Raw genomic sequence first — 57278 nt, 5'->3', positions numbered from 1 at the left:
TGGGACGATGCCACCGCGTTAGGGGTGTCCCGCCAGGGGTCATGAGCCGCCGTCAGCATACGCGCCGTCGGTGGACCGTGCGGTGGCACCGCAACTGAATTTTGAGTTTGGAGGCAACAGTGAAGAGCCAGGACGAAACGCTGGAGGACTGGTGCCGGGCGCTGCTGCAAGCCTTCGAGCTGGAGGACGTCGAGGTGGACGTCAATGAAGTACTTGCACTGGCCGGGGTGGCAGCGCACTCCGTTGTGCGCCCGGCGGCGCCGCTGACCACTTTCATCGCCGGCTTTGCAGCGGGCATGGCCACGGGCTCGGGGCAGGCTCCGGACGCGGTCTCCATGCAGGCTGCCCTGGGCGTGGCACGGGCCCTGGCGATGGACTACGCGGCAGTGGATACGGCGGCGGCCTCCCCGACGCCGGCAGTGGAGCCCGAATCAGCAGTATCCGGTCGGGCGACCGACCCTGCACCCGGACCATCCGCCGACACCAGGAACACCGGGGCATGACGGCTGCGCCGCCGGGCGGCGGCGACGCCGTCAGCGACGTCCTTGAAGGCGGAGTCCCCGCCGACGGCCCAGGCTCCGGCGACGCGGCCGCTCCCGAGTCCCGGCCTGCCGAGTCCCACGCTGCCGCAACCCAGCCTGCCGAATCCCCCCAGCCAGGGCATACCCATGCGGCGCACACCTGGCAGGAAGCCCGGCAGGCGTCATTCGACTGCGCAACACCCATCTCGTCGGGGCCGGTGCCGCTCAGGCGTGCGCTGGGCCGGACCCTCGCTGCGGATGTCACGGCGCTCCAGGATATGCCGCACTACGCTTCATCCGCCATGGACGGCTGGGCGGTCAACGGGACGGGCCCGTGGATCCTGGCGGACCCCGGGCACCGACTGGCGCCGCACCAGGCCAGCCCTATTGTGACGGGCGGCCTCATCCCTCCCGGTGCGAAGGCTGTGCTCCGCAGCGAAAGCGGCATGATCACAACGGATGACGAAGGCCTCCCGGTCCTGGCCCTTGGCGGCTCGGCGCGGCCCGGCGAACCGAAGAACGGCCAGCACATCCGGAAGGCCGGGGAGGAAGCAGCCGCCGGAGACGTCCTGGTAAAGAACGGTGCGGTCCTCAATCCGGCACATTTGGCCCTCGCTGCGCTCGCCGGGCACGACGTCCTCCAAGTCCAGGGAAAGCCGGTGGTGAGGATCCTTCTGACCGGCTCCGAGGTGGTCGCCGCAGGCCTTCCCGCGCCCGGCAAGGTGCGCGACACCTTCGGCCCGCAGCTGGGGGCCGTGGTCGAGATGCTCGGCGGAATCTATGCCGGGCAGGAAAAAATTGGCGACAACTACGACGAATGGCTTGCTGCCCTGGAAGACATCGGTCCCGAGGACATCGGACCGCAGGCTGGCCCCGGGCCGGGGCCGGAGGCCGGTTCTGCGATGGTGCAGGGAGCGACGGGGCCGGACGCTGACGACGTGCCTGCCGACGTCGTGATCACCACCGGCGGAACCGGCCGGTCCGGGACCGATCACCTCCGCCGTGCCGTGGCGGAACTGGGCGGCCGCCTGCTGATCGACGGTATCGCCATGCGTCCGGGGCACCCGGCGGTCCTCGCGGAGCTACCGGACGGCCGCTTCATCCTGGGCCTGCCCGGCAATCCGCTCGCCGCAATGATGGCGCTGTGCACGGTGGGGGCGCCGCTCCTGGCCGCACTGGGTCACGGCACCCTCCCGCCGGTCAGCGAAGTGCCGTGCGGAACGATGATCGACGCCGAACCGGGACGGACCCGGCTTATGCCTTTCAGGCTGCTGTACGGCATGGCATCGCCGGCCCGGCACGCCGGACCCGGAATGATGCGCGGCCTTGCGGCTGCCGACGGCGTCCTTGTGGTTCCGCCGCACGGCGTTCAGCTGGGGGAGCCGGTGCCCGCCTTCGCCCTGCCCTGGGGTGCCCCGATCCCGGCGGCGGATCCTGCGGCGGCCAAAGCGAAGGCGGCCGCCCGCAAGGCCCCCCGGAAGTCCGCGGCATCGGACGGCCCGGTGGACTGGAGCGCCCTGCTGGGCTGAAGCGTCCCCGGCTGGTGAACCCGGTCCGGGCTTGCAATGATGGTCGTAACCGCACGTTAAGGAGCGCATCGTGGCCCGCATGACCCAACGCCGCAAAATCCACAAGTTTGTCCTGGACGGCTCACCCCAGTCCCGTGCATTCCCTGTGCGGCACCGGGAAGATGTCCTGGCTGTGGAAGAGCCCCTGGAAATACGGCTGGGCTCCCTCCCGTTTACCGTCACCATGCGGACGCCCGGCGACGATTTTGACCTCGTGGCCGGATTCCTGGTTTCCGAGGGCATCATCTGGGACCCCGACCAGCTCATCTCCCTCCGGTTCTGTGCGGGTGAGGACGAGAACGGCGTACAGACCTTCAACGTGGTGGAAGCGCAACTGCGGCCGGACGTGGTCCTTCCTGAGCGGGGGCGCAACATCTTTACCTCAAGCTCGTGCGGCATCTGCGGTACCGATTCAATCGATGCCGTCCGTAAATCGTCGCATTTCAGCCCGGCGGGGGATCCGCTGACCATGCCGGTTGAGACGCTGTCCGGGCTCCCGGACGAGCTTCGTTCCGCTCAGGCAGTCTTTGACACCACGGGTGGTGTCCACGCGGCGGGGCTCTTCCGGATCACCGACGACGGCGGCGCTGAGCTGCTGTGCCTCCGTGAGGACGTGGGACGCCACAATGCCGTGGACAAGGTAGTGGGCTGGGCCCTGCGCGAACGGCTGCTGCCGCTGGCAGGCACGGTGCTGCAGGTCTCCGGCCGGGCCTCCTTCGAATTGGTCCAGAAGGCGGCGCTCGCCGGTATTCCGGTGCTTGCGGCGGTCAGCGCGCCGTCCAGCCTCGCTGTTGAACTTGCCGACGCCAGCGGCATGACCCTGGCGGGCTTCAGCAGGGGCGCTACCCTCAACGTCTATGCCGGACAGCACCGCATCACGGCTCCCGCACCCGTGGCCGGATAGGGCAAAATGCTTGGCTTATGCGGCCCGGCGCAGTAGATTTTATCCATCGAATGGACGCGCCGATCCGCTCCTTCGGCTGAGTTCAGGGGCTAGCGCCTAAGCTGAAGCCAACGCCCGGGCGCAACCCGCGGGGTCAGCTGTAGCTTCCACACCACAGGCATTAAAGAGGACCACATTGCACGACGACCGCCGCATCACGGAAGTCCGTCTTGACCGCTTCATGCGCGAACGCGTGGACCCCGCGGTGTATGCCCGCAGCGTCCCGCTGAACCTGAGCAGCTGGGACGTTCCGGACGAGCCCGTTTCCGTCCTGGAAGCCCTGCGCCACGACTTCGTCCCGCTGGAACACGCATCGGCATGGGGGCGCCCGTGGAGCACCAAATGGTTGAGGCTGCAGGGGGAGGTACCTGACTCATGGGGTACCGCTCCGGATACCGCCGTCGAGATCGTGGTGGACCTCGGGTTCACCCGGGAGCTCCCCGGCTTTCAGTGCGAGGGAACGGCATGGCGGCCCGACGGGACCATCATCAAGGCCATCTCGCCACGGAACCAGTACATTCCCTTGAAGCTTCTGGGAAGCGGAATGGCAGTGGACTTTTACGTGGAGGCTGCCGCGAACCCGGATGTTGCACAAGGGTGGACTTTCGCGGCCATGCCCTACGGCGACAAATCAACGGCCGGGACCGACCCCAAGTACCGGCTGGGCACCATTGCCATCGCCGAACTGAACCAGACCGTCTGGGAACTGCAGCAGGATGTCTGGACCCTCAGCGGGCTCATGCATGAGCTCCCCATGGAAATGCCGCGCCGCCACGAGATCCTGCGTGCCCTGGAACGGATGCTTGACGTCATGGATCCGGACGATGTTCCCGGCACCGCGGCGGCGGGGCGGGCAGCCCTGGCAGAGGTACTGTCGCGTCCGGCGTATGCCTCGGCCCATCACCTGGTAGCAACGGGCCACGCGCACATCGATTCGGCCTGGCTATGGCCGGTCCGGGAAACCATCCGCAAGTGCGCGCGCACGTTCTCCAACGTTGTGGCACTGATGGATGAGTCTCCCGACTTCGTTTTCTCGTGTTCGTCCGCGCAGCAGTTCGCCTGGATGAAGGAGTTCTATCCGGAGCTGTTCGGACGCATCCGCGAAAAGGTCAAGGCCGGCCAGTTCGTGCCGGTCGGCGGCATGTGGGTGGAATCAGACACGAATATGCCGGGCGCCGAGGCCATGGCACGGCAGTTTATCGAAGGCAAGAAGTTCTTCCTTGACGAGTTTGGCGTGGAGTGCCGCGAAGCCTGGCTGCCGGACTCCTTCGGCTACTCCGCTGCGCTGCCGCAGATCGTCAAGGCGGCCGGCAGCAAGTGGTTCCTGACCCAGAAGATCTCCTGGAACCAGGTCAACCGGATGCCGCACCACACCTTCAACTGGGAAGGGATCGACGGCACACGCCTGTTCACCCACTTCCCGCCGGTTGACACGTACAACTCCGAACTCAGCGGGCGGGAGCTCGCCCATGCGGAACGCAACTACCGGGACCATGGCCGCGGCACCGTCTCGCTGGTCCCGTTCGGTTACGGCGACGGCGGCGGCGGACCGACCCGGGAGATGATCGCCGCAGCCCACCGCACGGCCGATCTCGAAGGGTCGCCCAAGGTCCGGATCGGCACAGCCGCGAACTTCTTCGCCCGGGCGGAAGCTGAATATTCGTCGCTGCCGGTGTGGGTGGGCGAGATGTACCTGGAGCTGCACCGCGGGACGTACACCAGCCAGGCCAAGACAAAACGGGGCAACCGGCGCAGCGAGCACCTGCTCCGGGAGGCCGAACTCTGGTGCGCCACCGCGTCCGTCCGGACTGCAGGCGCGTTCGAATACCCGGCGGCCGAGCTGAAGCGACTGTGGCAGCTGGTCCTGCTGCAGCAGTTCCACGACATCCTGCCCGGCAGTTCCATTGCCTGGGTCCACCAGGATGCCGAGCGGAATTATGCGGCGGTCTCGGACGCCCTGGAGGCCATCATTGCCGGTGCCGCGCGCGCCGCCCTCGGTGAAGGAAGCCGCGAGTTCCTGCTTAACGCCGCACCGCACGAACGCAGCGGCGTGCCTGCGCTGGCTGCCGCCGAACCGGTCCGCAGCGACCACCCCGTGACGGTCACCGAATCCGACGGCGGGTATGTCCTCGATAACGGCGTGATTCGGGCCGTCTTGGACTCCACCGGGCTCCTGAGGTCCCTGGTTGACTACGCAAGCGGCCGCGAAGCGATTGCCCCGGGCCAGTTCGGGAACCATCTGGAACTCCATCGCGATACGCCCAATGAGTGGGACGCGTGGGATATCGACGAGTTCTACCGGCGCAACGTCACCTCCCTCACGGAAGCGCGTTCGGTGACGCTCGAGCGGGGCGGCTGGGACGCCGTCGTCGTGGTGGAACGGCTGGTCGGGTCGTCAACGATCACCCAGCGGATTTCGCTGGAGGCCGGTTCCGGCTCCCTCGGGATCCTGACCTCCGTGGACTGGCAGGAACGCGAAAAGCTGCTCAAAATCGGCTTCCCCCTGGACGTACGCGCGGACCGTTCAGCGTCCGAGACGCAGTTCGGGCACGTATTCCGGCCGACCCACACCAATACGTCCTGGGAGGCCGCCAAGTTCGAAATCTGCGCCCACCGCTGGATCCATGTAGGGGAGCCGGGTTACGGCGTCGCTGTTTCCAACGCCTCCAGCTACGGGCACGATGTCACCCGGGCGGTGAGGGACGACGGCGGCACCACCACTACCGTGCGTACGTCGCTGCTGCGCGCCCCCAAGTACCCGGATCCCGGAGCCGACCGCGGCCGGCACGAGCTATTGGTGACCATCAGGCCCGGTGCGGCCATCGCCGATGCCGTGGAAGAGGGCTACCGTACCAACCTTGCCCCGCGCGTGGTGAAAGGCGCCCACCCTGTCCGCCCGCTGCTCACAGTGTTCAGCCAGGGAATCGTCGTGGAGGCGGTGAAGCTGGCCGAGGATGGGTCGGGCGACGTCATTGTGCGCCTCTACGAATCCCTGGGGGAGCGGTCCGAGGGGATGGTGACCGCCAACTTTGAGACCCGGGAAGTGAAGACAGTGGACCTGCTCGAGCGTCCCGCTGAGGCGCCCGGTGTTGAAACCGGCCGGGATTCCGCCAAGCTGACACTGCGCCCCTTCCAGCTGGTCACCCTCCGCTTTGTCCGGTGAACGGCCCAGCTGATATGCCAACTGGCCCTTAACAGGCTGAGTGGTGGCGGTCCCCAACGGCCCGCCACCACTCATCCCCCCAATAGCGCTCAGTGGCGGCCCGGCGCCTTACGGATTGTCCCCGTTAGCGACCCCGGCCGGCACCACTTTCACACATTCATGATTCTCTCACGTTCTAATGATTTTGTGAAAGTGCTCAGCCTACTTTGCAGTAGATGACCTCTGTGCGGCCGCCTGAATCCTTACCCGGCAGATCCAAATGGCCGTCAGCCCCAGGATGAATGCTAGGGCGCCGATGTAATTTACTACAGCTTCAAGGTGTCCCAGCCCGGTCGGGAGGAGCGGATAGAAGGTGCCCAGGACCAACGCGGCAAAGCCGAGGGTAAGAAGCCCGGCTCCCAGCCGGATGCCTTTGGGAAGCCTGGATGACATGGCAGTATAGGTCGCCGGAAACAAGCACGCGGCAACATAGGCCGGGTAAAGGCGGCCGGCCCCTGCATAGAGCCTGATGAGCTGCGCGTTCTCGGGGCTTCTGGACGGCAGCGTGGTCAGCCCGGTGACACTCCCGGCCGTATCAGCAAGGACGAAGAGCGCCACCGTTGCCCCGGCAATCACTGCAAGGATACCCAGCCCGACCGGGCCCAGGATCAACCGGACGCTGGTGGGGGCGCCGAAGCCCTTGGCGATGCGGTAGCCGATGAGGAGAATGACGCCGTAAATCACGAACCGAAGGATGAGGTTGGTGATGTTGGAGCCGCCAAGTACCCGGTCGATAGCAAGGTACGGGCCATCAATGCTCAGGAGGATCGCGAGTGTTGCAAGCACGAAAATGTAGAAGAGCGACCTGTTCTCACCCCTGATGGCACTCGGAATTCGCGCTACTGCGGCGGCACAGCAAACGGCGAGGGTGGACCATTGCAGGATCTCGATCATCCTAGGTTCTCCCAGATTTTTTTGGTTTGTTCGTGGTCTTGTTCCTGGCGCTTGAGGTTTCTCCCCAGCGCCTGCAGCCGCTCACCGGCCAGGGCGGCGAGCTCGCCGTCGGACAAGGCATCAAGGGCTGCCTGCCTCGCGCCGGGCGGCCATCCGGCCTCTGTCTCGGTGATCATGCCGGTGGCCAACAGCCCGCCGGTCAGGCCGACGCCGGCAGCCCTGGCCGTTGCGAGGGCCAGTTCCGGTGTCAGCCGGTTGGCCGACAGCTGCGCGGAGTAGTTCTGCGGCGCGATTCCCGTGGCCGTGGAAACCCGGTGCCTCAGTTCGCCGTCGTCGATCGCATCAACCCAGTTCTTTACTGACGTTGCGTGCGGAACGGGGGCCAGCGGCGGGGCCTGCTGCTGCTGCTCCGTTTCGATCCCTCCGGCTGTCCCGGCCGGGCGGGCAATGACCGCCTTCAGTAAATCCATGGTGGCAATCTGGCTGACCAGTTCCGCGGCGGTGGGTAGGGCGGGGCTTCCGGCGAGCTCGCTGTAGATCTCGAAAGTGGCCAGCGCCGCCACGGGATTGATGTTGAAGGCCCGGCTGATGCTGACCACCGTGCTTTCGGACACCTTTCCGCGGACCAGCTGCTGCGCCAGGGTGGTCCGTTTCACGCCGGAGATTCTGCAGATGTCAGCGGTGCTCGCCTGGGGTGCAATTCCGTGAAGCCAGCGTTGGAACGCCTTGGCGGGGAGTGGCATAAATGGCTTCCTGCGGGGTGGGGGCGGCGGGTCTGATCACTCGATTTTACGGCGGGGGGTATATGAACTATGCTAGTTGGTCGAACCCGTTGGTCCGTACACCCCCCAAGTCCGGACCAGCGGGTTCTTTCATGCCCGACGGGATTCCAGGCCGTTTTGGGCCGCAGTGAGAGGATGGACTAATGACTGCAACCCTTGTTGCCAAAGACCTTTCCGGCGGTCACGACCACCGCACACTCTTCTCAAATCTTTCGCTCACCGTGGCGCCCGGCGACGTTGTAGGTGTGGTGGGCGCGAACGGTGCCGGCAAGTCCACCCTGCTCCGGCTGCTGGCCGGTGTGGACCAGCCCCTGTCCGGCTCGGTGAGCCTGGCCCCGTCGGACGCCTTCGTGGGGTGGCTCCCGCAGGAGCACGAACGCCTTAGCGGCGAAACCGTCGCGGAGTACGTGGCGCGCCGCACCGGCTGCGCCCAGGCAACGGCGGAGATGGAGTCCACGGCCGAGGCCCTGGGTTCGGGCGCCCCCGGCGTCGATGACGCCTACTCGCTGGCGTTCGACCGCTGGATGGCCTCCGGCGCGGCGGACCTTGACGAGCGGATTGCACCGGTCCTTGCCGACCTCGGACTGGACTTGGGGCCGGAAGCGCTGATGACCGGCCTGTCCGGCGGGCAGGCCGCGCGGGTGGCACTGGCTGCGCTGCTGCTGAGCCGTTTCGACGTGGTCCTGCTCGACGAGCCCACCAACGACCTGGACCTCAACGGGCTGGCCAAGCTGGAAGCATTCGTTCAGGGCCTCCGGGGCGGCGGTGTGGTCCTGGTATCCCACGACCGCGAATTCCTGGCACGCTGTGTCACCACCATTGTGGAACTGGACCTGGCCCAGAATTCCGTGGCCGTTTATGACGGCGGTTACGAGGCGTTCCTGGAGGAACGCGCCGTCGCGCGCCGCCACGCCCGGGAGCGCTACGAGGAGTTCGCCTCCACCAAGGCGGACCTCGTCTCCCGCGCCAGGACCCAGCGTGAGTGGAGCTCCCAAGGCGTCCGCAACGCCATGAAGAAGAGCCCGGACAATGACAAGATCCGCCGTGCAGCCTCCACCGAATCCTCGGAGAAGCAGGCCCAGAAGGTGCGGCAGATGGAGTCAAGGATTGCGCGGCTCGACGAGGTCGAGGAACCCCGCAAGGAGTGGCAGTTGCAGTTCAGTATTGGCCAGGCGCCGCGCTCCAGCGCCGTGGTGGCAACGCTGCGGGACGCCGTCGTACGCCAGGGTGATTTCACCCTGGGGCCGGTGAACCTGCAGCTCAACGCCGGAGAGCGCATCGGCATCACAGGCCCCAACGGGGCCGGCAAGTCGACGCTGCTCCGGCTCCTGCTGGGGATCCGGCAGCCTGATTCAGGGAATGCCGCGATGGGCGCCTCGGTGGCCATCGGCGAAATAGACCAGGCCCGGGGCCTGCTGGCCGGCCACCTCAAACTGGGGGACGCCGTCGAAACCGTCCTGACGGAGCTGACCCCGGCGGAGGTCCGCACCCTGCTGGCCAAGTTCGGCCTCAAAGCGGACCACACCTCCCGTCCGGTAGATTCGCTGTCGCCGGGTGAACGGACCCGGGCCGCCCTCGCACTGCTGCAGGCGCGCGGGGTGAACCTGCTGGTCCTGGATGAGCCCACCAACCACTTGGACCTCCCCGCTATTGAGCAGCTCGAAGAGGCATTGGAAAGCTACGACGGCGCCCTGCTCCTGGTCACGCACGACCGCCGGCTGCTGGAAAACGTGCGCCTGGACGTCCGCTGGAACGTCGAGGACGGTGTGGTGACCGAACTGCTCGCCGGCGCCGCAACATCTCCCGGCGCGGCAGAACGCGCCACGAAAGGCAACAACAGATGAGCATGGACCGGGTAGCGTGGAGCTCCCTCTACAACATCACACGCGCCTCCAGCGGCTCCAAGCCGTTCTCCAAGGCAACGCTGAAGCGCGTGTTCGGCTTCGCCCGGCCGCACCGGGGCAAACTGATCGCCTTCGTACTGCTCTCGATCGCCACGGCAGTGCTTGCCGTAGCCACACCGGTCCTCGCCGGCCAGGTGGTGGACGCCATCATCGCCGGCGTGGGCGCCGACGTCGTGATCCGGCTGGCCGTGCTCATCGCCGTCGTGGCCGTGGCCGAGGCCGGGCTGGGGCTCGTGACCCGCTGGCTGTCCTCCACCATTGGGGAGGGCGTGATTGTGGACCTGCGCACCAAGGTGTTCGACCACGTCCAGAAGATGCCCATCGCCTTCTTCACCCGCACCCGGACCGGTGCCCTGGTGAGCCGGCTGAACAACGACGTCATCGGCGCGCAGTCCGCCTTCGCCGGCACGCTGTCCGGCGTGGTCAGCAACGTGGTTGCCCTGGCGCTCACCCTTGTGGTGATGCTGGGCAAGTCCTGGCTCGTCACTGTGCTGGCCATGATCCTGCTTCCCATCTTCCTGATCCCCGCCCGCCGGATGGGTTCCAAGCTGGCCGACCTGCGCCGCGAGGCCGCGGAACATAACGCCGCTATGGGCACCCAGATGACCGAACGCTTCTCCGCACCGGGTGCCACGCTGGTCAAGCTGTTCGGCCGGCCCGATGAGGAATCACGTGAGTTCGCCGTCCGTGCCGGCCGCGTCCGGGACATCGGCGTGCGCACGGCGATGCTGCAGTTCACCTTTGTCACCGCGCTGACGCTTGTCTCGGCGCTGGCGCTGGCGTTGGTCTACGGTCTTGGCGGCTTCCTGGCGCTGCAGGGGCAGCTGGCCGCGGGCGACGTCGTGGTGCTGGCACTGCTGCTCACCCGCCTCTATGCGCCACTCACCGCCCTCTCCAACGCCCGGGTGGAAATCATGAGCGCCCTGGTCAGCTTCGAGCGGGTCTTCGAGATCCTTGACCTCAAACCCCTCATCCAGCAGAAGTCCGACGCCGTGGAGGTGCCCCCGGGACCCGTCTCGGTGGAATTCGACGACGTCCGCTTCGCCTACCCCTCCGCCGACAAAGTGTCACTTGCTTCCCTTGAGGATGTGTCCACCCTGGACACCCGCGGCGGCGAAGAAGTGCTGCACGGCATCAGCTTCCGGGTGGAACCGGGCCAGACCGTGGCCCTGGTGGGCTCCTCGGGCGCTGGCAAATCCACCATCGCCCAGTTGCTGTCACGGCTTTACGACGTCGATTCCGGCGCCGTGCGCCTCGGCGGCACCGTGCCCGGGAGCGGACTGGATGTGCGTGACACCACCTTTGATTCGATGCGGGCCACGCTGGGCATGGTGACCCAGGACGGCCACCTGTTCCACGAATCCATCGCGTCCAACCTGCGGCTCGCCCGTCCGGACGCCACCGAGGAGGACATGTGGGATGTACTGCGCCGGGCCCGTCTTGAGTACATGATCCGGTCCCTGCCGGACGGCCTCGACACTGTGGTGGGGGAGCGCGGCTACCGGCTCTCCGGCGGCGAACGCCAGCGCCTCACCATTGCCCGGCTGCTGATTGCGCAGCCGCGCGTTGTCATCCTCGATGAGGCTACGGCGGCCCTGGACTCCACCAACGAAGCGGCCGTGCAGGCTGCCCTGGGTGCAGCGCTCGAGGGCCGCACTGCGTTGGTGATCGCCCACCGGCTGTCCACCGTGCGCGCTGCGGACATGATCCTGGTGGTGGAGGACGGCACCATTGTGGAGCGCGGCACCCACACCGAATTGCTGGCAGCGGAAGGCCGGTATGCGGAGCTGTACCGCACGCAGTTCGCGGAAGCGAGTGCCGTGGTGGAAGAAGCCGTTCCGGAGTTCTAGCGCCGGAAACTGCGGCCCGCTGCCAGGACGGGCAGGATGTGGTCCGTCAGCAGGGGTGCGAGGTCGGGCGGCAGTTCCCCGGCCATGTCCAGCCAGCGGATTTCGGCGATCTCCGCCGAAGGGTGCGCCGTCCAGGTTCCCGGGGCGGCAAAAACCGTCGCTTCGATGTCCGTGGCGGCCTCATTGGCGGCGTCGGCAAGCCACACGCCCATGAGTTGCAGCTCTTCCGGCGCCACGGCGATGCCCACCTCTTCCAGCAGTTCACGCGAGCCGGCCTGGGCTGCGGTTTCGCCCGGTTCGGGTTTGCCGCCCGGGTGCATGAACTTGTCCGTGCCGCGCTTGCGGACGGTCAGCAGGCGGCCGGCGTCGTCGTAAACGCAGACGGCGGACACAACGATGCGGTCCTTCACGGCTCCGACCCCGGTTCATCCGACCCCGGCCCGAGCCGGCGCAGGACCGATTCCAGGAGCAGGTTTTTCCTCGGTCCCTGGACATCCCAGGAGTAGCTGAATTCGTCGGGCCCGCGGCGGGCGTACGACACGCGGTAGGTATCCGGATCACACCAGTGCTGGTCCTGGCTGGCCGCTTCCCGGAAGCTCATCCGATGGAATGGCCGCCCGTCGGGGAACGTCATGTCCATCGCATCAGGGGAATCCGCCGGTTGCAGCACGTAGTCGCGGCTGGCGGGGCCTGTGAAAGTCCCGCCGGCGGGAGAAGGCCAGCGCATGGTGCCTTCTTCGTGGAAGTCGAGGCCGCCGTCGTCGTGCTTCGGGGAAAAGCGGACCACGCCGGCGAAGGTCCCGCGGGCGCCGGAACTGCGGTCCCACAAGGTGCGTTCCACGGACCAGCTGCCCAGCAGGTAGGCACGCAGGTCTAAGAGCGGCGGGAAGTTCAAGTGCCCTCGATTGGAATCGAACCAACGACACCGGCTTTAGGAGAGCCGTGCTCTATCCACTGAGCTACGAGGGCGCGCGCCCGAAGCGGTTGGCGGAAGCCGTCCTGTTCGGGCACGGATACAAGCATACAAGGTGACGGCCCGTACTACGCTCTTGGCATGACTGCAGCAACACCAGCAACGTCCTACCGGGCCGGGTTCCTCCCGGATATCGCGTCCAGACGCGAATATTTCGGCGCGTGGGCGGAGCTCAGCGTGCTGCAATACTTCGTGGCTGAGTCCGCAGTGATCGCAGCCTGGGCAGGTCCGGAGCCCTATGACCGCCGGACCGGCTACATCAGCGACCTCGGGGCCGTCCATTGCGGAATCTATGAAGACCGGGACGTCTGTTCGCCCTTGCACCTGTTGATGAATGCCTCGTTCGTGGTGCAGGGACTGGGCATGCTGGTGGGGGCGCTGCTCCTCAGCTCGGCTCTCCTGTGCGTCGCCGCCCGGCCCGGCGTCCGGCTCGCCGTCGGCAGCGGCCACCGCGTGCCATGGTTCACGGCCCTCGGCGCCAAAATCCTGACGTTCACTGCAGGGACAGGAACCATCATCGTGGGACTGGTGCCCGAAGACGCCGGATGGTTCGCCGTGCATCTGACCGGCGCCCTGATGTATTTCATCGGGGGAGCGCTGGCACTCCTGTTGCTGGGGGCGCTGTGGCGGAGGCAGTCACCCCTGGGCTGGTTCATCCTGGCCTGCGGAGGTGTCTCCTTCGTGGCGCTGGTCATCGGCGGGGTCACCGGAATGGCCGTACCCGAGCCGGGCACGCTGGAGCGGTTCATGGGTTATCCGGTGACGATCGGCCTGGCCGCAGCGGGGCTGGTGATCGCCCAGCGCGTCCGCCAGGAACTCAGGGCTGCACAAACTGCGCGGGCAGCAGCCCGGGCGACTACTTCCGTGGCCTCCGGCCAATAAACACTGCCGCGCCGCCGGCCACCAGGCTAAGCACCAGCAGCACCCAGCCGGCGACGGTGAGAGTGGAGGCCAAAGCAACCTGCCCGGCGTCGGCCGTGGACGCTGACATCATCGAATCGATGGCAGTGTTCCCCCACAACCGGGCGGCGGCGAAGAGGAGCGGGAGAGCCCACAGCCCCCAGCGGAGGGCCTTGCGGGCAACGTTGGTCCCGATCAGCAGCAGCCAGGTGAAGCTGAAAATGAGCGGGAACAGCGTGCCGGCCGTTTTGTGGAGGTAGTTGAGCTGGCCGCGGGCGTCCTCGTTCATGGCTGCCCTCAACTGGTCCACGAATCCCTGGTCAAAGCCGCCCACCAGCGAATCGGGCATGGGCAGGCCGCCGGAGAGCTGCGTGAGCTGGTTCAGCGTCAGCAAATGCAGATACCAGAATAGGAAGAGGCTGGCCACCACCCCTGCGATGAGGATCAGGCTGCTGTTGTTCTGCGCCTTCTCTGGTGTCCGTTGGGTGGTGGGGTTGATCACCGACGGCAAGTGGTGCTGGGGAACGGACGCCTTGGCGCCGTGTTTCTTGATCCGCTGTGCTGGTGTCTTGGCCATGCGTTCATTATCGCTGTTCCTGTACCTGTTTCCTGCCTGTTCTACGCCTGTTCGTGGGCTGTTCTATGCCTGCGGCCGCCGATAGGCTGGGACGCGTGACGGAACTTGGAAGACACAAACTTGGCAGGCACAGCGCGGCGGAACTCAATGCGGGGCTGGACGACTACCAGCTGGCGGAAGCGCTGGTCCGGGAAGCCGGGATGCTGGCGCTGATGATGCGCCAGGGCGGCCTGGATGGGCAGCAGAAGACATCCGTTTCCGATGTGGTCACGGCCGCCGACCACGCTGCCGAAGCCTATGTGCTGGAGCAGTTGCGCCGCTGCCGGCCGGATGACGGCATCCTGGGGGAGGAAGGCGCCTCCGTCCAGGGGAGCAGCGGCCGGACCTGGGTGATTGACCCCGTGGACGGCACCTACAACTTCCTCCACGGCTCCACGTACTGGTGCTCCGCGCTCGCTCTGAAGGACGCCGCCGCCACCGTCCTTGGTGCCATATTCCAGCCCGAAGAGGACAAGCTCTGGCTCGGCGGGACGAGCCGTCCCGCCACCCTCAACGGTGAAAGGCTCACTTCCTTCCAGGACAACGGCGGGGCCAGGCCGCTGAAGCCGCTGGCCGAGCAGGGGGCCGCGACGTATATCCACCCGACGTGGCTCGCCGACCCGCTCTGCGCCATGCCCTGGCACGCAGCGGCCACCGCTGCAGCGGCGCTGCGGATGTTCGGATCAGGGTCATGCGACCTGGGCCGTGTGGCCGACGGCGAACTGGACTGCTGGTTCCAGCACAGCTGTCCCGAATGGGACTGGCTGCCCGGAAAAGCCATTGTGCTCGCCGCCGGCGGAGCCGCCGAGACGGTCCGCGTCAACGGGCTGGAATGGTTCATGGCAGGCGGAGCGACGGCGGTCCGCCAGCTCCGTTCCGCGCTTGGGACCGGCTCGGTGGAGTGAGCACGCCGGGGCGGCCCGGAAGATAGTGTCGGCCCCACCGCCTAGACTTAGAGCACCATGGATATGTTGTTTGACCCGTATGCTGACGGACCGTTCAAGGCTGCCCCGAAAGCGGCAGCGCTCACCAAGTCGCGCCCCGGGGCAGGAGAAGATCCGGCGCGCTATGGCAGCGGCGGGCCGGAATCCGAAGGGCAATGGGCGCGTCCCAAGCTGCCCGGCGCGGACGAACTCCTGCAGGGCCTCAACCCGCAGCAGGAAGAAGCGGTCAAGCATGCCGGCAGCGCGCTCCTCATCGTGGCCGGCGCCGGATCCGGCAAAACGCGCGTGCTCAGCAACCGGATCGCCTACCTCATCGCCACCCGGCGGGCCCATCACGGTGAGATCCTGGCCATCACCTTCACCAACAAGGCCGCCGCGGAAATGCGGGAGCGCATCGAGGCCCTGGTTGGCGGCCGTGCCAAGATCATGTGGATTTCCACCTTCCACTCGTCGTGCGTGCGGATCCTGAGGCAGGAAGCGGCCAACGTCGGGTTGAAGTCCAATTTCTCCATCTACGACTCCGCCGACTCCCTGCGGCTGGTCACACAGGTTTCCAAGAGCCTGGACCTGGACCCCAAGAAGTTCGCGCCCAAGGCCATTCAGCACAAGATCTCGGCGCTCAAGAACGAGCTCATCGACGCCGATTCCTATGCCTTGTCCGCCAACCACAACGATCCCTTCGAATCAGCCGTGGCCGACGTCTTCAAGGGCTACACCCAGCGGCTGCGCCAGGCCAACGCCATGGACTTTGACGACCTCATCGCCGAGACCGTCTACATGTTCCGGGCATTTCCCGCGCTCGCCGAGTCGTACCGCCGGCGCTTCCGGCACGTCCTGGTGGACGAATACCAGGACACCAACCACGCCCAGTATGCGCTGGTCCGCGAAATTGTGGGCGAGGGACCCGGAGCGTCCGAACTCACCGTGGTGGGCGATTCGGACCAGTCCATCTACGCCTTCCGCGGCGCGGACATCCGGAACATCGTTGAGTTCGAAAAGGACTACCCCGAGGCGCGCACCATCAAGCTGGAGCAGAACTACCGCTCCACCCAGAACATCCTTTCGGCCGCCAACTCAGTGATCTCCCGCAACCCCAACCGTCCGGAGAAGCGGCTCTGGACCGCCGAGGGCGAAGGCCACAAGATCATCGGCTACGTGGGCGAGAACGAACACGACGAAGCCCAGTTCATCGCCAAGGAAATCGACAGGCTGCAGGACGAGGACAACCTGCGCCCCGGGGACGTCGCCATCTTCTACCGCACCAACGCGCAGTCCCGTTCCATTGAGGACGTCCTGGTGCGCGTGGGACTGCCGTACAAGGTAGTGGGCGGCACGCGCTTCTACGAGCGTAAGGAAATCAAGGACGCCCTCGCCTACTTGCGCGTGCTGGTGAACCCCGACGACGACGTCAATCTGCGCCGGGTGCTCAACGAACCCAAGCGCGGCATAGGCGATCGGGCCGAGGGCGCTGTGGCAGCACTGGCGGAACGCGAACGGACCTCGTTCATGGCCGCCGCCCGCCGCGCGGACCAGGCTCCCGGCATGGCCACCCGCTCCGTCAACGCAGTACTGGGCTTCGTGAAGCTCCTCGACGACCTCGCCGAAGTGGCCAGCGGTTCAGGGGCCGCCGCAGCGCTGGAAGCCGTCCTGGAGCAGACCGGCTACCTTGCCGGCCTGCGGTCCAGCACCGATCCCCAGGACGAGTCCCGGGTGGAAAACCTCGCTGAACTCGTCGCCGTCGTCCGCGAGTACGAGCAGGAGAACCCCGAAGGTTCCCTGGGCGCTTTCCTGGAGCAGGTTTCGCTCGTGGCCGATGCAGACCAGATCCCGGATGCCCCGGGCGCGGATATCGACGCCGCCGTGGCGGAAGCCAAACGGCTGGGAGTCGTGACGCTGATGACCCTCCACACCGCCAAGGGGCTGGAGTTCCCCGTGGTTTTCCTCACCGGCATGGAACACGGCCTCTTCCCGCACCAGCGTTCAGCCACCGACCCCAAGGAACTCGCGGAGGAACGGCGGCTGGCCTATGTAGGCCTCACGCGTGCCAGGAAGCGCCTCTATGTGACCCGCTCGGAGGTCCGCAGCATGTGGGGCCAGAGCCAGTACAACCCCGCCAGCCAGTTCATCGAGGAAATTCCGGCCGAGCTGGTGGAATGGCGGCGCGAAGGCACCAGCCGGCAGGTGGGCGGCTGGGGGAGCGGGGCCTCCATCGGGTCCAGCCGCTACGGCGGTTCATTCTGGGGCGCAGGCACCGCCCGCGGAAACGCCGCGAGCCCTTCCGCCGGCTTCAACGCCGACGTGCCGGCCGCCGTCGCGAAGAACCGCGTCCAGCCGCAAAAAGAAGTGGTCGCCGTCAGCGTGGGGGACCAGGTCAACCACACAAGCTTCGGGAACGGCACCGTCCTGGCCGTTGAAGGCGCAGGGGACAAGACCGTCGCCAAGGTGAAATTCAGCGTCGGCGAGAAGCGGCTATTGCTAAGGTACGCGCCGCTGACCAAACTGGACGCATAGCACCGCAGCCTCGCGGCGCAGGTCGGAGCGTGACGGCTCAGAGCGGAGGTCCTGGGGGACCATGAAGATCCTTTTCGCCAGCCAGGCAATTGACGGCCATTTCAACCCGATGACCGGAGTCGCCGTGCGCCTCAGGGAACGCGGCCACGACGTCGGCTGGTATACCGGTCCGGTGTTGGCTGACAAGGTACGGGCGCTCGACATCCGGCATTTCCCGTTCCGCCGGGCCGTGGAGCACCGCGCGGACAACCTCAACGAGCTCTATCCGGAACGCGCTCGGCTCAAGGGCCCCAGGGCAGTCGGATTCGATGGCGAAAAGATCTTTGCCAGCAACATCAGCAATTTCTTCGAGGACGTCAGGGAACTTCACGGCGACTTTCCGTTCGACGTCGCCGTGGTGGACAGCAGCATGTTCATCCAGCGCCTGGTGACCCGGCTCATGCGCAAACCGATCGTGACGTTTGTGGCGATCCCCAACATGGAAAGCGACCCGCTGGTGCCGCCGCTGTTCTTTGGATTCAAGCCGGCGCGGAACCTGGCCGGGAAGGCCGTCCAGGCCGCGGCCGGACTGCTGTCTGACAAAGTCATCCTCAGGCCGGCCGGCCAGAGCTACCGGCGCCAGCATGCAGCCTATGGCCAGGACGTCCCCCGGCAGGGACGGTTGACCGACGAACCCTACCGCTGTGCTGAAGCGATTATCCAGACAGGACCGGCGTCGCTCGATTTTCCCCGCCGGAACGTGAATCCGAAGATCCACTACGTCGGGGCGCTCCTGCCCTACCGGCCACCGGCCGCAGCCGGACCTGCCGCGGACGAATGGCCACGGTCCTACCCCGCCACGCTGGTGGTGACCCAGGGGACCGTGGACAACGTCGATCAGGACAAGCTCATCGTTCCCGCACTGGAGGCCGTGAAAGGCATGGACGCCCTGGTCATTGTTGCCACCGGCGGCCGGGGCACGGCTGCGCTGCAGGCCCGCTATCCGCAGCCCAACATCATGGTGCGGGACTTCGTGGACTTCGCAACGGTGTTCGAATTTGCCGATGTTTTCATTAGCAATGGTGGGTTTGGCGGCGTGCAGCTGAGCCTGTCCAAGGGAGTTCCGCTGGTGGTTTCCGGCATCAACGAGGGCAAAAACGATGTCAACGCCCGGGTGGAATACGCAGGCGTGGGCATCAGCCTCAAGACTGAATCACCGAATCCCCGCGATGTCGCCACAGCGGTGGCCGACGTCCTCGGGGATCCTGGCTGGAAGCGACGGGCGGGGGAGATGCGCGACCAGTTCAAGCAGGCTGACCCGGCCGCAGCCGCAGCCGACGTCGTGGAAAGTACAGGCCGGCTCCCCGAGGACACCGGCCCTTAGCCGAACCGGCATAATGGGTGCCATGCGACGGACTGTACCGGGGATCCTGGCCGCCCTCATCCTGCTGGCCTGCACGGCGTGCACCATCACCCAGGAGGACCCGGACTACGTTCCGCCGCCGCCGCTCCCTGCGCTGGAGCAGCTCGAAAAGGCTCCCGTGACGGACGCCACCCGGTTCTCCGCAGGGGACGGCGTCCTCAGCTTCGTCACCGCCGATCACAGCGCCGTCTGCTCGCTGACCTCGGCACGCGGCGAGCACCTCAACCTGCCTTACGAGCAGAACGCCTACAGCGACGCTGCCAACAACAAGCTCGCGATCGTCCCGGTGGCACACTGCGAGCTGGCCGTGTATCCCAAACCCCAAGCTGCGGACGTCACGGACGACTGTGCCGGCACGGGCCTGGGCTACCTTGGCGGGGTCGCGCTGCTCACGCCGGACAAGGCGGGCTACGGCGCGTGCCGCTCCGGGGTCACGCAGATGGAAGCTGAATTCGGGCCCAAGGGCAGCAGGAAAGGGCCGGTGGCCGGGCTGCCCGTGCTGGAGGAGGGGCAGAACCTCGAACGCAACGGCCTGCGCTGCTCGGCCTACAACGGCGGAGTGGCCTGCGGAAACGTGTCTGCAGGGGTTGGCTTCTTCGTTTCGCGGGACCGTTACGAACTAATTTCCGACGGCGGCAAAAAGGCCACGGGGACGCCCTCAGAGGCGCCAAAAACCCCGTAATCTAGGGGTTTTTCTACGCCTCATAGAATAGTGTCCTTACTCACATAACGGGTACTCTGGAACGGGCCGGTCCGCAGGAAGGACTAGAGTTCCCAAAGGAGCATTGCGCCGTGTGGCTCGTTTCCGAACAGTCGCAGGGTGCGTTTATTCCGCAGCCCGGTAACCACGATCGTGGCGTCCGGCTGTACAGAAACTACTTCGACGTAGAAGGACACTAAACCGTGGACCTGTTTGAATATCAGGCGCGCGATATGTTCGAGGCGCACGGTGTACCCGTGCTTGCTGGCATCGTGGCGCACACCCCTGAAGAAGCAAAGGCAGCTGCCGAGAAGATCGGCGGCGTAACTGTCGTCAAGGCACAGGTTAAGGTCGGTGGCCGCGGAAAGGCCGGCGGCGTTAAGGTCGCAAAGACCGCCGAAGAGGCGCTGGAGCACTCCACCAACATCCTGGGCATGGACATCAAGGGCCACACGGTCAACAAGGTCATGATTGCCCAGGGCGCGGACATTGCCGAGGAATACTACTTCTCCGTCCTGCTGGACCGGGCCAACCGCAACTACCTGGCCATGTGCTCGGTTGAAGGCGGCATGGAAATCGAACAGCTCGCCGTCGAACGCCCCGACGCCCTGGCTAAGGTCGCCATCGATCCCGCAGTGGGTATCGACCAGGCCAAGGCAGACGAAATCGTCGCAGCCGCAGGCTTCGCTGAGGAACTGCGCGGCAAGGTCGCCGCCGTGATCCTCAAGCTCTGGGACGTTTTCAAGAAGGAAGACGCCACCCTGGTGGAGGTCAACCCGCTGGTCAAGACCGGCGCGGGCGACATCGTGGCACTGGACGGCAAGGTCTCCCTGGATGAGAACGCCGAGTTCCGCCACGCGAAGCACGCGCTCCTTGAAGACAAGGACGCTGCAGACCCGCTCGAGGCCAAGGCCAAGGCGCAGGACCTGAACTACGTCAAGCTGGACGGCGAAGTGGGCATCATCGGCAACGGTGCCGGCCTGGTCATGTCCACCCTGGACGTCGTAGCTTACGCCGGTGAGAACCACGGCAACGTCAAGCCCGCCAACTTCCTGGACATCGGCGGCGGAGCCTCTGCCGAGGTCATGGCCGCAGGCCTCGACGTCATCCTGGGCGACGAGCAGGTCAAGTCCGTGTTCGTGAACGTCTTCGGCGGCATCACCGCGTGTGACGCCGTCGCCAAGGGCATCGTTGGTGCGCTGGCCGAGCTGGGCCACTCCGCGAACAAACCGCTGGTAGTCCGCCTCGACGGCAACAACGTTGAGGAAGGCCGCCGCATCCTGGCCGAGGCCAACCACCCGCTGGTTACCCTGGCCGCCACCATGGACGAGGGCGCCGACAAGGCAGCCGAGCTCGCCAACGCAGCTAAGTAAAGGGACGCACCATGTCTATCTATCTGAACAAGGACTCCAAGGTCATCGTCCAGGGCATCACCGGCGGCGAAGGCACCAAGCACACCGCCCTGATGCTCAAGGCCGGCACCAACATTGTGGGCGGCGTCAACGCCCGCAAGGCTGGCACCACGGTCCTGCACGGCGACAACGAAATCAGCGTCTTCGGCACCGTCAAGGAAGCCATGGCTGAAACCGGCGCCGACGTCTCCATCGTCTTCGTGCCGCCGGCATTCACCAAGAACGCCGTTGTTGAAGCCATCGAAGCAGGAATCGGCCTGGTGGTTGTCATCACTGAAGGCGTGCCGGTCCAGGATTCCGCCGAGTTCTGGGCACTGGCCCAGTCCAAGGTTGACGCCGACGGCAACCAGGTCACCCGCATCATCGGCCCGAACTGCCCCGGCATCATCACCCCGGGCGAGGCACTGGTGGGCATCACGCCGAACAACATCACGGGCAAGGGCCCCATCGGCCTGGTTTCCAAGTCCGGAACCCTGACCTACCAGATGATGTACGAACTGCGCGACCTGGGCTTCTCCACCGCCATCGGCATCGGCGGCGACCCCGTCATCGGCACCACGCACATCGACGCCCTGGCTGCGTTCGAGGCTGACCCCGAGACCAAGGCGATCGTCATGATCGGCGAAATCGGCGGTGACGCTGAAGAGCGCGCAGCCGACTTCATCAAGGCCAACGTCACCAAGCCCGTTGTTGGCTACGTTGCCGGCTTCACCGCTCCGGAAGGCAAGACCATGGGCCACGCAGGCGCCATCGTCTCCGGTTCCGCGGGCACCGCACAGGCCAAGAAGGAAGCCCTCGAGGCTGCCGGCGTGAAGGTCGGCAAGACGCCGTCCGAGACCGCCAAACTGCTGCGCGAGGTCTACGCAGCACTGTAGGTCCGGCTCTTAAGGTTAGAACTGCACACAGTACGACGGCGTCCGGCCGCCTTCCCCAGGGAAGGTGACCGGACGCCGTCGTACTTTAACCAGCAGTTCCTGGCCGCCCACCTCCAGGGCAGCGCGAACGGACAGTTGGGGCCCCCGGGCGGAGGGGCCCGAAGTGTCCGTTCGCGCTATGTGGCGAGGAGTTCGTCCAGCTGCTCGTAACCGGCGGCTATCCCGGACTCCATGCCGTCGGCAAGGAACTTTGCGCGGGCCTCGATGCTGGGGTACACCGACCGGCCGGTGAGTCTGGAGCGCCCGTCCGGCAGGTCTTCGAACGTAGCGAATTCCAGGGTGACCACATCCGGGTACCCCTCGTACTCGAAGGTCTGCAGCACGAAAGTATTCTCGCGGACCGTGTGGAAGACTCCGCGGAACGCGTGCTGGCGGCCGTCCCTGCCCTCCTGGACGAAGCGGTACATGCCGCCGGGACGGCAGTCGAACTCATCAATCCGCGTGCTCAGTTCCCGCGGCCCGATCCACTGCCGGAAAACTTCCGGATCGGAGTGGGCCCGGAAGACCGCTGCCGCCGGGGAATCAAACTCCCGTTCGGAGTCCACATACGGCGCATTCTCCGGGGCCACCAGTTTCAATGCGTTGCTCATGCCGTGACCCTTCCGGCATCCGGCTGGCCGGTGGTGGACGTGCCCGCGGCGGACGTGCCCGTGGCGGCGCCGCCGAGGAGCTCGTCGAGCCGCTCGTAGCCCTCCGTCATGCCGCCCTCCATGCCGGACTGCGCCATGCCGTCGCGGGCCTCCTGGCTGGGGTAGACGGAGTGGCCCGTCAGTCGGCACCTTCCGCCGCCGAGGTCCTCGAAGGTGAGGAATTCGAGGCTGACTACGTCCGGGTAGCCGCCGAATTCGAACGTCTGGATGGCGAACTCGTTTTCGCGGACGGTATGGAAGACGCCGCTGAATTCGTAGGCCACGCCGTCGGGCCCCGTGTGCAGATAGCTGTAGCTGCCGCCGGTGCGGAAGTCGTAGTGGTCGATGTCCATCTTGAGACCCCGGGGGCCGAGCCACTGGACGATCAGGTCCGGCTCCTTGTGGGCGCGGAACACGTCCGCGACGGGGAAGTCGAACTCGCGCTGATAGTCGATGAAGGGCTGCCCCTCCGGAACCGTGAGTTTCAGGGAATTGCTCATCATGAGTCCTTTTCCTGCGTGCCGCCTGCCGCGGCAGTGGAACGAAGCACGGCGTCAAGGCTGCGGAACTGCTCCTCGCGGACCAACCGGTACTGGTCGATCCATGCGGTGAGTGCCTCCAGCCGTGCGGGGTTCAGGTGGACGGGCCGGCGCTGGGCGTCACGCGTTCGGGTGACCAGCTGTGCCTGCTCGAGGACCTGGATATGCTTCGAGACCGCCTGCTTGGTGATCGCGAAGGGTTCCGCCAATTCGTTTACGGTGGCCGGGCCCCGGCTGAGCCGGGAGATGATGCGGCGGCGGACCGGGTCGGCGAGGGCCAGGAAGGCTGCGTCGAGTAGTTCGTCGTCGCCGGTGTCCATGGCCTGCCAATCACCCCGCCCGCAGTTATTTGTGGAAGTGCCCACCGCTTAATCAATCAATTGCTTTATCAACCTCTTGATTGTTCAAGGCTACGCCCGGAAAGGGCCGGCGGCAAGGGGTTGTCCGAATCTCTTGCGAGGGATCTAAGCACTTTGTTAGTATGTCAGGACAAACTACTTTAGGAGCCAAGGTGCCGCTGGTACGAATTGATGTCAATCAGGGGCGCAGCCCCGAGGAACTGCGCCGGCTCAGCCGGGGAATCCATGACGCGATCCTCGCCGAGTATGGGATCCCTGAGAGGGACTATTTCCACGTTGTCACCGAACACCCCCGCGGGCAGATCTTTGCCCAGGATGCGGGGCTCGGCTTTGAACGCACGCCTGACGTCGTGATGATCCAGATCTTTACCCAGGGCGGCCGGAGTCAGGAGGCGAAACAGGCCCTCTTTGCCGCAATCGCCGGAAAGCTGGCGGACCTGGGGGTGGCCGGTGAGGACGTGTTTATCGGCTATGTGGAAAACGGTGCCGGTGACTGGTCGTTCGGCTTCGGGCGGGCCCAGTATGTCACCGGAGAACTGGCTGTTCCGCGGAAATAGTCCCGTTTCCAGCTCCCGTTGACCGGCCCCGAAGGTGCTCGTTTCAGCAGCTATGCCAAGTTGTAAATATGTCAGTACAAACCTTTGACAGGACAATAATTCTAGGGCAAAGTAGTGGTTGTGGCCCCGCTCACGGGGGCCCGCCAGGAACCGGAGCTCTAACTGTTCAGAGGTACAGAGTTCAAACCAGAAAGGTCCGCGATTACCGTGACCCACGAACTGCTCACGATCGGGCGCATCAGCGTTGATATCTACCCGAACGACATCGGGGTGGATCTGGAGGACGTCACGTCCTTCGGAAAGTACCTCGGAGGATCACCGTCCAACGTGGCTGTGGCAGCCGCCCGGCACGGCCGCCGGACCGGAGTGATCACCCGCACCGGAGACGACGCCTTCGGGAAATACCTCCACCGCGAACTCCGGAAATTCAACGTGGATGACACCTTCGTCACGCCGGTGAAGGAATGGCCCACCGCGGTGACGTTCTGTGCGATCAAGCCGCCGGAAGATTTCCCGCTCTACTTCTACGGACGTTTCCCCACGGCCCCGGACCTCCAGATCAAGGCCGAGGAACTGGACCTGGAAGCCATCCGGGACGCGCGGATCTTCTGGTCCACGGTCACCGGACTGTGCCAGGAACCCAGCCGCGAAGCGCACATCAGGGCCCACGAGGCACGGCCGCAAGCCGGCCTCAAGGAAGGCCAGTACACCATCCTGGACCTCGACTACCGCCCCATGTTCTGGGCCTCGGAAGAGGAAGCCCGGGCCCAGGTCGCCCGGATCCTGCCGCATGTCACGGTAGCCATCGGCAACGACAAGGAATGCGCCGTGGCAGTGGGGGAGGGGACCCCTGACGAGCAGGCGGACCGCCTGCTGGCCGCCGGCGTCGAAATCGCCGTCGTCAAGCTTGGTCCCGAAGGCGTGATGGCCAAGACCCGCACCGAGCGAGTCGTGTCAGCCCCCGTTCCGGTGGAGACCGTCAACGGCCTCGGCGCCGGAGACTCCTTCGGCGGAGCGTTCTGCCACGGACTGCTGTCCGGCTGGAGCCTCGCCGAGGTCCTCGACTACGCAAATGCCGCCGGCGCGATCGTCGCCTCCCGCCTGTCCTGCGCCGACGCCATGCCGACGCCGGACGAGGTCACCTCGCTGCTGGCCGAACGCGGCCGCCTGGTGCCCGGTCAGTTTGCCACCGAAGGAGCAGCGCTGTGACCCTCACGCCCCTCGCCTCGAACAATGCCCTGGACGACGATCCCCGGCGGTACGCGCACCTGAGCACCATCCGACTGGAGGACCCGGACGCTGTTGCCCGCGCCGCCAAGGCGCGCCGGCGGCACCCCGGCCTCAAGTACGGCCGGCAGAACTTCATCGTTGCAGCCGACCACCCGGCCCGCGGCGCCCTCGCCGTCGGCAATGACCCGGTGGCCATGGCAGACCGGCGCCAGCTGTTGGACCGGCTGCAGATTGCGCTGGCCAACCCGGATGTGGACGGCGTGCTCGCCTCGCCGGACATCATGGACGATCTCCTGCTGCTCGGGGCGCTCGAGGGCAAGCTGATCTTCGGGTCGATGAACCGCGGCGGGCTCTCCGGCCTGGTCAACGAATTCGATGACCGCTTCACCGGCCACACGGCCGCTGCCCTGGAGGCACTGGGAGCCGACGGCGGCAAGATGCTCACCCGCATCTGCCTCGGAGACCCGGACACCGTGTCCCTGCTGGAGGCGACGGCGAAGGCCATCGACTCGCTCGCGGAACGCAAGCTGATTGCTATGGTGGAGCCCTTCCTGTCCGTCCGCGAAAACGGCAAGGTCCGCAACGACCTGTCCACCAACGCGGTCATCAAGTCCATCGCCATCGCCGAAGGCCTCGGCTCCACGAGCGCCTACACCTGGATGAAGCTGCCCGTGGTGGCTGAGATGGAACGCGTCATGGCCGCCACCACCATGCCCACCGTGCTGCTGGGCGGAGACCCGGAAGGTACCCAGGACGAAGTCTTCGCAACCTGGGAAGCCGCCCTGGCCCTCCCCGGCGTGCAGGGCCTCACCGTCGGCCGGACGCTCCTGTACCCGCAGGACGGCGACGTCGCCGGCGCCGTGGCCACCGCCGCCTCCCTCCTTCACCACACCGCATCAGCCCACACCGCAGAAGTATCGGAGTAACTTCCCATGGGGACGAATACAGGAACTGCAACACGCAGAATGACGGTCGCCCAGGCCGTCGTCGAATATCTTTCCAAGCAGTACACCGTTGATTCTGTTGGCGGGGTGGACTACCGCGAACGCCTGATCCCCGGTACGTTCGGCATCTTCGGGCACGGCAACGTTGCCGGCGTCGGCCAGGCCCTCAAGCAGTACCAGCAGCTCGATCCGACGATCATGCCCTACTACCAGGGCCGCAACGAACAAGCGCAGGCGCACCAGGCCGTGGGCTACGCACGCCACACCCGGCGCCGCCAGACGTTCGCCATCAGCACCTCGATCGGTCCGGGTTCCTCCAACCTGCTCACCGGCGCCGCACTGGCCACCACCAACCGTCTCCCGGTGCTGCTGCTCCCCAGCGACACATTCGCCACCCGCGCCGCGGACCCGGTGCTCCAGCAGCTCGAACAGCCGTACGCCTACGACATCACCGTCAACGACGCGTTCCGTCCGCTGTCCAAGTTCTTCGACCGCGTCACCCGGCCCGAGCAGCTGTTCTCCGCGTTCCACCACGGACTGCGTGTCCTGACGGATCCGGCCGAAACCGGTGCCGTCACCATCTCCCTGCCGCAGGACGTCCAGGCCGAAGCCTTCGACGTGCCCGAGGAGTTCCTGGCCGAACGCGAGTGGCGCATCCGCCGCCCCGATGCCGACGACGAGGACATACGCCGTGCCGCTGAGGCGATCCGTGCCGCGAAGCGTCCGCTGATCATCGCCGGCGGCGGCGTCCTCTACGCCTACGCCAACGATGAACTGGCCAAGTTCGTGGAACTCACCGGCATTCCGGTGGGCAACACCCAGGCCGGCGTGGGCGTCCTGCCCTGGGACCACCGGTTCTCCCTCGGGGCCATTGGCTCCACCGGCACGACGGCGGCCAACGCCATCGCAGCCGAAGCGGACCTGATCATCGGGATCGGCACCCGGTACGAGGACTTCACCACCGCTTCCCGCACCGCGTTCCAGAACCCGGACGTGAAGTTCATCAACATCAACGTCGCCGCCATCGACGCGTACAAGCACGGCACCACGCTGCCGATCGTCGCCGATGCCCGCAAAGCCCTGGTCAAGCTGAACCAGGCGCTCGGCGGCTACCGCGTGGGCGCGGACCTGGAACAGCAGATCGCCACGGAAAAGAAGCGCTGGGACGCCACCGTGGACGAAGCGTTCGACACCCGGTACACCCCGCTGCCGGCCCAGAACGAGATCATCGGCGCCACCAGCCGGGCCATGGACGCCCAGGACGTCGTCATCTGCGCCGCCGGGTCCCTGCCCGGTGACCTGCACAAGATGTGGCGCGTCCGCGACGCGTTCGGCTACCACGTCGAATACGCCTACTCCTGCATGGGGTACGAAATCCCCGGCGGGCTCGGCGTCAAGCGCGCAGCGCTGGCGGAAGCCGCAAAGGGCGGTGCGCAGCGCGACGTCGTCGTGATGGTGGGGGACGGCTCCTACCTGATGATGCACACGGAACTGGTCACCGCCGTCGCCGAGCGGATCAAGCTGATCGTGGTCCTCATCCAGAACCACGGCTACGCCTCCATCGGCTCGCTCTCCGAGATGCTGGGTTCGCAGCGTTTCGGCACCCAGTACCGGGCCCTGGACGAGGAACGGCACAGCTTCGACGAAGGCGACACCCTCCCGGTGGACCTGGCCCTCAACGCCGAAAGCCTTGGCGTGAAGGTGATCCGGATCGAACCGGGGGAGAAGGTCATCGCCGAACTCGAACAGGCCATCCGGGACGCCAAAGCCGCCCCTGAGCGCGGCGGGCCCATCCTGATCCACGTCGAATCGGACCCCCTGCTGGACGCCCCCAGCTCCGAATCGTGGTGGGACGTCCCCGTCTCCGAGGTCTCCGACCTCGACTCAACGCAGCAGGCCTTCAAGACCTACACCGACCACAAGAACCGCCAGCGCAAGCTGCTCGGCTGACCCCACAAACCAAGGAAGTCCCACACCATGTCAACGACGACCGTCACCACCACCATCAACCACTTCATCAACGGGGCCGAGACCGCCGGCGAAGGCGACCGCACCCAGCCCGTCTACAACCCGGCCACCGGCGCCGTCTCCGCAGAGCTGCGGCTGGCCAACCGGGCCGACCTGGATGCCACCGTAGCCGCCGCCCGCAAAGCTGCCGACAGCTGGGGCGATATCTCCCTGGCCAAGCGCACCGCCGTTTTGTTCAAGTTCCGCGAACTCGTCGCCGCCCACGTGGACGATCTCGCCGAACTGATCACCGCCGAGCACGGCAAGGTCCTCTCCGACGCCAAGGGCGAGATCGGCCGCGGCCTGGAGGTCATCGAGTTCGCCTGCGGCATCCCGCAGCTGCTCAAGGGCGACTACTCGGACCAGGTCTCCACCGGCATCGACGTCTTCTCCTTCCGCGAACCGCTCGGCGTCGTCGCCGGCATCACCCCGTTCAACTTCCCCGTCATGGTGCCGCTGTGGATGGCCCCGATGGCCATCGCCACCGGCAACGCCTTCATCCTCAAGCCCTCAGAGCGCGACCCCTCCGCCTCCATGCTGCTGGCCAAGCTGTGGAAGCAGGCAGGCCTGCCCGACGGCGTCTTCCAGGTGCTGCACGGCGACAAAGAAACTGTGGACGGACTCCTGACCCACCCGGACGTGGACGGCATCTCCTTCGTCGGCTCCACCCCGATCGCCCAGTACGTCCACGAGACCGCCACCAAGCACGGCAAACGCGTCCAGGCCCTCGGCGGCGCAAAGAACCACGCCATCGTGATGCCCGACGCCGACCTCGACAACGCCGCCGACCACCTCGCCGCCGCCGCCTTCGGTTCCGCCGGCGAACGCTGCATGGCCATCTCCGTCGCCGTCGCCGTCGGCGATGCCGCCGAGCTGCTGGTCAAGAAGGTCGAAGAGCGCGCCCTCGCCGTCAAGGTCAACAACGGCACCGCTCCCGACGCCGAAATGGGCCCGGTCATCACGCCCGCCTCCAAGGAACGCATCGTCAAGATCGTCACCGAAGCGGAAGCCGCAGGCGCCGCCATGGTGGTGGACGGCCGCGACCTGGTGGTCCCCGGCCACGAGGAAGGCTTCTGGGTCGGCCCCACCGTCCTGGACCACGTCAAGACCGAAATGACCGCCTACACCGAGGAAATCTTCGGACCCGTCCTGGTCGTCGTCCGGGTGGAAGACCTGGATGCCGGCATTGCCCTGATCAACTCCAACCCCTACGGCAACGGCACCGCCATCTTCACCTCCTCCGGCGCCAACGCCCGCAAGTTCCAGCGCTCCGTGACCGTGGGCATGATCGGCATCAACGTGCCGCTGCCCGTCCCGGTGGCCTACCACTCCTTCGGCGGCTGGAAGGCCTCGCTGTTCGGTGACAAGCACATCTACGGACCCGAAGGAGTTTCCTTCTACACCCGTGGCAAAGTGGTTACGTCACGCTGGCCCGAGCCCACCCACGCCTCGGGTGCCTCCTACAACTTCCCGTCCAACTAGCGACCCGAGAAAGCCATCGTTGTCATGACTGAGAACAAACTGATCATCGGCACCGCGCCGGACTCCTGGGGTGTCTGGTTCCCGGATGACCCCAAGCAGACCCCGTGGGAGCGGTTCCTCGACGAAGTGGCCGAATCCGGCTACAAGTGGATAGAGCTCGGCCCCTACGGCTACCTCCCCACCGACCCCGCCCGGCTGGCCGAAGAGCTCAAGCAGCGCGACCTGAAAGTCACGGCCGGAACGGTGTTCACCGCCTTCCACCGCGGCCTGGACCAATGGGAGACCGCCTGGGAGCCGGCCCGGAAGGTCGCCGAGCTCACGGCAGCCATGGGCGGCGAGCACATCGTGGTCATCCCGGCCATGTGGCGCGACGACGTAACCGGCGAAGCCGTGGAAAGCGGCCAGCTCACCGAGAAGGCCTGGAGCGACCTGTTCGCCGGGCACAACCGGCTGGGCAAGACCCTGCTGGAGGACTTCGGCCTGAAGCAGCAGTTCCACTCCCACGCCGATTCCCACGTCGGAGCCCAGGAGGACATTGAAACCCTCCTGGCCGCAACGGATTCGAAGTACCTGAACCTGTGCCTGGACACCGGCCACGCCGAGTACTGCGGGGCCTCCAGCCTGGAGCTCATCAAGAACTACCCGGACCGCATCGGCTACCTGCACCTGAAGCAGATCAACCCGGACATCCTCAAGAAGGTCAACGAGGAAAACATGACCTGGGCCGCGGCCAACCTTGCCGGCGTCATGACCGAGCCGCCGAACGGGCTGCCTGACCTGCGGGCCGTCATCGAGGCAGTGGAGGCCCTGAACCGCCCCATCTTCGGCATCGTGGAGCAGGACATGTACCCGGTGGCCTTCGACGTCCCCATGCCGATCGCCAAGCGCACCCGCAACTACCTGCTGTCCTGCGGTTCCCGCACAGCAGTCAACTAACCGCCTAGGCACCCGAAACGTAAGGAAAGAACAATGACTGAAACCCTTCGCGTCGCCGTCATCGGCGCCGGCCGCATGGGCGCGGACCACATCCAGCGCCTCAGCAAGCGCATCCACGGAGCTGAAGTCGCCGCCGTCGTCGATGTTGACCTGGCGCGTGCCCAGGCAGCCATCGAAGGCATCCCGGGCGCAGTGGCCCTGGCCGACGCCGACGAGGCGCTCAACAACGGCGACGTCAACGCCGTCCTCATCGCCACGCCCGGCTTCCTGCACGAGGACATCCTGCTGAAGGCCCTCGCGAAGGACATTCCGATCCTCTGCGAGAAGCCGCTCACGCCCGACGCCAAATCGGCCTGGAAGATCGTCCAGGCCGAGGAAAAGCTGGGCCACAAGCGCATCCAGGTGGGCTTCATGCGCCGCTTCGACGCCGAATACGCAGCGCTGGGCCAGGTCATCCGCGACCATGAACTGGGCGAACTGCTGATGCTGCACCACCAACACCGCAACCCCACCACACCGGCGGGCTTCACCAACGAGATGCTGATCAACGACTCGGTGGTGCATGAATTCGACGCCATCAGGTTCTTCACCGGCGAGGAAATCACCAGCGTCCAGGTCCGCCTGGGCAAGGCCACGAAGAACGCCCCGGCCGGCCAGCACGATCCCCAGCACGTCCTCGTGGAAACCGAGTCCGGTGTCCTCGCGGACGTGGAGATCTACGTCAACGCCAAGTTCGGCTACGAAGTGGCCACGCAGGCCTCCTTCGAGGACGGCATCGTCAGCATCGGCGGCGACAAGGGCCCCTACACCCGCAGCGCCGGACGCTGGGGCGGCAACGTCACCCCCGGATTCGAAGAGCGCTTCGGTGCGGCGTACGACGTCGAAATCCAGGCCTGGGTTGACGCGGCGCTCCGCGGCGAAATCGGCGGCCCCACCGCGTGGGACGGCTACGCCACCGCAGCCTGCTGCGAAGCCGGCGTCGAGGCTCAGAAGAACGGCGAGAAGGTGGCCGTGAAGCTGAACGCCAAGCCAGCGCTCTACAGCTAACCCCGCCCGCACCAGGAGTTTTTGTCCAGATAACGCGACATATAAGCCCCTTTGGGCGCGTTATCTGGACAAAAACTCCGTTCGAAAACTGACTCATCCACAATGGAGTGTTCCACGTGAAAATCGCACTTGATCCAACGCCGTTCCACCACTCGCACGGCCTGCTCGAATTCCCCCGGGTGGTGGCGGACCTCGGCTACAAGTACATGCAGATGACCCCGCACGCCGACTTCATCCCGTTCTACAACCACCCCAAGGCCGACGACGAACTGGTGGGCAAGCTCAACAAGGCCTGCAAGGATGTGGGGATCGAGATCGCGTCCGTCCTGCCGGTGCTGCGCTGGTCCGGGCCGGACGAGGATGCCCGCGAAGCAGCCGTCCGGTACTGGAAGCGCGTCATCCAGATCACCGTGGACCTCGGCGTCGGCACCATCAACACTGAATTCAGCGGACGCCCGGAGAAAGCCGAGGAATCGGAGCGCGCCTTCTACCGCTCCATGGAAGAACTGCTGCCCATCATCGAACGCGAAGGCCTCGACGTCCTGATCGATCCGCACCCGGACGACTTCGTGGAAGAGGGCCTGGCCGCCATCCGCGTTATCCGCGGCCTGAACTCCAAGAACGTGGGCCTGGTGTACGTGGCCTCCCACAGCTTCCACATGAAGAACGAGCCGCTGGACATCATGCGCGCCGCAGGGGACAAGCTCCGCCTGGTCCATGTTGCAGACACCATGAACCACCACGCCTCGCACGGCCTGCGCTACATCACCAACCCGCCCGGCAACCCGGTCCGCGTCCACCAGCACTTGAAAATCGGCGACGGCGACGTCAACTGGGAAGAGTTCTTCGGCGGCCTGCAGGAGATCGGCTTCCTGGACCGTGAAGACACCGTGATGGTGTCCAGCGTTTTCGCCGAAGACGAGAACGCCGCCGAGGTATCCCGCTACCAGCTGGACACGATGAACAACTACATCGCAAAAGCACGGTAGCGGCCGCCCTATGAAGCAAACAGAAAATATACTCTCCGATACTTCGGCCCGGTCCATGGCCGGTCCGGCAGGTTCTGCTGAAGCGGCTCCCAATCCCAAGGGATTCATGCGGCGGGTGGCCCTCTTCTCGACCTTCGGCGGCTTGCTCTTCGGCTACGACACCGGAGTCATCAACGGTGCCCTGCCGTTCATGCAGCGGGACCTCGGGCTGACGCCGCTGACCGAAGGGCTCGTCACGTCCACCCTGCTGTTCGGCGCGGCGTTCGGTGCCATCACCGCAGGCCGCTTGTCCGACCGTTTTGGCCGCCGCAAGACCATCATGGCGCTGGCGCTGATCTTTGCGTTCTCCACCATTGCCTGTTCGCTCGCACCCACCACTGAGCTGCTGGTGCTGGCCCGCACGGTCCTGGGCCTGGCGGTGGGCGGGGCATCGGTGATCGTGCCTGTGTACCTCGCGGAAATGTCGCCGGCAGCCCAGCGCGGGCGGATCGTCACGCAGAACGAACTCATGATCGTCACCGGCCAGTTCCTGGCGTTCACGTTCAACGCAGTTCTGGGCAACGCCTTCCCGGAGGCCTCGCACGTGTGGCGCTGGATGCTGGTCATCGCGACGCTGCCCGCCGTCGTGCTCTGGTTCGGCATGCTGGTCCTTCCCGAAAGCCCCCGCTGGCTGGCATCGGCCGGACGCTTCGGCGAGGTCCTCGAAGTGCTGCGCAAGACCCGCGCGTCCGCCGACGTCTCCACGGAATTCGATGAAGTGCGGCAAGCGGCCCGCGAGGACTACCAATCCAAGCTTGGAACGTTCCGCGACCTCACCGTGCCCTGGATCCGCAGGATCTTCGTGGTGGGCCTGGGCATGGCGGTGATCAACCAGATCAGCGGCGTCAACGCCATCATGTACTACGGCACGTCGATCCTCTCCAGCTCAGGCTTCGGGGACCAGGGCGCCCTGCTCGCCAACGTGGTCAACGGCATCACCTCCGTGGTCGCCGTCATCGTCGGCATGGCACTGATGACCAAGGTGCGCCGGAAGTCCATGCTGATCGTGGGCCTGGCGGGCACGGCATCCTCGCTGCTGGCCATCGGCCTGATTTCGATGCTGATCCCGGAAAGCACGTTCCGCGGCTACCTGGTGCTGCTGTTCATGGTGACCTTCCTGGCGTCCATGCAGTCCTGCATCGGCACGGTGACGTGGCTGACGATGTCCGAAATCTTCCCTCTGCACGTCCGCGGCATCGGCATGGGCATCTGCGTGTTCGTGCTGTGGATGATCAACTTCCTGATCGGGTTCTTCTTCCCGCAGATGGTCGCCTGGATCGGCGTTTCGACGACGTTCTTCATTTTCGTGGCCATCCAGCTGGCGGCGATCGTCTGGGTGAAACGGGTGGTACCGGAAACCAAGGACAAGAGCCTCGAGGACCTGGAGCATTACTTCAAGAACGCTGCGGTCAAGGACGCGGCGTCCGACGGCGGGAATCAGGTCAGCGCGACAATCAAGTAACCACAACCGCCAATAGTCTTTGTCCAGATAATGCCCCTTTGAACGATTCAAAGGGGCATTATCTGGACAAAAACTCGTTAAGCGGAGGCTGGCGTTTGCCCCCGTGTGTGCCTAGGCGTGCGCGTGCAGCCTGGGCAGCGCGTCGACCAGCGGGGCAAGCTCCGGGATCTCCTGCGCTTCGGCCAGGGCCCGTTCCAGGGTGGCGTCGTGGGCGGGGCGGGCCTCGTCCAGCAGTTTGATGCCGCTCTCGGTCAGTTCGGTATAGATGCCGCGGCGGTCATCCGCACACAGGATGCGTGTCAGCAGGCCACGGTCCTCGAGCCTATTGACCAGCCGCGTGGTGGCGCTGGCGCTCAGCGCGGTGGCTCGGGCCAGCTGCTGCATGCGCATGTGCCAGCCGTCCTGCCGGCTCAGGGCGTCGAGCACGGTGTACTCGACGACGGACAGCTGGGCTTCGGCCTGCAGGGCCCGTTCCAGCTCCGATTCGATCAGGCCGTGCAGTGCGGCGAGGGTCCGCCACCCCTGCGCGCGGACTTCAACGGCGTCGTCCTTGATGCCCATCGTGTGGTTCCCTTCGGCTCGCGTACCCCGCAAACGTGAAACGGGGCACAACAAATAATAGTTGCTTGCGCGGTGTATCTGCTTGTGCAAGAATAAATAACGCGTCTGCAACTAATAGCTTACGCGCCCTACCCCTTTCCGTACAGTTTTTGAAGGAGCTCCGCCATGCCCATTGGCCTGTTAGCACTCGCCCTCGGCGGGTTCGGGATCGGACTCACCGAGTTCGTGATCATGGGCCTGCTGCCCGAAGTTGCCGCTGATTTCCATGTCAGCGAGGCCACGGCCGGCTGGCTGATCTCCGGCTACGCCCTCGCCGTCGTCGTTGGAGCCCTGCTGCTCACGGCGGCCGTGACGCGCTTCGAGCGCAAGCCCGTGCTCGCCGTCCTGCTGGTGCTGTTCATTGCCGGCAACCTGATCTCAGCCATCGCCCCCGACTATTCGATGATGATGATCGGCCGGATCGTGGCCGCCCTGGCCCACGGTGCGTTCTTCGGTATCGGAGCCGTGGTGGCCGCGGACATGGTGGCACCTACCAGGAAAGCCGGCGCCATCGCCATCATGTTCACCGGACTGACGGCCGCCAACGTCCTCGGCGTCCCGTTCGGTACCATGCTGGGCCAGGCGGCCGGCTGGCGCTCCACGTTCTGGGCGATTACGGGAATCGGTGTCCTTGCGCTCATCGGCATCCTGACGCTGGTGCCCAGGACCGGCCGGGGTGACGCCGCCGCCCGGGCAGCCTCCGGCGGGCTCCGCGGCGAGCTGCGGGCCTTCCGTTCCGGCCAGGTCTGGCTGTCGATTCTCGTGACCATACTGGGCTACGGTGGAATGTTCGGCGCGTTCACCTACATCGCCTTCACCCTCACCGAGGTCACCGGGTTTGCGGCCTCCACCGTGCCCTGGCTCCTGATCCTCTTCGGGGTGGGGCTCTTCATCGGCAACACCGTGGGCGGCAAGGCCGCGGACCGCAATGTGGACCGCACGTTGCTGGTGGTCCTTGCCGTGCTGGTGGTGATCCTCGTGGCCTTCGCCCTGACTGCCGGCAACCAGCCCCTCACCATCGCCTCCATCGTGCTGATGGGCGGCTTCGGCTTCGCCACCGTCCCCGGGCTGCAGATGCGGGTCATGAAGTACGCCAGCAGCGCGCCCACCCTGGCTTCAGGTGCCAATATCGGCGCCTTCAACGTCGGCAACGCCCTCGGAGCCTGGTTGGGCGGCGTGACCATCACCGCCGGGCTCGGCTACACCTCGCCGATCTGGGCCGGCGCCGCCATCACCCTCCTCGGGGTCGGCGTGATGGCCTTTGCTGCGGCAAGTGCCAAGCGGCGCGGCAAGGACCGCACGACGGCGGCAGCGTCCGGTCCCGCTGTGGCCGAGGAGCCCGCCGTCGTCGGCTAGCCGGAATCCGAGGGTGGGCCCCTTTTTTCGGGCCCGGTGAGCAGCGCCGGGAATGAGGGTTGAGGCCGTCATCCCCGGCGTTTTTCGCGCCTGCTAAGACAGATTTCAAGTTGTATCATCCTAATGTCAGGACAAACTATTGACATTAGTGAGCTGAGTCACCATGATCGAGGTAGACAGTGCTCCCGCGGCTGCAAAGTGGCAGCCCGGGACCTGAGATCAAAGGAGATTAAGGTGGCTAGTTTTTCCTGGCGCAAGGCGGCCCTGGTTGCTGCTGTGGTACCCATGATGGCGTTGAGCGCCTGCTCAAGCACCGGCGGCAAGCCCGCCGAAACCGGTGGCGGCGCGGGCGGAGGGCAGGTCGCCACCACGGAGCGGATCAAGATTGCACTCATCACCCACGCCGCAGCCGGCGACACGTTCTGGGACATCGTTCGCAAGGGTGCGGAGGAAGCTGCAGCCAAGGACAACGTGGAACTGCTCTACACCTCCGATCCGGAAGGTGGTCGCCAGGCCCAGCTGATCGAACAGGCCGTGGATCAGAAGGTGGACGGCATCGCGGTCACCCTGGCCAAGCCGGACGCCTTAAAGGATGCCCTGAAGAAGGCAACAGACGCCGGCATCCCCGTGGTCAGCCTCAACGCGGGTGAAGATGCTTCGAAGCAGCTCGGCGCCTTTACGCACTTCGGCTCGAACGAAAAGCTCGCAGGACAGGCTGTCGGTGAGAAACTGGCTTCGCTGAACTACAAGAACCCCATCTGCATTATCCAGGAGCAGGGCCATGTTGGCCTCGAAGCGCGTTGCGCCGGCGTGAAGGCGAAAGTAGCCGGCACCGAAATCCTGTACGTCAACGGCCGCGACATGACGGAAGTTTCTTCCACCATCACGGCCAAGCTGCAGGCCACCAAAGACGCTGACGCCATCATCGGCCTCGGCGCCCCCATTACCCTGACGGCACTGAAGTCCATCACCGACGCCGGCAGCTCCGCGAAGGCGGCATCGTTCGACATGAATGCCGACCTGGCCCAGAAGATCGTGGACGGAACTGTCCTGTTCACGGTGGACCAGCAGCCCTGGCTCCAGGGGTACGGCTCAATCGATGCGCTGTGGCAGTTCAATCGTGGTGGCTTCGAAGTGGGCGGCGGAATGCCTGTCCTGACCGGCCCCACTGTCGTGGACAAAGAATCCGCCGCCGACGTCCTCAAATTCGCCCAGCAAGGCGTCCGCTAACCAGCAGGCATACCTGGCCATGGGAGGGCCGGGTTCCGGTTCTCCCACAGCCAGACCAACAAGGAGTTTTCCATGACACAGACGTTAGCCAAGCCGGCACCGCTGGGGGCGGATGAACGGATCGGCCGCCGCAGCCCGTTCCAAAAGCTGCTGGGGCGGCCCGAGGTCGGCGCCCTGGTGGGTGCCATTGTCCTGTTCGTTTTCTTCTCAGTCGTTTCCTCCACCTTTATCCAGCCGAGCTCGTTCGCCACTGTGCTGTACGGATCCTCCACCATCGGCATCATGGCAGTGGGCGTGTCACTGCTCATGATCGGCGGCGAGTTTGACCTCTCCACCGGTGTTGCGGTCATCAGCTCCGCCCTGACCGCCTCCATGTTCGCGTGGTACTTTTCGCTCAACGTCTGGGTAGGCGTTGCCCTGGCCCTGGTGGTTTCACTCGGGATCGGATTCATCAACGGATGGATCCTGGTGAAGACCAAGCTGCCCAGCTTCATCGTCACCCTGGCCACGTTCCTCATGCTGACCGGCTTGAACCTGGCACTCACACGCATGATCTCCAACGGCGTGTCCTCGCCCTCGATCGCGCAGATGGAGGGTTTTGCCTCGGCCCGGGCCATCTTCGCCTCGTCAGTGAACATCGCGGGTGTAGAAGTGAAGATCACCGTGTTCTTCTGGATCGTCCTCGTGGCTGTGGCGTCCTGGGTGCTGCTGCGTACCAAGGTGGGCAACTGGATCTTCGCCTCCGGCGGCGACGCCAATGCCGCCCGCGCCGTGGGTGTACCGGTCACCAAGACCAAGATCGGCCTGTTCATGGCGGTGGGTTTCTGCGGCTGGGTCCTGGGCATGCACAACCTCTTCGCCTTCGACTCCGTGCAGTCCGGCGAAGGCGTGGGCAACGAATTCCTCTACATCATCGCCGCTGTCATCGGCGGCTGCCTCCTGACCGGCGGCTATGGTTCGGCGGTGGGCGGGGCCATCGGCGCGTTCATCTTCGGCATGGCGAACAAGGGCATCGTGTACGCCCAGTGGAACCCGGACTGGTTCAAGTTCTTCCTGGGCCTGATGCTGCTGCTGGCCACCATCGTCAACCTGATCGTCAAGCGCCGCGCGGAACTGAAGTAAGGGGCCGGAGAAATGAATGCCAAACAGATTGACCAGAAGACCCTGCTGCAGCATGAAACGGATCCGCTGACCCACACCCCGGTGCACCTGCTCTCGCTGGACAAGGTCGGGAAGAACTACGGCAACATCGTGGCGCTCAGCGATGTGACCATGGCCGTGGACAACGGCCGGGTCACCTGCGTCCTGGGCGACAACGGCGCCGGCAAGTCCACGCTGATCAAGATCATTGCCGGCCTGCACCAGCACGATCACGGCGTCCTAAAGGTCATGGGGGAGGACCGGAAGTTCACCTCACCCCGCGACGCGCTCGACGTCGGGATCGCCACGGTCTATCAGGACCTCGCGGTCGTTCCCCTGATGCCCATCTGGCGGAACTTCTTCCTCGGCTCCGAACTGACCTCCGGTTTCGGCCCGTTCAAGAGCCTGGACGTCCAGAAGATGAAGGACATCACCAAGCATGAACTAGCCGAGATGGGCATCGACCTGCGCGATGTGGAGCAGCCGATCGGCCAGCTCTCCGGCGGTGAGCGCCAGTGTGTGGCGATCGCCCGTGCGGTGTACTTCGGCGCTAAGGTCCTGATCCTGGACGAACCGACGGCGGCCCTGGGCGTGAAGCAGTCCGGGGTGGTGCTGCGCTACATCCTGCAGGCCCGCGACCGCGGCCTGGGCGTCATCTTCATCACCCACAACCCGCACCACGCCTTCCCCGTCGGTGACCGGTTCCTGCTGCTCAAGCGCGGCAAGTCGATCGGCTACTACGAGAAGAAGGACATCACGCTCGACGAGCTCACCGCGCAAATGGCCGGCGGCGCCGAGCTGGCCGAACTCGCCCACGAACTCGAACAGCTCGGCGGCCACGGCGACGTGGTGAAGGAAGTCAAGAGCGAAGTGGCCGAGGTGGCACACACGTCCGGAAAGGCCCACAGCTGACCGGCTGACCCGATGCCAAAGCAGGGCACGCCCACCCGGACCGGCCCTGCTCTTGGCATGCCAAGACCCCGGAACCGCATTCCACCGCTGGACGGTTCCACGCAGTGACTAGTTCGGACCAACTGAAAGGACCAGCCCCTTGGCCTACATCACCCAGAACCCCGCCGGAGTTCCCGCCCCCGTGCGGATCGGACTCATCGGCTCCGGCTGGATGGGAGCGTTCCACGCTGAAAGCATCGCCCGCCGCGTTCCCGGCGCCAACCTGGTGGCCATCGCCGACCCGAATGTTGACGTTGCGCAGACGTTGGCCCGTTCCCTGGGCGGAGCCAAAGTGACCCCTCACCCCGAGGACATCCTGGCGGACCCCCAGATCGACGCAGTAATCATCGCGAGCCCGGCGCGGTTCCATTCCTCCCTCATCGCGCAGGCGGCCGCTGCCGGAAAACACATCTTCTGTGAGAAGCCGGCCGGCCAGGGGCTCGAGGAGCTGGACGCAGCACTCGCAGCGGTGGAGGCCGCCGGCGTCCACTTCCAGATCGGCTTCAACCGCCGGTATGCGGACGACTTCCAGGCTGCCAAGAAGGACCTTGCGGCCGGTGTCGCCGGGACACCGCAGCTCCTGCGCTCGCTGACCCGGGATCCCGGGAACGGCAGCATCCCGAACGCGGCCAGGGTCCCGGCCTGGACCATCTTCCTGGAAACCCTGATCCATGACTTCGACACCCTCAACTGGTTCAACGAAGGCGCCGAGCCGGTGGAGGTCTACGCCGTGGCGGACGCCCTGGTGGAACCCGGCCTGCGGGACCAGGGCTTCCTGGACACGGCAGTGGTGACCATCCGCTACAGCAACGGTGCCATTGCCGTGGCGGAAGCCAACTTCAGTGCACTGTACGGCTACGACATCCGGGGCGAGGTGTTCGGTTCACGCGGAATGGTGCAGGCCGGCCGCGCTACGGAAACCGCCGCCCGCCGGTTCACCGCAGACGGAATGTCCGCCGGTACGCCGCGGCTCAACGTCGAGCTTTTCCGGCAGGCCTACACGGACGAACTCGTCGATTTCGCCGAGGCGGTGCGTTCACAGCGCGACGGCGTGCCGCCGTCGTCGTCCGACGTCACCCTCACGCCGGGCGCCGCCGACGCCAGGCGTGCGCTGGCCATGGCGCTGGCCTGCATTGAGTCAGTCAAGCAGGGCGTCCCGGTGTCCGTGGCGGGGCTGGCAACCGCATCCAGTGTCTTTGCGGAGGAGAAAGCATGAAAGACGTAGTACTTGGCCTGGTGGGAGTGGGGCGGATCGGCGTCATGCACGCCAACAACATCGCCGCGCTGAACGGCGTCCTCAACCCGGAGGGCATCAACGTCCGGCTCCGGCTCACCGACGTGGCCGAAGACCATGCCCGGACCGTCGCGTCCGGGCTCGGCGCCGAGTTCCTCCCCTCGGTGGAAGCGCTCCTGGCTTCGGGGCTGGACGGTCTGGTCATCGCCACGGGAACAGCCACGCACCCGGAGCTGATCAAGGCCGGCGTGGACGCCGGGATCCCCGTTTTCTGCGAGAAACCTGTGGCCCTCAACGTGGCGGACGCCCTGCCGGTGCTGGAGTATATCCGGGACCGGCACGGAGTGGTGCAGATCGGCCACCAGCGCCGCTTCGATGCAGGCTACCTGGAAGCCCGGCGGGCCTACCGGGCGGGCGAACTGGGTTGGATCCATTCGCTCCGGGCCGTCACATGTGACATGGCGCCGCCGCCCGTGGAGTACCTGGCCAGCTCGGGCGGCCTCTTCCGGGACTGCTCCGTCCATGACTTCGACATCCTGCGATGGTTGACCGGCCGCGAAATCGTCGAGGTATACGCCAGGGGCTCCAACAACGGCGACCCCGCCATCGGGGAGGTGGGGGACGTTGACACGGCCCTTGCACTGGTGACGTTCGACGACGGGACGGTCGGGACCGTGTCAGCCACCCGGTACAACGGGGCGGGCCACGACGTCCGCCTGGAAATCCAGGGTTCGCGCCGTTCGCTGATGGTGGGGCTGGACGACAAGACCGCAATGGCCTCGGCCGAAGTCGGCGTCGGATTCCCCGCGGGCGAGCCGCACAAGACCTTCGCCGAACGCTTCGACCGGGCATACCGCTCCGAGATGGAAGCCTTCGTGGAGCTGATCCTGGGCCGCAGGGAGAACCCGTGCACCCCCGAGGACGCCGTGGCGGCATCCAGGGTGGCTGACGCCGCCCAGGAATCGCTGGCGACCGGTGTGCCGGTGCGGGTCGCGCAGAAAGTGGCGAGCTAGTACCCGCCTTGCGGCCCGGCCCCCGGCAACGACGAAGCCCCTGACCATCGATCAGGGGCTTCTGGCGTGCTGCCCGGGTGGCGGACTGCCTACGCTCCGAACGGAAGCCTCGGGTCCACGTCCTGGCCTTCCCAGGTTTGACGGATCCAGCCATGGTGCGGGTCATCGCTGATCAGCCAGTCCCGCACGGGGCCGGGGCCGGCCATCACGTTCAGGTAGTACAGGTCATACCCCGGGGCGGCCATGGCCGGCCCGTGCCAGCCGTAGGGAACCAGGACGACGTCGCCCGTGCGGACTTCCGCGGAAACGTCGATGGGCCGCTCGTCGGAGGCGTACACGCGCTGGTAGCCGATGGCGTCACTTTGCGCTCCGGAACCGGCAGCGGCCGCGGGACCGTCCGGCGCCACACGGGTCTCGAAGTAGTAGATTTCCTCGAGGCTGGTTTCGCCGTCTTTCTCCTCGTCATGCTTGTGCGGGGGATACGAGGACCAGTTGCCGGCTGGGGTGATGACTTCGCAGACGATGAAGCGGTCGGCTTCCAGCGCGGCCGGGGTGCCGAAGTTGTGGACCTGGCGGGAGCAGTTCCCGGCGCCCCGCAGTTCCACGGGAGTTTCGGCGGCCGTCACGAGCCGGGTGGGGTAGGAGGTTTTCGCCGGGGCCGTCGCCACCGCTACCCTGCCGCCGTCGGACGAGCTGATGGTGACGGCCTTCTGCGTGCCCGTGTACAGGACGTCGCTCGGGCCGTGGAAGACGCTGGCCCTGCCGGCGAGCCGGTAATCCTGCCCGTCCACGGTGGCGGTGAAGGATCCGTTGAGCGGAACCACGATGCGTTCCTCGCCGGCGGCAGGCAGTTCGACGGCGGCGCCGGCCGCCAGCGTCGCGACCTTGAGCCCGGTGTGGGCCCAGCCGTCCACTTCGACGGCGGAGTCGGACGTTCCGAGGGAGATGTCCCAGCTGCCGTCGGCGGCGGAACCCAGAGGATATACCCAGTTGGCCATAGATTTGCTCTTTCGTTAAGTTCGTTCTGCCGCAGCGGCTAGCGCTGGCGCCTAACGCTGGACAAGGGTCATTTCAAAGCTGTACGAGTCGCCCCGGTAGACGTGGTGGCCGGTCTCCACCATGCGTCCGGTGTCGTCCACGGCGGTGCGTTCCATGGTCACCAGCGCCAAACCGGGCTCGGTGTCCAGCAGCGGAGCCTGGTAGTCGTTGGCCACCATGGCGCCGATGCGCTGCGAGGCCAGCCGGAAGTTCACGCCGCCGTTGCGCAGGATCGCGTATAGGCCTTGGGCGGCGAGCTGGGCTTCGTCGATAGGGGTGATGTCGTCCCGGACCCAGTTTTCCATCAGGGCCAGCGGCTTGCCGCCCACTTTGCGCAGCCTGGTGAAGTGGTAGACCTTGGCGCCGGCGGGGAGCTGGAGGGCTTCACGGGTGGCGGCATCGGCCTCTATATGGGAGAAGCTGAGCACCTCGGTGGTGGGCTTGCTCCCGTTATTGGTGAGGTCGTCGTAGAGGCTCGAGAGTTCCAGCGGCCTGCGGACCTGGCTGGAAACAACCTGTGTTCCCACGCCGCGCTTGCGCACCAGGAGGCCTGAACGCACCAGTTCATCCATGGCCTTGCGCATGGTGGGCCGGGACAGGTTGAGCTGCGCCGCGAGGTCGATCTCGTTGTCCAGCCGGCTGCCCGGGGGGAGTAGTCCGGTGTGGATGGCGGACTCGATGCCCTGGACCACCTGGTGGTAGAGGGGCACCGGTGAAGAGCGATCGATGCTGAGATTGAGTTGATTCGCCACTGAGCGCTCCCTTGTGCTCCGCGGACTCCGGGGGTGCCGGTGAGCCCGCGTATGTCAGCCTATGTTCTCTTGATAGGACATACTGCCTTTTGGACGATAATAGCAGGCGGATTTCCGGTCGCCAAGGATATAGCCAAGGACCGGCAACCGGATGCCCCCTCAAGGGTGCAGGGCTGATCAGCCACCCGATGACACTGTCCTTCTAGGCCCGCTGCCGCCCGCGGCACACCTCCACAAACGCCCGGAACGGTGCCACCCGTTCCTCGGCCGGGAGCTCCTGGACTTCGGGATGCCACTGGACGGATGCCACCCATCGTCCGGGATCCTCCAACGCTTCCACAGTGCCGTCGCCGGCAACGGCCGTCACCATCAGCCCGTCGGCAACGCGGGCGACGGCCTGGTGATGGCCGGAGGCGACCTTGACCGTGAGTCCTTGTGGAGTCCCCGCGGGGCCGTAGAGGAGACCCACCTTGGAGCCGGGAATGATGTCCACGTCGTGCCAGGCCCACGGTCCCTCGCCCGCCGCAGGCTCGTGGTGCGTCACGGGACCGGCCGCCATGTCCTGCACCAGGGTTCCGCCATAGAGGACATTCAGGAGCTGGTGTCCGCGGCAGATCCCCAGCAGCGGCAGGCCTTCATCGATGGTCCCGCGCGCCACGGCCAGGTCCAATGCATCCTGCGCGTGGTTGACGTCGTAGCAGCGTGCGCCCTGGTTCTCGCCGTAGAGGCGCGGGTCCAGGTCTCCCCCGCCGGGAAGGACGACGCCGTCGAGCCCCTTGAGCGTTTCAGCCAGCCGGCCGCCGTCGGAACCTGTCGTGTCGGAACCTTGAGTGTCGGAACCTGTCCCGTCGGAACCGTCAGTGAGGAGCACCGGCTCCCCGCCGCCTTCGCGGACCAGGTCCACAATGTCGTCGAACAGCTGGTTGGCTTCCCCGACCCGCGGGTCGGGATCACGGGAGCTGCTGAGGCGGACGGCAATTCCTATTCGGGGGCGGCCGTGAGCGGGCAGGGGTGGGGTGCGCATGACTCATTCTGCAACAGCTCGAAACGGTTAGGCTTGCCGGATGAACAACAGATACCTCGTGTCCCGCCAGCGCTTTATCGCGGCAGGTCCCGAGGCCATTTTCGAGGTCCTTGCAACCCCTGCCCTGCACAGTGTGATTGACGGGTCGGATACCGTGAAGGCGGCGCAGCCGCGGGGCCCGGAGCGGCTGTACGCCGGCGCCAGGTTCGGCATGGAGATGAACGTCATGGTGGACTACAAGATCCTCAACACGGTCTGTGAGTTCGAGGAAGGAAGGCGCATCGCCTGGCGGCATTTCTTCGGCCACGTCTGGCGCTACGTGTTGGAACCCTCCTCCGACGCCGCGGGAAATCCGGGCACGCTGGTCACTGAGGAGTGGGACGCCCGGAACGTCCGCGGGAAGTGGTTCCTCCGGCTGGCCGGCTACTTGCGCCGCCACCCCGCCAACCTGGAGGCCACACTGGCGAAGCTTGACCAGTATGTCGCCGGTTCCGGCCATGATGCTGATCCGGAGCGCATTCGACAGTAGTGTTGAAGGGACCCGCAGCAAGGGGCAACACCGACGGCAGGAGCCAGGATGGGCCGCAGGACACTCGTTGACGACCTCGTCGACGGCCTGCTCGATGACATCCTCGACGGCAAGTTGAAGCCGCACGATGCCATCCCGCCTGAAGCCGATATCGCGAAAGCCTACGACGTCAGCCGGCTGACCGTGCGCGAGGCACTCAAGGCGCTGAGGGCGCAGAATATCCTTTACGTCAAAGCCGGCCGCGGAACCTTCGTCAATCCCTCGGACAACTGGACCGGGCTGGACGCGATCTTCAAGGCTGCCTCGCACGGCAATGGCGCGGACCAGGTCTCGGTGGGGCTGATCGAGATGCGGCGCATGGTGGAGACCGGCGCGGCATCCCTGGCCGCCAAACGGCATACCCCCGAGCATGCCGACCAGATGCGGGAGTGCATCGCGGATATGAAGCGCTTCCATGAGTCCGGGGACCTGGACCGCTTTGTGGAGGCTGACATCGCCTTCCATGACGCCGTGCTCAAGGCCTCGGGCAACCCGTTCGTCCGTGCCCTGTTCGCGCAACTGGGCCAGCTGCTGTACATGACACGGCGGGAAACCTCGGCCGTGCCCGAAATCCAGCTGCACGCCATCGAGTATCACCAGAAGGTCATGGACAGCATCCTCAGCGGCGACGCGGAGCTGTCCCGGCGCACCATGGACGACCACATGGAGCAGACGTACCGCGACTACGAGCGATACGTCCACCACTCCCAGCCCTAACGGCCCAGGCTTGCGTACTGAGTCTTGCGTACTGAGTCTTGCGCGCGGCGCCCCACCGCGCAAGGCTTGACGTAACCCAAGTCACGCTTCTATGATCTTTCTCATGTTCTTCCGTCAGATGTCAGACATCAGACTCCAATAGTCAGCCGGCGGAATTCCCCCCATTTCCATCGGATCGCGTCGCCGTCCAGGTGCCGCCTCCGCCAGATAGAAGGTCGATGATGACTTCACTCTCCATGCAGTCCGCAGGACTCGGCGAGCTCGGCGAACGCACGCTCCGCAAGGTTCGTCGCCGCGTTATGCCGCTGATCGTACTGCTCTATTTCGTTGCCTATCTTGACCGCAACAACGTGGGCTTCGCCAAGCTCACCATGAGCGAGGACATCGGCCTCAGTGCCGCGGCGTACGGCCTGGGCGCCGGCATCTTCTTCCTCGGCTACGCCCTGCTGGAAGTTCCGAGCAATGCCGGAATGTACCGCTTCGGCGCACGCAAATGGCTCGCCCGGATCCTCATCACCTGGGGCATCTTCGCCACGGCCATGGCCCTGGTCAACGGGGAAAGCACCTACTACATCATCCGGTTCCTGCTGGGTGCGGCCGAGGCCGGGTTCTTCCCCGCAATCCTCTTCTACCTGACGCTGTGGTTCCCCGCCGCGCAGCGCGTCACCGTCCTGGGCATCTTCATCCTGGCCCAGCCTGTTTCCAACGCACTGGGCGCGCCGGTGTCCGGCCTGCTGCTGCAAATGGACGGCATCATGGGCCTGCACGGCTGGCAGTGGCTCTACATCATCGAAGGCATCCCTGCCATCCTGCTGGGCCTGCTGACCCCGATCCTGATGACCGACCGTCCCCGGGATGCCAAATGGCTCAACACTGAAGAGCGCGAATGGCTGGCCACCACCATGGAAGCCGAGCTTGCCGCCAAGTCCAAGGGCGGGAAACACAACTTCCTGGCCGGCCTGAAGGACAAGCGCACGCTGGTCTACTCGGCCCTGTACTTCGGCCTGGTCTGCGGCATCTACGGCCTGGGCCTCTGGATGCCCACCATTGTGGCTGCCCTGGGCAAGTTCTCCACCGCCGAGGTGGGCTTCATTGTCCTCATTCCCTACTCCATCGCAGCTGTCTTTGTTTACTTCTGGAGCAAGCGGGCGGACCGTACCGGCAAGCGTGCCTGGCACACTTCCGTCAGCATGGTCCTGGCCGGCATGGGCCTGCTCGCAGCGGGCTACCTGCTCCCGGTCAACCCCATCCTTGCCCTGATCGCCCTCACGGCCTCGGCAATGGGGATCTACGGCGCCATCGCCCCGTTCCTGTCCATGCCGTCCGCGGCGCTCACCGGCGCAGCCGCTGCATCCGGGCTGGCGCTGGTCAACTCCCTGGGCAACCTCGGCGGCTTCGTGGCTCCCTACGCCGTCGGCCTGCTCAAGGACGCTACCGGCAACAACCAGAGCGGCCTGCTCTTCCTGTCCTTCTGCCTGTGTGTGACCGCGGTGGCCACTTACTTCTACGCCCGCAAGCGGCCTGAAGGCGACGCCGCCCTGGACCCTGCAGTTGCGGCCGCAGCAGCCGTGAACGCCACCAAAATCTCCTGACCTGACGAATTCCAACAGATTCCCGACGAAAGATACACCATGACAACCACCTCATTTCCCGCCGACCGCACCGTCGTACTGACCGGGGCAGCCTCAGCCCGCGGCATCGGCCGCGCGGCCGCGGACCGGATGGCCAGCGAGGGCTGGTCCATCGCCATCCTGGACATCAACGCCGAGGACGCCAAGGCAGCCGCCGCAGAGATCGGCTCCAACCGCGCCGTGAAGGCCATCGGCGTGGGCGCCGATGTTTCCGACGCCGCCTCGGTGGACCGTGCGATCAGCGAAATCGAAGAGACGCTGCCGCCGATCGTCGCCCTCGCGAACCTGGCGGGCATCAGTTCGCCCACCACGTTCATGGAGACCACCGTGGAGGAGTGGGACAAGGTTTTCGCCATCAACATGCGCGGCACCTTCATCGTGTCCCAGCGCGTGCTCAAAGGAATGATCGAGCGCAAGCTCGGACGCATCGTGAGCATCTCCTCAATTTCCGCCCAGCGCGGCGGCGGAACCTACTCCAAGGTGGCGTACAGCGCGTCGAAGGCCGGAATCATCGGCTTCACCCGGGCCCTTGCCCGTGAAGTGGGCGAGTTCGGCGTCACCGTCAATGCAATTGCACCGGGACCCATCGACACCGACATCATGGGCGGCACCCTGACCGAGGAGCGCAAGGCCCAGATGTCCGAGGGCATCATGATGGGTCGCGTAGGCACCCGTGAGGAAGTCGCCGCCCTGATCTCCTTCCTGCTCGGCCAGGATTCCGGTTACATCACCGCTGCCACGTACGACATCAACGGCGGACTGCAGGTCAGCTGACCGAGGGCCAAACACACAAGAGGGGTGCCCCCGGCGAGTTCCGCCGGTGGCACCCCTCTGTGTTTGCTGCGGACTAGGCTGGCAGCATGAACGCCGCCCGCAGCCTGAGCCCCAGTCCCAGAACCCTTGAGGTTGAAAGCCTGGACAGTTTCGACCGGCTGGTGAACGCAGGCGTCCGCAGCATGCAGGGCTGGCACGCACAGTCCCTGGACCTCCGCGGCAGGGCCGTTCCGCTGGAAGCCATGGATCCGCAGGGCGCCATCTTCCTGGGCTGCACTTTCGACGACGGCGTGGAGGACGCGCTTCGCAGCCGGGGTGCGCTCATCTTTCCCAAGCTGGAAACCGTGCCCTTTAATCCGTACCGCGGGCAGCTCTACTCGCCCCAGGAGCTCTACTTCGGCCCGCCGGGCGGACGGTATGAATCAACGCTGGACGCCCGGATCTACCAGTGGAGCATCAGGCCCGGCCAGCGGCACCGGCTGGATGCCACGCTCGCCGCTGCCCTGCACGACCACTCGATCGGCGACGCCCTGGAGGAGCTGACCCGTTCCGAGGTGTGCCGCGGCCGCCCGATGGTGGGCGTGATGGGCGGCCACACCGCCAGGCGCGGAACACCGGCCTTCGAGGAGGCCGCCATCGCCGGTCGGCTCCTCGCCCGCAGCGGCCGGGTGGTGGCCACGGGTGGCGGGCCTGGGGCCATGGAGGCTGCAAACATGGGCGCCTACCTCAGCGAACTGCCGGACGCGGAGTTCCACGCAGCGTTGGCGCAGCTGGAAAGCGTGCCGGGGTTCCGGCCCTCGGTGTCCGCATGGGCCAGGACGGCCGCCGCCGTCGTCGAACGCCATCCTGGCGGGACGCCGTCGCTGGGGGTTCCCACCTGGTTCTACGGCCACGAACCGCCCAACTATTTCGCCACGCACATCGCAAAATATTTCGCCAACGCCATCCGGGAGGCGATCCTGCTGGAGCTGTGCGACGGCGGTGTGATCTTCCTGCCGGGGTCCGCGGGCACCCTGCAGGAAATCTTCCAGGACGCGTGCGAGAACTACTATGGTGCTTCCGAAACTATCAGGCCCATGGTCCTGGTGGGCCGTGAGCACTGGCAGCGCCGCTATCCGGCCTGGCCGCTGCTCCAGAGCCTGGCGGAGGGCAACGCCATGGAGGACAGGATCTTCCTGGTGGAGACGGTGGAGGAAGCCCTCGACGTGGTGTCGGGCTAGTGGTGTCGGCTAGAAGTGTCGGGCTAAGGGGCGGGCGGCCATCAGCGACGGACTACAGGTCCTTGCGGCACGTGGTCCTGCCCAGCTGGTAGAGCCCGTTGAGGTCGCCGGCGGCGAGGCCGTCCGGAGTGCCGATCTCGGGGTACATCAGTTGCACCGGATCATCGACGTGTTCCAGCCCCATCACATGGGCCAGTTCGTGCAGGATGACGGCGGTGGCGTAGGCGGAACCTTGCGGCCGCTCGAGTTCGAGGGCGATCTGCGGGGCGTCGAGGTCCAGGCTTCCCGTGACGAACGTCTTTGGACCGTCGTCGAAGCTGTAGTGCGTGCTTCCTCCGGTGCCGATCACCTGCCCCTTCAGTTTGGGGGAGGCGTCCGGGGTGGTCCATGAGATGAGGAGCGGCGCCCAGCGCTCGCCGTACGTTTCAGGCTGGTAGGGGTCGCGGTCCTCGGCAGGCATCTCGGTCGAGGATCCGTCGTTGATGAACCGGATACCGGTGGCGCGGGAAATCGTGCCGATGGCATCTTCCACCAGGTCTTCCGCTCCCACCGGCGCCAGACCGGCGTTGACAACGTAGTGCAGCGGGCGGCAGGGCGAATATCCTACGGGCGTGCCGTCGTCGTTGGTGGCCAGGAAGTTGAAGGAATCACTGGCGAGGGGAGGCTCGTCCGCTGCTCCCAGCGGCTCGTCCGCTTCCTCCAGTCCGGGAGGAGGCGCGTCCGAACTGACTCCCTCTGCGGCTCTTCCCGGTTGCTGGTCCTCAGCCTGTCCGTTCGGGACGGCAGGACTGCGGAACTGGAACAGCCCCACCAGGCGGGGATCTCCGTAGAAGAGGCCGGCAGCCGTAAAGGCCGCCGCTGCGATCAAGGCGGTGAGCGCCGCCGCCCGCAGGATCCGGGCAGCACTGCCCGGCCCGCCGGCATGCCGCGGCCGGCGCCGCCGCGGACCCTCCACTAAGCGACCACGGCGCCGAACGCCATTCCCAGGAGGTAGGTGACGGCGGCAGCCCCCATGCCGATGGCCAGCTGCCGGAAACCGCGGCTGGTCGGGGAAGTGCCGGACAGCAGGCCGACGACGCCGCCGGTCAGCAGGAGAGCCATGCCCACCAGAACGGCGGAAACCACCAGCGCCGCGACACCGGTCATGCCAAGCAGGAACGGGATGATGGGAATGACAGCGCCGGAGGCGAAGAAGCAGAAGCTCGACGCCGCCGCGCTCCATGCGGTGCCCACCGCCTCGTGCCGGTCCTCGGTCTCGGGGAGTTCGGGCTGGAGCGACAGGCTGGGATCGCAGTCGCAGGCCAGAAGGCCCATCCGTTCCGCCACACGGTGTTCGGCGGCTTCCCGGGACATGCCGCGGGCCAGATAGACCAGCAGCAGTTCGTTGTGCTCAATGTCCAGCCGCGGGGCGGCGGACAGGGTGATCTGGGTGGGCCGCGTGGCGGCCAGCAGCTCCCGCTGGGAACGGACGGAGATGAACTCGCCGGCGCCCATGGACAGTGCTCCGGCGAGGAGCCCGGCCACGCCGCTCAGGAGCACCACCTGGCTGCCGACGCCGGACGCGGCCATGCCCATCACCAGGGAGAGGTTGCTGACCAGACCGTCGTTCGCGCCGAACACCGCTGCCCTGAAGGAGCCCGCCAGCCGGTTCCGGCCGCGGGTGGCCAGTCCGCGGACTACTTCCTCGTGGATCTGTTCGTCGGCCACCATCGCGGGTGTGGCTGACGGGTCTGAACCGTAGGGGGAGCGGCCCTCGGCACGCTGTGCCAGGGCCAGGACGAAGACGGAACCGAAATGGCGGGCCAGGAATCCGAGCAGCTGGCTGCGGAGGGATGCCTGCCGGGGCTTGCCGGCGTGATCGCCAAGGAGCTGGAGCCAGTGGGCTTCGTGGCGGCCCTCGGCCTCGGCCAGGGCAAGAAGGATGTCCCGCTCCTCGCCGCGGCGGCTTTGGGCAAGGTCGCGGTAGACACGGGCCTCGGCACGTTCATCGGCGAGGTACTGGCGCCACCGCTTAATGTCGGCCGTGCTTGGCGGGGTTTCGGCTGCGTTTGTTCCGGCGGCGGTTGTTCCGGGGGCGCCTGCTGCGGAGCTGTCCGCGGGAAGGGCGTGGTTTCGGTCAGATTTAGCGTGCTGAGACACGAACACTCCTGGGCTAGATAGGGCATGATTCGGCCCCATTGCAACTCCAGCGTACCCCGGTTTTCCGCGGATTTTCGGCCGGTATTCCTCACCCGGAAGTTTAGGCGAACCTTAAAGGGCGCCCCACATAGGTCGTCTCGCTCCGGACTCCTGCGGGCTGAAATACGCCGGCTAGCGGGCCGGCGACTTGGCTGGGCTGCTGTCCGGCTATTGACCGCGCGGGGTGCCGGTGCTGTGATGATTGCCAGGGCTGGTGCTTCCCCGGACCGGCCCCTGGCCGCATCACCAGACACGGAGGTTTGCACCATGGACACCACCGGATCACACCCCGCCCAGCCGGAACGGGACATCCTCGAATCCGACCCCGCCTATGACTTCGCCGAGGACGCGCCCATCGATGACGCCGCGGAGACCGAGGAAGAGGGACTGCTCGAAGAGGCGGACCAGCTTGTTCCCCTGGGTGAGGAGGACTTCCTGGGCGACGAGAAACCCGTGGTTCCCCTGGGCGGGGAGGAATTCCTTGAACCGGAGGAAAACGAGTGACGCGTCCCCGGCGTTAGACAACCGAATCCGGCCTTAACGAACGACGGCGGTGCCTCCTGTGCAGGGGAGGCACCGCCGTCGTTCACTGTTTAAGCAGTTCCGGCGTTTAAGCAGTTCCGGCGCCGGTAGTAGTTGGCCGGTGTTGGTTGGCCGGTGTTAGTTGGCCAGGGCCGGGACCGGCTCTTCGTCGGCAACCTTGCCGGCCACGCGATCCCGCCAGTGCTGCATGACCCGGGGATCAGTCGGTTTGGTGGCGAGGGACACCGCGACGTACACGAGCCCCGACGCGAGCAGGCCGAAGTAAATCGGCTCGTTGGCGAAGATGCCGTCCAGCGGCGCCGCGGCGTTGATCTCCAGGATGATCATCGTACCGAGCGTGACCACGGTGCCCACCGCCATGGATGCGGCGGCCGCTGCACCGGTGCCCCTCTTCCAGACGAGGCCGCCGAGGATCGCGACCAGGAGTCCGCCCACCAGGATGTCGTAGGCGATGGTCAGGGCCGCCACGACATCCTTGGTGATGATGGCGATGAGGATGGCCACGATGCCCAGGCCCAGGACCCACATGCGGTTTGCTTTGACGTCGTGCTCGGGGTTGTCGGTGTCATCGGTGTTGATGTCCTTGCCGAACCAGCTGGCCACGAAGGGGAGCACGTCGGCGCGGGCCACTGTTGCGGCGGCGATCAGGGCGCCGGAGGCGGTGGACATCATGGCGGCAACGGCCGCCGCGAGCACCAGGCCGCCGATGCCGACGGGCAGCAGGTTCTGGGCAACCTCGGCGTAGACAACGTCCTTGCCTGCCGTGGCGACGTCGATCTCGGGGAGGGCCACCCGGGCGCCCAAGCCGATCAGGGCACCGGCGGCGCCGTAGAGGATGCAGTAGATGCCTGCGGTTGCGCCGCCCCAGCGCGCTACGGTGGGGGTCTTGGCGGTGAATACACGCTGCCAGATGTCCTGGCCGATCAGCAGGCCAAGGGTGTAGACCACGAAGTAGGTGATGATGGTCTGGACGCCGATGCCGTCGATCTGGAAGAAGCTGTCCTCGACGCGGCTGCGGATGCCGTCCAGGCCGCCTGCGGCGTTCAGCGTGAAGGGCAGCATCAGGAAGAAAATTCCCACGGTCTTGATCACGAACTGGACTTGGTCAGCAAGGGTGATTGACCACATGCCGCCGATGGTGGAGTACACCAGGACGATAGCGCCGCCGATGGCAATGGCCAGGGCGCGGTCCCACCCGAACAGCACCACAAAGATGGTGGCGTAAGCGCCGGTGGAAGTGGCGCACAGCATGAGCGTGTAGGCCAGCATCACAATGCCGGAGGTCTGGGTGGCACGGCTGCCGTAGCGCAGCGTCAGCATCTGGGACACCGTGTAGATCTTCAGTTTCTGGATGGTGCCGGCGAAGAGCAGGCTCAGCATCAGCACTCCGACGCCGATGGCGACGACGAGCCACATGCCGGAGATGCCGAACTTGTAGCCGAGGCCCACACCGCCCACCGTCGAGGCGCCGCCGAGGACGACAGCCGCCATGGTTCCGGTGTAGAGGAACGGGCCAAGCCTGCGGCCGGCCACCAGGAAGTCGCTATTGTTCTTGGTGCGGGATTTGCCCCACCAGCCAAAGGCCAGCATGGCGATCAGGTACACCACCACAATGGCGATGTTGACGAAGTTTGCGTCCATTTAGTGGGCTCCTTGGAGCGTGTCGGCAGCATCGGCTTCGCGGGAGAGCGGCAGGGCCGCGCCGGAATTCCGCTGCTTAGAACGGGCGATGCAGGGGAAGATCCCTGGAAGTAACGAGCGGATTGCCTAATAGACAACACTTGTTGCCCGAAAGCGTATGTTGTGATCCGCGTAACAGTCAAGGCGGACTGACACCATGGCCGGTTCCGCGTCACAAGGCAGCGCCACAAGGTAGGTATCCCGTTAGTATGGCTCCAGCAATGGGGCCGTGCGGCCGGCTGTGAAAGGTTCGTAAATGAAGGCTCTACCAGTTGAACCGAGCAACATTCCCGTCGCCATCGGTTCGCGCATCCGCGCTGCGCGCCAGTCCCAACGGCTAACCATCGAGCAGGTGGCCGACGCCACGGGACTCACCAAAGGATTCCTGAGCCGGGTGGAACGCGACCTGACGTCGCCGTCGGTGGCATCTTTGGTGACGCTCTGCCAGGTGCTGTCGATCTCCATCGGCGATCTCTTTGCCGCACCGGAAACGCACCTCACCAAGAAGGATGAAGGGCCGCGGATTTCGCTCGGCGGAGAAGGCATTATCGAACGCCTGCTGACTGCACGCTCGGAACGGCGCGTCCAGATCATCCAGGCCGTGATCGAACCCCGCGGCCGCGGTGAATCCGAGCTGTATGCCGTGGACTGCGACGTGGACGTCCTGCACGTGATCAAGGGCCGCATCCGGCTGATCCTGACCAACGAGGAATACGATCTCGGCGCCGGCGACACCGTGACCTTCCCCGGCAGGGAACCGCACACCTGGATCAACCCCACGGACGACGCTGTCGAGGTGCTCTGGGTGCTGGTGCCCGCCGCCAGCCGCTGACCCGGTCCTCTGACCCGGCTGGCGGGCCTGCCGGGCCTCAGCCCACGTGGACCCAGGGCCGGCGGGTGACATCCGGCTCGGCTTCGCGCAGCACTTCGCGGGTCACAGGGGCGATCTCACCCTCCCCGAACAGCAGGAACCGCGTCAGGTTGGTGAGCGGATTGCCCTCGGTCCAGCGGAAGTAGATATGCGGCATGAGGCCCGTGACATCGCGGAGGTGCAGCAGGACGGCCGCCAGTGTGTTCGGCACGTTGTTGCTGTGGACTTCAAGGATGCGGAAACCGTGCCGGACCTTCCCGGTGACGAATAGCTCCTGTTCGAAGTCCGAACTGTCATCCACCAGGATCTCGATGAAGATCGCGTCGCTGTCCGCGGGCAGGTGGTTGGCCAGCTGGGCGTGCTCCAGCTTGGCCCGGTACCGCGCGGCGCTGAGCCGCTTGGGCTCGTGCGCGATGAGCCGGATGGGCCCCTCCTCGCCGGCAGCCATGAATTCCAGGGCACGTTCGTCCAGCCGGATATGGGTGGCCCGAAGCTCGAAGGACCGCCGGGCGCGGGATACGAAGCTGACCGCCACAATGCCGAGGATGAACATCGCCGCGATTTTCAGGCCGTCGGGGCGCTCCACCACGTTCGCCACGGTGGTGTAGAGGAAGACGACGGCGATCGCCCCGAAAGCGGCCGTCCGGCCGCGTTGCTGCTTGCGCCGGGCGGACAGCGTGACGGCAATGGACGCGGAGGTCATCAACACCAGGACGCCGGTGGCGTACGCGCCGCCCTGTGCCTCGACGTCGGCCTCGAACACCACCGTGATGAGGAAGGCGACGGCGGTGAACACCAGTACCAGCGGCCGCACGGCCCGGGTCCAGGCCGGTGCCATGCCAAAACGCGGAAGGTAGCGCGGCACCAGGTTGAGGAGGCCCGCCATGGCGGAGGCGCCGGCGAACCAGAGGATGGCGATGGTGCTGACGTCGTATACCGTACCGAAACCGTCGCCCAGATACTGGTGGGCGAGGAAGGCCAAGGCGCGGCCGTTGGCCTTGCCGCCCGGCTGGAACTCGGCGGCCGGGATGAGGAACGTGGTGATGAAGCTGGACGCGATGAGGAACGCGCTCATGATCAGGGCCGCGGTGGTCAGGAGCTTGTGCGCGCCGCGGATCCGGCCGTCCGGCTTCGCTTCGGTGTCCTCCGGACTTCCCTGGATCTGAGGCATGACGGCCACTCCCGTTTCGAAGCCGGAGAGGCCGAGGGCGAGTTTGGGGAAGACCAGCAGGGCGATGCCGATCATCACCAGCGGGTTCCCGTGCTGCTGGTTGAGGGCTGCCCACCAGTCCGTGACCACGTGGGCCTCGCCGAACACATGCGCGAGGCCCACCAGCACCACCACCGCATTGAGCAGCAGGAATACTGCCACCAGGACAACGGCCACGTTGATGGCTTCCTTGAAGCCGCGGAGGAACACGATGCCCAGGCCCGCAATCAACGACAGTGTGATGGCCACTTCCTGGCCATGCAGGAAGTCCGGCGCGAACGGGTTTTCGATGGCGTGCGCGCTGGCATCCGCGGCAGAAAGCGTAATGGTGATCATAAAGTCCGTGGCTGCGAACCCCAGGAGCGCCAGGACGAACAGCTTGCCGCCCCACCGCGGCAGGAGCCGTTCAAGCATGGCGATGGAACCTTCACCGCGGGGACTTTCCGCGGCCACCCGGCGGTACACGGGAAGGGCGCCGAGGAGCGTCACCGCCACCAGGACCACGGTGGCCAGCGGGGAGACCATTCCTGCTGCAAGGGCGGCGATGGCGGGCTGGTAGCCAAGGGTGGAGAAATAGTCGACGCCGGTCAGGCACATGACCTTCCACCAGGGCTGGGGCGTGTGGTTGGCCTGCGGCTGGCCGTGCGGTCCCTGGCGTTTGCCGGATCCTTCGGGCATGCCCTCCAACAGCCAGCTCCTGAGCCGATGCGGTTTACGGTTGTATCTGTCCGACGGGTCGGCCGGCGGCCTGGTCAGCGTTGTCACGGAATCCTTTCACGCAGCGCGCCGTCGACCGTTGGCGGCCCGGGGTACTGCTCCTGCTTGGAGCGTAGGCCCGCGGAAGTGCGCAGGATGGCGGCTTTAACGAAACCTTTACGCCACGTGTGACTGCCGCCACTGCATGGTGAGATATACGTCACATTTTGGAAACCTGCCGGAAACGCGGGATTCATGCCCGGGGCGGCTGTTTAACTTCCCGGAAAAACAACTCGGCCATGGCGGAAACACCACCGTTGTAGCGTCGGAATCGGGGAACGCAGCCGCTCTCGCGTCTTGAGGGCTTGTTTCGTCGTTTTGATTGGTCTCGCCGTCGTCGGCGCCCAGGAGCGCCACTTCTTCTTGAGGAAGGCTCCCGAAATGAACATCTCTCTACTCAATGTGGGAATGGCAGTGGATCCCACGGCGCTCGATCCGGGCGCGACGGCCTGGATGCTGGCGGCTTCCGCTTTGGTCCTGCTAATGACCCCCGGCCTGGCATTCTTCTACGGCGG

At 65.8% G+C, this 57278-nt stretch carries 53 protein-coding genes and 1 tRNA gene (2 of these 54 cut by a window edge); 37 read left to right on the top strand and 17 right to left on the bottom strand.

The window, feature by feature from the left end:
• The 5 genes from mobA to WMN78_RS03495 all read left to right on the top strand — a co-directional run.
• Window positions 1-45 carry the final stretch of a molybdenum cofactor guanylyltransferase gene (gene mobA / locus WMN78_RS03515; RefSeq protein WP_340532054.1) on the top strand. The gene continues 573 nt to the left of window position 1, outside the view, so only the last 45 of its 618 coding nucleotides appear in the window; the start codon falls outside the window, past its left edge; it ends in the stop codon at window positions 43-45.
• 74 nt (window positions 46-119) lie between these two features.
• Window positions 120-503 carry a DUF6457 domain-containing protein gene (locus WMN78_RS03510; RefSeq protein WP_340532052.1) on the top strand — a complete coding sequence of 128 codons (384 nt, stop codon included), beginning with the start codon at window positions 120-122 and terminating at the stop codon, window positions 501-503.
• Entirely contained in the window at window positions 500-2050 is a 1551-nt protein-coding gene (locus tag WMN78_RS03505) for a molybdopterin molybdotransferase MoeA (protein ID WP_340532050.1), read from the top strand. Before WMN78_RS03510 ends, WMN78_RS03505 begins: the two co-directional genes overlap by 4 nt.
• 70 nt (window positions 2051-2120) lie before the next feature.
• Entirely contained in the window at window positions 2121-2993 is an 873-nt protein-coding gene (gene fdhD, locus WMN78_RS03500) for a formate dehydrogenase accessory sulfurtransferase FdhD (RefSeq protein ID WP_340532048.1), read from the top strand.
• Window positions 2994-3168: 175 nt separating this feature from the next.
• Window positions 3169-6195 (top strand): alpha-mannosidase, encoded by a 3027-nt coding sequence (locus WMN78_RS03495; protein WP_340532046.1) that lies wholly within the window; start codon window positions 3169-3171, stop codon window positions 6193-6195.
• Window positions 6196-6396: 201 nt separating this feature from the next.
• Here the strand turns inward: WMN78_RS03495 and WMN78_RS03490 are convergent, their stop codons facing one another.
• The gene (locus WMN78_RS03490) at window positions 6397-7128 is read right to left on the bottom strand and encodes a hypothetical protein (RefSeq protein WP_340532044.1); all 732 of its coding nucleotides are present in this window, start codon (window positions 7126-7128) and stop codon (window positions 6397-6399) included.
• Window positions 7125-7871 (bottom strand): hypothetical protein, encoded by a 747-nt coding sequence (locus tag WMN78_RS03485; protein WP_340532042.1) that lies wholly within the window; start codon window positions 7869-7871, stop codon window positions 7125-7127. Before WMN78_RS03485 ends, WMN78_RS03490 begins: the two co-directional genes overlap by 4 nt.
• A gap of 182 nt (window positions 7872-8053) precedes the next feature.
• Between WMN78_RS03485 and WMN78_RS03480 the strand changes: the two genes are divergently transcribed.
• Both WMN78_RS03480 and WMN78_RS03475 read left to right on the top strand, forming a co-directional pair.
• Complete coding sequence (locus WMN78_RS03480) at window positions 8054-9754, top strand: ABC-F family ATP-binding cassette domain-containing protein (protein WP_340532040.1); 1701 nt, start codon at window positions 8054-8056, stop codon at window positions 9752-9754.
• Window positions 9751-11664 (top strand): ABC transporter ATP-binding protein, encoded by a 1914-nt coding sequence (locus WMN78_RS03475; RefSeq protein ID WP_340532038.1) that lies wholly within the window; start codon window positions 9751-9753, stop codon window positions 11662-11664. The genes WMN78_RS03480 and WMN78_RS03475 overlap by 4 nt, the downstream gene beginning before the upstream one ends.
• Here the strand turns inward: WMN78_RS03475 and WMN78_RS03470 are convergent.
• The 3 genes from WMN78_RS03470 to WMN78_RS03460 all read right to left on the bottom strand — a co-directional run bounded on the left by WMN78_RS03470 (window position 11661) and on the right by WMN78_RS03460 (window position 12633).
• Window positions 11661-12074 carry an NUDIX domain-containing protein gene (locus WMN78_RS03470; protein WP_340532036.1) on the bottom strand — a complete coding sequence of 138 codons (414 nt, stop codon included), beginning with the start codon at window positions 12072-12074 and terminating at the stop codon, window positions 11661-11663. The two genes, WMN78_RS03475 and WMN78_RS03470, sit on opposite strands and share 4 nt — an antisense overlap.
• On the bottom strand, window positions 12071-12559 hold the full coding sequence (locus WMN78_RS03465) for a DUF6314 family protein (protein WP_340532034.1): 489 nt from the start codon (window positions 12557-12559) through the stop codon (window positions 12071-12073). The genes WMN78_RS03470 and WMN78_RS03465 overlap by 4 nt, the downstream gene beginning before the upstream one ends.
• 1 nt (window position 12560) lies before the next feature.
• Window positions 12561-12633: transfer RNA gene (locus tag WMN78_RS03460), tRNA-Arg, on the bottom strand.
• Between the two features lie 85 nt (window positions 12634-12718).
• Between WMN78_RS03460 and WMN78_RS03455 the strand changes: the two genes are divergently transcribed.
• The gene (locus WMN78_RS03455) at window positions 12719-13519 is read left to right on the top strand and encodes a DUF998 domain-containing protein (RefSeq protein ID WP_340532032.1); all 801 of its coding nucleotides are present in this window, start codon (window positions 12719-12721) and stop codon (window positions 13517-13519) included.
• Here the strand turns inward: WMN78_RS03455 and WMN78_RS03450 are convergent.
• Complete coding sequence (locus WMN78_RS03450) at window positions 13494-14114, bottom strand: hypothetical protein (RefSeq protein ID WP_340532030.1); 621 nt, start codon at window positions 14112-14114, stop codon at window positions 13494-13496. The two genes, WMN78_RS03455 and WMN78_RS03450, sit on opposite strands and share 26 nt — an antisense overlap.
• Window positions 14115-14209: 95 nt before the next feature.
• Between WMN78_RS03450 and WMN78_RS03445 the strand changes: the two genes are divergently transcribed.
• The 6 genes from WMN78_RS03445 (at window position 14210) to sucD (ending at window position 21997) form a co-directional block, all read left to right on the top strand.
• Window positions 14210-15058, top strand: coding sequence for an inositol monophosphatase family protein (locus tag WMN78_RS03445; RefSeq protein WP_340532029.1), 849 nt, complete (start codon window positions 14210-14212; stop codon window positions 15056-15058).
• A 57-nt stretch (window positions 15059-15115) separates the two neighbouring features.
• Complete coding sequence (gene pcrA, locus WMN78_RS03440) at window positions 15116-17608, top strand: DNA helicase PcrA (RefSeq protein WP_340532028.1); 2493 nt, start codon at window positions 15116-15118, stop codon at window positions 17606-17608.
• Between the two features lie 61 nt (window positions 17609-17669).
• Window positions 17670-18971: a glycosyltransferase gene (locus tag WMN78_RS03435; RefSeq protein WP_340532026.1), complete on the top strand. Its 1302-nt coding sequence runs from the start codon at window positions 17670-17672 to the stop codon at window positions 18969-18971.
• A 13-nt stretch (window positions 18972-18984) separates the two neighbouring features.
• Window positions 18985-19692 (top strand): hypothetical protein, encoded by a 708-nt coding sequence (locus tag WMN78_RS03430; protein ID WP_340532024.1) that lies wholly within the window; start codon window positions 18985-18987, stop codon window positions 19690-19692.
• A 221-nt stretch (window positions 19693-19913) separates the two neighbouring features.
• Window positions 19914-21083, top strand: coding sequence for an ADP-forming succinate--CoA ligase subunit beta (gene sucC / locus WMN78_RS03425; RefSeq protein WP_340532023.1), 1170 nt, complete (start codon window positions 19914-19916; stop codon window positions 21081-21083).
• A gap of 11 nt (window positions 21084-21094) precedes the next feature.
• Window positions 21095-21997 (top strand): succinate--CoA ligase subunit alpha, encoded by a 903-nt coding sequence (sucD, locus tag WMN78_RS03420; protein WP_142120057.1) that lies wholly within the window; start codon window positions 21095-21097, stop codon window positions 21995-21997.
• Window positions 21998-22173: 176 nt separating this feature from the next.
• On the opposite strand, the gene WMN78_RS03415 is transcribed toward sucD, so the two are convergent.
• Genes WMN78_RS03415 through WMN78_RS03405 form a run of 3 tightly spaced genes read right to left on the bottom strand, consistent with a single transcriptional unit; the run spans window position 22174 to window position 23545 of the window.
• A complete protein-coding gene (locus WMN78_RS03415) occupies window positions 22174-22647 on the bottom strand; it encodes an SRPBCC family protein (RefSeq protein WP_340532018.1) in 474 nt (157 codons plus the stop codon).
• Window positions 22644-23186, bottom strand: coding sequence for an SRPBCC family protein (locus WMN78_RS03410; protein WP_340532016.1), 543 nt, complete (start codon window positions 23184-23186; stop codon window positions 22644-22646). The genes WMN78_RS03415 and WMN78_RS03410 overlap by 4 nt, the downstream gene beginning before the upstream one ends.
• Window positions 23186-23545, bottom strand: coding sequence for a metalloregulator ArsR/SmtB family transcription factor (locus tag WMN78_RS03405; RefSeq protein WP_340532014.1), 360 nt, complete (start codon window positions 23543-23545; stop codon window positions 23186-23188). The genes WMN78_RS03410 and WMN78_RS03405 overlap by 1 nt, the downstream gene beginning before the upstream one ends.
• 191 nt (window positions 23546-23736) lie before the next feature.
• Between WMN78_RS03405 and WMN78_RS03400 the strand changes: the two genes are divergently transcribed.
• The 9 genes from WMN78_RS03400 to WMN78_RS03360 all read left to right on the top strand — a co-directional run bounded on the left by WMN78_RS03400 (window position 23737) and on the right by WMN78_RS03360 (window position 34277).
• Complete coding sequence (locus WMN78_RS03400; RefSeq protein ID WP_340532012.1) at window positions 23737-24141, top strand: tautomerase family protein; 405 nt, start codon at window positions 23737-23739, stop codon at window positions 24139-24141.
• Between the two features lie 207 nt (window positions 24142-24348).
• Window positions 24349-25350: a 5-dehydro-2-deoxygluconokinase gene (iolC, locus tag WMN78_RS03395; protein WP_340532010.1), complete on the top strand. Its 1002-nt coding sequence runs from the start codon at window positions 24349-24351 to the stop codon at window positions 25348-25350.
• Window positions 25347-26297 (top strand): Cgl0159 family (beta/alpha)8-fold protein, encoded by a 951-nt coding sequence (locus WMN78_RS03390; RefSeq protein WP_340532008.1) that lies wholly within the window; start codon window positions 25347-25349, stop codon window positions 26295-26297. Before iolC ends, WMN78_RS03390 begins: the two co-directional genes overlap by 4 nt.
• Before the next feature lie 39 nt (window positions 26298-26336).
• The gene (iolD, locus tag WMN78_RS03385; protein WP_340532006.1) at window positions 26337-28265 is read left to right on the top strand and encodes a 3D-(3,5/4)-trihydroxycyclohexane-1,2-dione acylhydrolase (decyclizing); all 1929 of its coding nucleotides are present in this window, start codon (window positions 26337-26339) and stop codon (window positions 28263-28265) included.
• Between the two features lie 27 nt (window positions 28266-28292).
• A complete protein-coding gene (locus WMN78_RS03380; RefSeq protein WP_340532004.1) occupies window positions 28293-29804 on the top strand; it encodes a CoA-acylating methylmalonate-semialdehyde dehydrogenase in 1512 nt (503 codons plus the stop codon).
• Between the two features lie 24 nt (window positions 29805-29828).
• Window positions 29829-30740, top strand: a complete 912-nt coding sequence (locus WMN78_RS03375; protein WP_055797692.1) for a sugar phosphate isomerase/epimerase family protein — start codon at window positions 29829-29831, stop codon at window positions 30738-30740.
• Window positions 30741-30773: 33 nt separating this feature from the next.
• Complete coding sequence (locus WMN78_RS03370) at window positions 30774-31787, top strand: Gfo/Idh/MocA family oxidoreductase (RefSeq protein WP_340532003.1); 1014 nt, start codon at window positions 30774-30776, stop codon at window positions 31785-31787.
• Between the two features lie 116 nt (window positions 31788-31903).
• Window positions 31904-32776: a sugar phosphate isomerase/epimerase gene (locus WMN78_RS03365; protein ID WP_340532002.1), complete on the top strand. Its 873-nt coding sequence runs from the start codon at window positions 31904-31906 to the stop codon at window positions 32774-32776.
• 10 nt (window positions 32777-32786) lie between these two features.
• The gene (locus tag WMN78_RS03360) at window positions 32787-34277 is read left to right on the top strand and encodes a sugar porter family MFS transporter (protein WP_340532001.1); all 1491 of its coding nucleotides are present in this window, start codon (window positions 32787-32789) and stop codon (window positions 34275-34277) included.
• A gap of 111 nt (window positions 34278-34388) precedes the next feature.
• Here the strand turns inward: WMN78_RS03360 and WMN78_RS03355 are convergent, their stop codons facing one another.
• Window positions 34389-34838 (bottom strand): MarR family winged helix-turn-helix transcriptional regulator, encoded by a 450-nt coding sequence (locus WMN78_RS03355; RefSeq protein ID WP_340532000.1) that lies wholly within the window; start codon window positions 34836-34838, stop codon window positions 34389-34391.
• Window positions 34839-35003: 165 nt separating this feature from the next.
• Here WMN78_RS03355 and WMN78_RS03350 point away from each other — a divergent pair, with 165 nt between their 5' ends.
• The 6 genes from WMN78_RS03350 (at window position 35004) to WMN78_RS03325 (ending at window position 41801) form a co-directional block, all read left to right on the top strand.
• Window positions 35004-36233 (top strand): MFS transporter, encoded by a 1230-nt coding sequence (locus WMN78_RS03350; protein ID WP_340531999.1) that lies wholly within the window; start codon window positions 35004-35006, stop codon window positions 36231-36233.
• Between the two features lie 234 nt (window positions 36234-36467).
• Window positions 36468-37463, top strand: coding sequence for a substrate-binding domain-containing protein (locus WMN78_RS03345; protein ID WP_340531998.1), 996 nt, complete (start codon window positions 36468-36470; stop codon window positions 37461-37463).
• A 72-nt stretch (window positions 37464-37535) separates the two neighbouring features.
• The gene (locus WMN78_RS03340) at window positions 37536-38585 is read left to right on the top strand and encodes an ABC transporter permease (protein ID WP_340531997.1); all 1050 of its coding nucleotides are present in this window, start codon (window positions 37536-37538) and stop codon (window positions 38583-38585) included.
• Window positions 38586-38597: 12 nt separating this feature from the next.
• Window positions 38598-39515: an ATP-binding cassette domain-containing protein gene (locus WMN78_RS03335; protein ID WP_340531996.1), complete on the top strand. Its 918-nt coding sequence runs from the start codon at window positions 38598-38600 to the stop codon at window positions 39513-39515.
• A gap of 139 nt (window positions 39516-39654) precedes the next feature.
• Complete coding sequence (locus WMN78_RS03330) at window positions 39655-40770, top strand: Gfo/Idh/MocA family oxidoreductase (protein WP_340531994.1); 1116 nt, start codon at window positions 39655-39657, stop codon at window positions 40768-40770.
• Window positions 40767-41801 carry a Gfo/Idh/MocA family oxidoreductase gene (locus tag WMN78_RS03325; protein ID WP_340531993.1) on the top strand — a complete coding sequence of 345 codons (1035 nt, stop codon included), beginning with the start codon at window positions 40767-40769 and terminating at the stop codon, window positions 41799-41801. Before WMN78_RS03330 ends, WMN78_RS03325 begins: the two co-directional genes overlap by 4 nt.
• Before the next feature lie 89 nt (window positions 41802-41890).
• Here WMN78_RS03325 and iolB read toward each other — a convergent pair whose 3' ends face one another.
• The 3 genes from iolB to WMN78_RS03310 form a co-directional block, all read right to left on the bottom strand.
• Window positions 41891-42799, bottom strand: a complete 909-nt coding sequence (iolB, locus tag WMN78_RS03320; protein WP_340531992.1) for a 5-deoxy-glucuronate isomerase — start codon at window positions 42797-42799, stop codon at window positions 41891-41893.
• A 51-nt stretch (window positions 42800-42850) separates the two neighbouring features.
• Window positions 42851-43591 carry a GntR family transcriptional regulator gene (locus WMN78_RS03315; RefSeq protein WP_305939894.1) on the bottom strand — a complete coding sequence of 247 codons (741 nt, stop codon included), beginning with the start codon at window positions 43589-43591 and terminating at the stop codon, window positions 42851-42853.
• 202 nt (window positions 43592-43793) lie between these two features.
• Complete coding sequence (locus tag WMN78_RS03310; RefSeq protein ID WP_340531991.1) at window positions 43794-44615, bottom strand: type 1 glutamine amidotransferase; 822 nt, start codon at window positions 44613-44615, stop codon at window positions 43794-43796.
• Between the two features lie 40 nt (window positions 44616-44655).
• Here WMN78_RS03310 and WMN78_RS03305 point away from each other — a divergent pair, with 40 nt between their 5' ends.
• From WMN78_RS03305 to WMN78_RS03285, 5 genes are all read left to right on the top strand, one after another.
• On the top strand, window positions 44656-45144 hold the full coding sequence (locus WMN78_RS03305) for a polyketide cyclase / dehydrase and lipid transport (RefSeq protein WP_340531990.1): 489 nt from the start codon (window positions 44656-44658) through the stop codon (window positions 45142-45144).
• A 48-nt stretch (window positions 45145-45192) separates the two neighbouring features.
• Complete coding sequence (locus WMN78_RS03300) at window positions 45193-45900, top strand: FadR/GntR family transcriptional regulator (RefSeq protein ID WP_340531989.1); 708 nt, start codon at window positions 45193-45195, stop codon at window positions 45898-45900.
• A 221-nt stretch (window positions 45901-46121) separates the two neighbouring features.
• Window positions 46122-47492: an MFS transporter gene (locus WMN78_RS03295; protein WP_340531988.1), complete on the top strand. Its 1371-nt coding sequence runs from the start codon at window positions 46122-46124 to the stop codon at window positions 47490-47492.
• A 39-nt stretch (window positions 47493-47531) separates the two neighbouring features.
• Entirely contained in the window at window positions 47532-48305 is a 774-nt protein-coding gene (locus WMN78_RS03290; protein WP_340531987.1) for an SDR family NAD(P)-dependent oxidoreductase, read from the top strand.
• A gap of 86 nt (window positions 48306-48391) precedes the next feature.
• On the top strand, window positions 48392-49525 hold the full coding sequence (locus WMN78_RS03285) for a Rossmann fold nucleotide-binding protein (protein ID WP_340531986.1): 1134 nt from the start codon (window positions 48392-48394) through the stop codon (window positions 49523-49525).
• Window positions 49526-49577: 52 nt separating this feature from the next.
• On the opposite strand, the gene WMN78_RS03280 is transcribed toward WMN78_RS03285, so the two are convergent.
• Complete coding sequence (locus WMN78_RS03280) at window positions 49578-50480, bottom strand: matrixin family metalloprotease (RefSeq protein WP_340531985.1); 903 nt, start codon at window positions 50478-50480, stop codon at window positions 49578-49580.
• Entirely contained in the window at window positions 50480-51664 is a 1185-nt protein-coding gene (locus WMN78_RS03275; RefSeq protein ID WP_340531984.1) for a VIT1/CCC1 transporter family protein, read from the bottom strand. Before WMN78_RS03275 ends, WMN78_RS03280 begins: the two co-directional genes overlap by 1 nt.
• Before the next feature lie 306 nt (window positions 51665-51970).
• On the opposite strand from WMN78_RS03275, the gene WMN78_RS03270 reads away from it, so the two are divergent.
• On the top strand, window positions 51971-52207 hold the full coding sequence (locus tag WMN78_RS03270; protein WP_340531983.1) for a hypothetical protein: 237 nt from the start codon (window positions 51971-51973) through the stop codon (window positions 52205-52207).
• Window positions 52208-52363: 156 nt separating this feature from the next.
• Here the strand turns inward: WMN78_RS03270 and WMN78_RS03265 are convergent, their stop codons facing one another.
• The gene (locus WMN78_RS03265) at window positions 52364-53887 is read right to left on the bottom strand and encodes a sodium:solute symporter (protein ID WP_340531982.1); all 1524 of its coding nucleotides are present in this window, start codon (window positions 53885-53887) and stop codon (window positions 52364-52366) included.
• Between the two features lie 295 nt (window positions 53888-54182).
• Between WMN78_RS03265 and WMN78_RS03260 the strand changes: the two genes are divergently transcribed.
• Window positions 54183-54758: a helix-turn-helix domain-containing protein gene (locus WMN78_RS03260; protein ID WP_340531981.1), complete on the top strand. Its 576-nt coding sequence runs from the start codon at window positions 54183-54185 to the stop codon at window positions 54756-54758.
• Window positions 54759-54795: 37 nt separating this feature from the next.
• On the opposite strand, the gene WMN78_RS03255 is transcribed toward WMN78_RS03260, so the two are convergent.
• On the bottom strand, window positions 54796-56772 hold the full coding sequence (locus WMN78_RS03255) for an amino acid transporter (RefSeq protein ID WP_340531980.1): 1977 nt from the start codon (window positions 56770-56772) through the stop codon (window positions 54796-54798).
• 372 nt (window positions 56773-57144) lie between these two features.
• On the opposite strand from WMN78_RS03255, the gene WMN78_RS03250 reads away from it, so the two are divergent.
• Window positions 57145-57278, top strand: the 5' end (the start) of a protein-coding gene (locus WMN78_RS03250; RefSeq protein WP_340531979.1) for an ammonium transporter. The gene runs 1312 nt beyond the window's last position; 134 of the gene's 1446 nt are visible here — the first part of the coding sequence; the start codon lies at window positions 57145-57147; its stop codon lies beyond the right edge, outside the window.

It is taken from the genome of Arthrobacter oryzae, assembly GCF_037911235.1.
Lineage (GTDB): Bacteria > Actinomycetota > Actinomycetes > Actinomycetales > Micrococcaceae > Arthrobacter > Arthrobacter oryzae_E.
This window is presented reverse-complemented; position numbering and strand designations above follow the sequence as displayed.

What these genes read in the sequence shown, in the direction of transcription:
- WMN78_RS03350 (WP_340531999.1), top strand. Translation starts at nt 35,004, where the DNA reads ATGCCCATTGGCCTGTTAGCACTCGCCCTCGGCGGGTTCGGGATCGGA.
- WMN78_RS03505 (WP_340532050.1), top strand. Translation starts at nt 500, where the DNA reads ATGACGGCTGCGCCGCCGGGCGGCGGCGACGCCGTCAGCGACGTCCTT.
- WMN78_RS03430 (WP_340532024.1), top strand. Translation starts at nt 18,985, where the DNA reads ATGGGTGCCATGCGACGGACTGTACCGGGGATCCTGGCCGCCCTCATC.
- WMN78_RS03290 (WP_340531987.1), top strand. Translation starts at nt 47,532, where the DNA reads ATGACAACCACCTCATTTCCCGCCGACCGCACCGTCGTACTGACCGGG.
- WMN78_RS03335 (WP_340531996.1), top strand. Translation starts at nt 38,598, where the DNA reads ATGAATGCCAAACAGATTGACCAGAAGACCCTGCTGCAGCATGAAACG.
- WMN78_RS03405 (WP_340532014.1), bottom strand. Translation starts at nt 23,545, where the DNA reads ATGGACACCGGCGACGACGAACTACTCGACGCAGCCTTCCTGGCCCTC.
- WMN78_RS03360 (WP_340532001.1), top strand. Translation starts at nt 32,787, where the DNA reads ATGAAGCAAACAGAAAATATACTCTCCGATACTTCGGCCCGGTCCATG.
- iolD (WP_340532006.1), top strand. Translation starts at nt 26,337, where the DNA reads ATGACGGTCGCCCAGGCCGTCGTCGAATATCTTTCCAAGCAGTACACC.
- sucD (WP_142120057.1), top strand. Translation starts at nt 21,095, where the DNA reads ATGTCTATCTATCTGAACAAGGACTCCAAGGTCATCGTCCAGGGCATC.
- WMN78_RS03285 (WP_340531986.1), top strand. Translation starts at nt 48,392, where the DNA reads ATGAACGCCGCCCGCAGCCTGAGCCCCAGTCCCAGAACCCTTGAGGTT.
- WMN78_RS03295 (WP_340531988.1), top strand. Translation starts at nt 46,122, where the DNA reads ATGACTTCACTCTCCATGCAGTCCGCAGGACTCGGCGAGCTCGGCGAA.
- WMN78_RS03490 (WP_340532044.1), bottom strand. Translation starts at nt 7,128, where the DNA reads ATGATCGAGATCCTGCAATGGTCCACCCTCGCCGTTTGCTGTGCCGCC.
- WMN78_RS03450 (WP_340532030.1), bottom strand. Translation starts at nt 14,114, where the DNA reads ATGGCCAAGACACCAGCACAGCGGATCAAGAAACACGGCGCCAAGGCG.
- WMN78_RS03325 (WP_340531993.1), top strand. Translation starts at nt 40,767, where the DNA reads ATGAAAGACGTAGTACTTGGCCTGGTGGGAGTGGGGCGGATCGGCGTC.
- WMN78_RS03355 (WP_340532000.1), bottom strand. Translation starts at nt 34,838, where the DNA reads ATGGGCATCAAGGACGACGCCGTTGAAGTCCGCGCGCAGGGGTGGCGG.
- WMN78_RS03340 (WP_340531997.1), top strand. Translation starts at nt 37,536, where the DNA reads ATGACACAGACGTTAGCCAAGCCGGCACCGCTGGGGGCGGATGAACGG.
- WMN78_RS03265 (WP_340531982.1), bottom strand. Translation starts at nt 53,887, where the DNA reads ATGGACGCAAACTTCGTCAACATCGCCATTGTGGTGGTGTACCTGATC.
- WMN78_RS03480 (WP_340532040.1), top strand. Translation starts at nt 8,054, where the DNA reads ATGACTGCAACCCTTGTTGCCAAAGACCTTTCCGGCGGTCACGACCAC.
- WMN78_RS03300 (WP_340531989.1), top strand. Translation starts at nt 45,193, where the DNA reads ATGGGCCGCAGGACACTCGTTGACGACCTCGTCGACGGCCTGCTCGAT.
- WMN78_RS03435 (WP_340532026.1), top strand. Translation starts at nt 17,670, where the DNA reads ATGAAGATCCTTTTCGCCAGCCAGGCAATTGACGGCCATTTCAACCCG.
- pcrA (WP_340532028.1), top strand. Translation starts at nt 15,116, where the DNA reads ATGGATATGTTGTTTGACCCGTATGCTGACGGACCGTTCAAGGCTGCC.
- WMN78_RS03475 (WP_340532038.1), top strand. Translation starts at nt 9,751, where the DNA reads ATGAGCATGGACCGGGTAGCGTGGAGCTCCCTCTACAACATCACACGC.
- WMN78_RS03455 (WP_340532032.1), top strand. Translation starts at nt 12,719, where the DNA reads ATGACTGCAGCAACACCAGCAACGTCCTACCGGGCCGGGTTCCTCCCG.
- WMN78_RS03410 (WP_340532016.1), bottom strand. Translation starts at nt 23,186, where the DNA reads ATGAGCAATTCCCTGAAACTCACGGTTCCGGAGGGGCAGCCCTTCATC.
- WMN78_RS03305 (WP_340531990.1), top strand. Translation starts at nt 44,656, where the DNA reads ATGAACAACAGATACCTCGTGTCCCGCCAGCGCTTTATCGCGGCAGGT.
- WMN78_RS03380 (WP_340532004.1), top strand. Translation starts at nt 28,293, where the DNA reads ATGTCAACGACGACCGTCACCACCACCATCAACCACTTCATCAACGGG.
- WMN78_RS03270 (WP_340531983.1), top strand. Translation starts at nt 51,971, where the DNA reads ATGGACACCACCGGATCACACCCCGCCCAGCCGGAACGGGACATCCTC.
- WMN78_RS03310 (WP_340531991.1), bottom strand. Translation starts at nt 44,615, where the DNA reads ATGCGCACCCCACCCCTGCCCGCTCACGGCCGCCCCCGAATAGGAATT.
- WMN78_RS03370 (WP_340532003.1), top strand. Translation starts at nt 30,774, where the DNA reads ATGACTGAAACCCTTCGCGTCGCCGTCATCGGCGCCGGCCGCATGGGC.
- WMN78_RS03485 (WP_340532042.1), bottom strand. Translation starts at nt 7,871, where the DNA reads ATGCCACTCCCCGCCAAGGCGTTCCAACGCTGGCTTCACGGAATTGCA.
- WMN78_RS03375 (WP_055797692.1), top strand. Translation starts at nt 29,829, where the DNA reads ATGACTGAGAACAAACTGATCATCGGCACCGCGCCGGACTCCTGGGGT.
- iolB (WP_340531992.1), bottom strand. Translation starts at nt 42,799, where the DNA reads ATGGCCAACTGGGTATATCCTCTGGGTTCCGCCGCCGACGGCAGCTGG.
- WMN78_RS03260 (WP_340531981.1), top strand. Translation starts at nt 54,183, where the DNA reads ATGAAGGCTCTACCAGTTGAACCGAGCAACATTCCCGTCGCCATCGGT.
- WMN78_RS03415 (WP_340532018.1), bottom strand. Translation starts at nt 22,647, where the DNA reads ATGAGCAACGCATTGAAACTGGTGGCCCCGGAGAATGCGCCGTATGTG.